The 57,671-nt window shown below is 33.9% G+C and carries 40 protein-coding genes (1 of these 40 running past the window's edge); 18 read left to right on the forward strand and 22 right to left on the reverse strand.

From position 1 onward, the window contains the following. A partial coding sequence (locus GBO31_RS11995) for a TolC family protein (protein WP_219008589.1) occupies positions 1-2,146 on the reverse strand: 2,146 nt, incomplete at its 3' end. Positions 2,147-2,179: 33 nt separating this feature from the next. After that, positions 2,180-2,782 (reverse strand): Crp/Fnr family transcriptional regulator, encoded by a 603-nt coding sequence (locus GBO31_RS12000; RefSeq protein ID WP_219008590.1) that lies wholly within the window; start codon positions 2,780-2,782, stop codon positions 2,180-2,182. 318 nt (positions 2,783-3,100) lie between these two features. On the opposite strand from GBO31_RS12000, the gene GBO31_RS12005 reads away from it, so the two are divergent. The 4 genes from GBO31_RS12005 (at position 3,101) to GBO31_RS12020 (ending at position 5,838) form a co-directional block, all read left to right on the forward strand. Further along, positions 3,101-3,697, forward strand: coding sequence for a TetR/AcrR family transcriptional regulator (locus tag GBO31_RS12005; protein WP_219008591.1), 597 nt, complete (start codon positions 3,101-3,103; stop codon positions 3,695-3,697). Between the two features lie 132 nt (positions 3,698-3,829). Further along, a complete protein-coding gene (locus GBO31_RS12010; protein ID WP_219008592.1) occupies positions 3,830-4,396 on the forward strand; it encodes a carboxymuconolactone decarboxylase family protein in 567 nt (188 codons plus the stop codon). Between the two features lie 80 nt (positions 4,397-4,476). After that, the gene (locus GBO31_RS12015; protein ID WP_219008593.1) at positions 4,477-5,028 is read left to right on the forward strand and encodes a thioredoxin family protein; all 552 of its coding nucleotides are present in this window, start codon (positions 4,477-4,479) and stop codon (positions 5,026-5,028) included. Between the two features lie 36 nt (positions 5,029-5,064). Further along, positions 5,065-5,838, forward strand: coding sequence for a DUF6503 family protein (locus GBO31_RS12020; RefSeq protein WP_219008594.1), 774 nt, complete (start codon positions 5,065-5,067; stop codon positions 5,836-5,838). Positions 5,839-5,909: 71 nt separating this feature from the next. Here GBO31_RS12020 and GBO31_RS12025 read toward each other — a convergent pair whose 3' ends face one another. The 9 genes from GBO31_RS12025 to GBO31_RS12065 are packed head-to-tail and all read right to left on the reverse strand — an operon-like array spanning position 5,910 to position 17,994. Further along, entirely contained in the window at positions 5,910-7,490 is a 1,581-nt protein-coding gene (locus tag GBO31_RS12025) for a solute:sodium symporter family transporter (protein WP_219008595.1), read from the reverse strand. Positions 7,491-7,549: 59 nt separating this feature from the next. Beyond that, positions 7,550-8,569: an L-rhamnose/proton symporter RhaT gene (locus tag GBO31_RS12030; RefSeq protein ID WP_219008596.1), complete on the reverse strand. Its 1,020-nt coding sequence runs from the start codon at positions 8,567-8,569 to the stop codon at positions 7,550-7,552. A gap of 55 nt (positions 8,570-8,624) precedes the next feature. Further along, positions 8,625-9,677 (reverse strand): aldose epimerase family protein, encoded by a 1,053-nt coding sequence (locus GBO31_RS12035; protein ID WP_219008597.1) that lies wholly within the window; start codon positions 9,675-9,677, stop codon positions 8,625-8,627. Positions 9,678-9,723: 46 nt separating this feature from the next. Beyond that, positions 9,724-10,818: a mandelate racemase/muconate lactonizing enzyme family protein gene (locus GBO31_RS12040; protein WP_219008598.1), complete on the reverse strand. Its 1,095-nt coding sequence runs from the start codon at positions 10,816-10,818 to the stop codon at positions 9,724-9,726. A gap of 14 nt (positions 10,819-10,832) precedes the next feature. Then, positions 10,833-12,281, reverse strand: a complete 1,449-nt coding sequence (aldA, locus tag GBO31_RS12045) for an aldehyde dehydrogenase (RefSeq protein WP_219008599.1) — start codon at positions 12,279-12,281, stop codon at positions 10,833-10,835. Positions 12,282-12,312: 31 nt separating this feature from the next. Next, a complete protein-coding gene (locus GBO31_RS12050; protein WP_219008644.1) occupies positions 12,313-13,077 on the reverse strand; it encodes an SDR family oxidoreductase in 765 nt (254 codons plus the stop codon). A 25-nt stretch (positions 13,078-13,102) separates the two neighbouring features. Further along, positions 13,103-14,119, reverse strand: a complete 1,017-nt coding sequence (locus tag GBO31_RS12055) for a zinc-dependent alcohol dehydrogenase (RefSeq protein ID WP_219008600.1) — start codon at positions 14,117-14,119, stop codon at positions 13,103-13,105. A gap of 13 nt (positions 14,120-14,132) precedes the next feature. After that, positions 14,133-15,413, reverse strand: a complete 1,281-nt coding sequence (locus GBO31_RS12060; RefSeq protein WP_246615853.1) for a glycoside hydrolase family 117 protein — start codon at positions 15,411-15,413, stop codon at positions 14,133-14,135. Positions 15,414-15,453: 40 nt separating this feature from the next. Further along, the gene (locus GBO31_RS12065; RefSeq protein ID WP_219008601.1) at positions 15,454-17,994 is read right to left on the reverse strand and encodes a glycoside hydrolase family 2 TIM barrel-domain containing protein; all 2,541 of its coding nucleotides are present in this window, start codon (positions 17,992-17,994) and stop codon (positions 15,454-15,456) included. Positions 17,995-18,288: 294 nt separating this feature from the next. Between GBO31_RS12065 and GBO31_RS12070 the strand changes: the two genes are divergently transcribed. The 6 genes from GBO31_RS12070 (at position 18,289) to GBO31_RS12095 (ending at position 24,860) form a co-directional block, all read left to right on the forward strand. Continuing rightward, positions 18,289-19,899, forward strand: a complete 1,611-nt coding sequence (locus GBO31_RS12070; RefSeq protein ID WP_219008602.1) for a tetratricopeptide repeat protein — start codon at positions 18,289-18,291, stop codon at positions 19,897-19,899. Between the two features lie 92 nt (positions 19,900-19,991). Beyond that, positions 19,992-21,116, forward strand: coding sequence for a Zn-dependent alcohol dehydrogenase (locus tag GBO31_RS12075; protein ID WP_219008603.1), 1,125 nt, complete (start codon positions 19,992-19,994; stop codon positions 21,114-21,116). A 32-nt stretch (positions 21,117-21,148) separates the two neighbouring features. Next, entirely contained in the window at positions 21,149-21,961 is an 813-nt protein-coding gene (locus tag GBO31_RS12080) for an alpha/beta hydrolase (protein ID WP_219008604.1), read from the forward strand. Between the two features lie 91 nt (positions 21,962-22,052). Next, a complete protein-coding gene (locus GBO31_RS12085; RefSeq protein ID WP_219008605.1) occupies positions 22,053-23,210 on the forward strand; it encodes a cytochrome P450 in 1,158 nt (385 codons plus the stop codon). Positions 23,211-23,247: 37 nt separating this feature from the next. Beyond that, entirely contained in the window at positions 23,248-23,556 is a 309-nt protein-coding gene (locus GBO31_RS12090) for a 2Fe-2S iron-sulfur cluster-binding protein (RefSeq protein WP_219008606.1), read from the forward strand. A 44-nt stretch (positions 23,557-23,600) separates the two neighbouring features. Then, entirely contained in the window at positions 23,601-24,860 is a 1,260-nt protein-coding gene (locus GBO31_RS12095; RefSeq protein ID WP_219008607.1) for an NAD(P)/FAD-dependent oxidoreductase, read from the forward strand. A gap of 21 nt (positions 24,861-24,881) precedes the next feature. On the opposite strand, the gene GBO31_RS12100 is transcribed toward GBO31_RS12095, so the two are convergent. Beyond that, a complete protein-coding gene (locus GBO31_RS12100) occupies positions 24,882-25,778 on the reverse strand; it encodes an AraC family transcriptional regulator (RefSeq protein ID WP_343211313.1) in 897 nt (298 codons plus the stop codon). 163 nt (positions 25,779-25,941) lie between these two features. Here GBO31_RS12100 and GBO31_RS12105 point away from each other — a divergent pair, with 163 nt between their 5' ends. After that, complete coding sequence (locus GBO31_RS12105) at positions 25,942-28,239, forward strand: FdhF/YdeP family oxidoreductase (protein WP_219008608.1); 2,298 nt, start codon at positions 25,942-25,944, stop codon at positions 28,237-28,239. 44 nt (positions 28,240-28,283) lie between these two features. Here the strand turns inward: GBO31_RS12105 and GBO31_RS12110 are convergent, their stop codons facing one another. The 4 genes from GBO31_RS12110 to GBO31_RS12125 form a co-directional block, all read right to left on the reverse strand. Next, on the reverse strand, positions 28,284-29,648 hold the full coding sequence (locus GBO31_RS12110; protein WP_219008609.1) for a c-type cytochrome domain-containing protein: 1,365 nt from the start codon (positions 29,646-29,648) through the stop codon (positions 28,284-28,286). Positions 29,649-29,724: 76 nt separating this feature from the next. Further along, positions 29,725-30,843, reverse strand: a complete 1,119-nt coding sequence (locus tag GBO31_RS12115) for a 6-bladed beta-propeller (protein WP_219008610.1) — start codon at positions 30,841-30,843, stop codon at positions 29,725-29,727. 11 nt (positions 30,844-30,854) lie between these two features. Continuing rightward, positions 30,855-32,360, reverse strand: coding sequence for a DUF1501 domain-containing protein (locus GBO31_RS12120; protein WP_219008611.1), 1,506 nt, complete (start codon positions 32,358-32,360; stop codon positions 30,855-30,857). Between the two features lie 7 nt (positions 32,361-32,367). After that, a complete protein-coding gene (locus tag GBO31_RS12125; RefSeq protein ID WP_246615854.1) occupies positions 32,368-35,571 on the reverse strand; it encodes a DUF1553 domain-containing protein in 3,204 nt (1,067 codons plus the stop codon). 442 nt (positions 35,572-36,013) lie between these two features. On the opposite strand from GBO31_RS12125, the gene GBO31_RS12130 reads away from it, so the two are divergent. Next, on the forward strand, positions 36,014-37,639 hold the full coding sequence (locus GBO31_RS12130) for an alkaline phosphatase D family protein (protein WP_219008613.1): 1,626 nt from the start codon (positions 36,014-36,016) through the stop codon (positions 37,637-37,639). A 10-nt stretch (positions 37,640-37,649) separates the two neighbouring features. On the opposite strand, the gene GBO31_RS12135 is transcribed toward GBO31_RS12130, so the two are convergent. Genes GBO31_RS12135 through galK form a run of 3 tightly spaced genes read right to left on the reverse strand, consistent with a single transcriptional unit; the run spans position 37,650 to position 40,914 of the window. Then, positions 37,650-38,678, reverse strand: a complete 1,029-nt coding sequence (locus tag GBO31_RS12135) for a LacI family DNA-binding transcriptional regulator (RefSeq protein WP_246615855.1) — start codon at positions 38,676-38,678, stop codon at positions 37,650-37,652. A gap of 35 nt (positions 38,679-38,713) precedes the next feature. Next, positions 38,714-39,745: a UDP-glucose--hexose-1-phosphate uridylyltransferase gene (locus GBO31_RS12140; RefSeq protein WP_219008614.1), complete on the reverse strand. Its 1,032-nt coding sequence runs from the start codon at positions 39,743-39,745 to the stop codon at positions 38,714-38,716. A gap of 20 nt (positions 39,746-39,765) precedes the next feature. Then, positions 39,766-40,914, reverse strand: a complete 1,149-nt coding sequence (gene galK / locus GBO31_RS12145; RefSeq protein WP_219008615.1) for a galactokinase — start codon at positions 40,912-40,914, stop codon at positions 39,766-39,768. A 70-nt stretch (positions 40,915-40,984) separates the two neighbouring features. Here galK and GBO31_RS12150 point away from each other — a divergent pair, with 70 nt between their 5' ends. After that, a complete protein-coding gene (locus tag GBO31_RS12150; RefSeq protein WP_219008616.1) occupies positions 40,985-41,686 on the forward strand; it encodes an NUDIX hydrolase in 702 nt (233 codons plus the stop codon). A gap of 175 nt (positions 41,687-41,861) precedes the next feature. Here the strand turns inward: GBO31_RS12150 and GBO31_RS12155 are convergent, their stop codons facing one another. From GBO31_RS12155 to GBO31_RS12165, 3 genes are all read right to left on the reverse strand, one after another. Next, on the reverse strand, positions 41,862-43,052 hold the full coding sequence (locus tag GBO31_RS12155) for a family 16 glycosylhydrolase (RefSeq protein ID WP_219008617.1): 1,191 nt from the start codon (positions 43,050-43,052) through the stop codon (positions 41,862-41,864). A 78-nt stretch (positions 43,053-43,130) separates the two neighbouring features. Next, on the reverse strand, positions 43,131-44,384 hold the full coding sequence (locus tag GBO31_RS12160; protein ID WP_219008618.1) for an Ig-like domain-containing protein: 1,254 nt from the start codon (positions 44,382-44,384) through the stop codon (positions 43,131-43,133). A gap of 395 nt (positions 44,385-44,779) precedes the next feature. Next, positions 44,780-45,427, reverse strand: a complete 648-nt coding sequence (locus tag GBO31_RS12165; protein WP_219008619.1) for a T9SS type A sorting domain-containing protein — start codon at positions 45,425-45,427, stop codon at positions 44,780-44,782. Positions 45,428-45,993: 566 nt separating this feature from the next. Between GBO31_RS12165 and GBO31_RS12170 the strand changes: the two genes are divergently transcribed. From GBO31_RS12170 to GBO31_RS12190, 5 genes are all read left to right on the forward strand, one after another. Next, positions 45,994-49,134, forward strand: coding sequence for a SusC/RagA family TonB-linked outer membrane protein (locus GBO31_RS12170; RefSeq protein WP_219008620.1), 3,141 nt, complete (start codon positions 45,994-45,996; stop codon positions 49,132-49,134). A gap of 27 nt (positions 49,135-49,161) precedes the next feature. Next, a complete protein-coding gene (locus GBO31_RS12175; RefSeq protein ID WP_246615856.1) occupies positions 49,162-50,898 on the forward strand; it encodes a RagB/SusD family nutrient uptake outer membrane protein in 1,737 nt (578 codons plus the stop codon). 12 nt (positions 50,899-50,910) lie between these two features. Beyond that, positions 50,911-52,458 carry a PKD domain-containing protein gene (locus GBO31_RS12180; protein WP_219008622.1) on the forward strand — a complete coding sequence of 516 codons (1,548 nt, stop codon included), beginning with the start codon at positions 50,911-50,913 and terminating at the stop codon, positions 52,456-52,458. A gap of 533 nt (positions 52,459-52,991) precedes the next feature. Continuing rightward, positions 52,992-56,867 (forward strand): carbohydrate-binding protein, encoded by a 3,876-nt coding sequence (locus GBO31_RS12185; RefSeq protein ID WP_219008623.1) that lies wholly within the window; start codon positions 52,992-52,994, stop codon positions 56,865-56,867. 469 nt (positions 56,868-57,336) lie between these two features. Beyond that, a protein-coding gene (locus GBO31_RS12190; protein ID WP_219008624.1) for a carbohydrate-binding protein crosses the window boundary here: on the forward strand, positions 57,337-57,671 show its beginning. Its footprint extends 2,224 nt past the window's final position; the window shows 335 of its 2,559 coding nt (coding positions 1-335); the start codon lies at positions 57,337-57,339; its stop codon lies beyond the right edge, outside the window.

Below are 57,671 nucleotides of genomic sequence, written 5' to 3' on the forward strand. Positions count from 1 at the left end.
CGGCACCGCTGGTATAAGATACCTGCGTAAGTTCCAATGATTCTTTTGCAGCTTCTTCAGAAACTTTTGACAATTCAATATTGGATATCTGATTTATCACATTTAACACGCCTGTTCTAATATTACTATCAATAGCTAATTGAGTGTTTTCTTTATTAATATTTAATTGTTCTTTTTGTATGATATTCGTTTGGCGATTGATGTTCGTTTGGTTCTGATTTATAATAGGAATTGATATACTAGCTGCGACATTATAATTATTGTCTAATACAGTAAAGCCATCTGGAGGCGTGCTTCCGGCTCCACTTCTACTAAAAGTACTATTGTATTGTCCTTGAACTGCCAATGTAGGCAGAAACCTTCCTCCAGAATTTAATTTCAAGTTTCGTTCTACAGCATCTAAATTGTATTGTAGTGATTTTAGCTCAGGAGCATTTTTTTTTGCTTCTTCTGTAAGAAAATCAATAAAAGGTTCTCTAGATGTTGGACTATCTAGTAGATTAACGAGTTGATCATAGTTGTATTCTTCAAAAATACCTTTATCCAATACTACATCGTCAATATCTATTTCCATTTCCAATGGGTTATTGAGTAATTGGTTTAAGGAGATAAAACTTTGTTCTAGTTGATTGATTGCTTCTACTACTGCTTGTGTATCCTGCGCTTGTTGACTTTTGAATCGCAATACATCCGATTTGCCAGATTGACCTGCCTCGAAATTCTGTTGTGCAATTTTTAAATTCTGTTTGGTGAGCTCTAGATTTCGCATTTGAATCTGAACATTTGCTTTCAATATCAATATGTTGAAATAAACATTACTACTGTCGAAAATGAGATCTAATTGAGATGAATTATAATTTTCCTGTTCTGCCTTTTGTAAGTTCTTCTGAATAGTAATATTAGCATTAGCAGCTTCAGAAAATAAAGTTTGTTGTAAAGTAACATTACCCGCAGTGGAGAACTCTGGACTTTGTCCTAAACTATTCTCTGCCGAATCTGGGTCTACATAAGTTCCGGTGGCTGATGTTGTAAGGCTTGGCAGATAATTACTTTTAGCAGTTTTTATATCCTGTATACTTAGTTCAATATCTTTTTTTTGAGATTGCAAGGATAAGTTTTGATCAAGTACATCATTAATTACTTCAATAATAGAATACGTCTTCTCGGATAAAACATTTTTTCCATCTCCTATAAAATTCGTATTTCCAATTAAGCTGTATTTAATAGGCACATTTATTTGTTGTGTTGTATTATAATTGATTGTTAAACGAGGACTATATTCTATATATACAGGCATTTCTGATAAGGGAGTACCATTCACATATCCTTCAACCGACAACGCTATACGCCTTAAAAACTGTTCAAAATTTGCATCGGATTGATTTGTAGCCATAATTCCCATTTGTACTTCGTCAATTCCTAAACTCGTAAATGATGGTAATTGTTTTTCAATAAAAACAGTGGCCAATTGTTTTATTTCGTCTTTCGTTAGAAAAAAACCTCCTGCTAAGTATACAGCGTCAATTTCATTAAGATTGGTAGTAATATCGTTTACCGAATCAAACGGTATTAGTTTGTAATCAGCCTCTAATTGTTTGAATAAATTATCAAAAGTCTTGTCCAGTGGTAACAGATCAACCAAAGGCTTTTCGATTACGATCCCCAAAGTTTCAAATCCTGTAAGCTCTTTAAAGATTTTAAAATCATCTAAAAAAGATTCAGATTCTATAAGATATGTGAAATTTTCTATGCCAGAGGTCTTTTTTGTAAGATCAATACCATTAAAATCTTTATTAACAGCACCAAATAATATGGTAGGTTTTGGATAATTTGATCGATTACTTAAAACCTTATTATTCACTACACCAAAAGCCAAAATAATATCGGTCTCATTACCTAATAATGTTTGGTAATTCTGCTCTGCTGTTTGAAGGTTATACTTATTAGTAAGTCTATTTTTTTCTGGAAAATTAATGACGGCATCTTCTCCCACTACAGCTTTAATCTGCTCTTGTAACTGTATAAATAAAGGTTCTAATTTTTCTGTTCGATTATCTAAGAGCACACCAATATTATAGCTCCTTTTTTGAGCAAATAATCCTGTTGTAGCGATAATTATAAAAACTATTGTAACTATTTTTTTCATAATTGACTATTCAAACGTACGTTTTTCAATTGTTTAGTAATTTTCATGAATCGATTCCAGTCTTAGTTTTTTTTGCAGTTTGCTATACCATTCTGGAGTAATCCCCATAAAGTTTGCGATGTTTTTTGCTGGTATTCGCTCCACGAATATTGGGAAATTATCATATAGATACTGAACAAAATCCAATGGTTTGAGGGTAATAATATGATTTCTAATTTCATTCATTAAAATAGAATCTTGTAGAACCCCATCCGCTTTAAACTTATAAAGTTCTGGGAATTTTTCAGCAGTTTTATCCAAAACGTGACAGTCTGATTGCAAAAGAACTGAATCCTCTAAAACGGTAATTTCATACTTTGTGGGTACCCCTAAAAAAGCGCTATCCTGTGTTGTTGCAACATTAAACAGTTCATCTAAATAAAACCAAACTGATTTGGAGGAACCATCATTTAGGATTAAGGAGATCTCTAAACTTCCTGATAAAACAAAAAATACTTTTGTATTTAATTCACCATAACCTACAAGTTTATCTCCCTTTTTAACATGAATTTCTTTCCACTCATTTCTGATTACATTCCAAAGCTCATCACTTACTGTAATCGTAGCTTCTATTTTTTGCTTGAGATTCTCAATCATTCTTTATAGCTAGTTAGGAGATTTCTTTCCGATAACAATGTATAAATTAAAAAACAAGTATGACTTGAATTAATTCAAGTCGAAGATTTGTAGATTAAGAGGGGTTATTAAAGATATGAAAATTAATTATTTACTTAAAAAAATAAGTTTTACATCATTTTAGTGATACACTATTTCATCTACTTTAAGGTTTTATCTACAATAACAGTAACAAAAAAGTTGAAACAGGATCATAAATTCAAATTAACTAAGAATTAACAAATATAATTATGAAACGACCGGTCTATTTTTATATATTTGCATTGTAAACGCTTTATTATGGCAAAACATGATATCAATAACATCTTAGAAAAAGGAATAGAGTTATTCCGTTTAAACGGGTATCACAATACTGGGATAAGAGATATTTTGAAAGCATGTGAAATGCCAAAAGGATCCTTTTACCACTCCTTCGAAAGTAAAGAAGATTTTGTGGTTAAAGCTATCATTTATTTTGAGGAAATGATTGGTAAAGATTTTGAAAAAAATCTTTCTGATGAGTCTTTATCTTATTATGAAAGAATTAAAAATCATTTTGAAATTCATATCAAGTGGTATACTAAGAATAATTTTAAAGTCGGATGTTTACTAGGTAACTTAAGTACTGAAGTTGCAGGAACTATAGATCCAGTATCCAATGCAATATCAGGAGTATATGATAGATGGAGTAAAGGGCTAGCTGCTTTTATAAAAAAAGGGCAAGATGAAGGAGAAATTATTAAAGAGATTGAAGCAATACATATGGCAAATTATCTTTTTGACAGCTTTAATGGTGCATTGGGAAGGATGAAGGTAGAACGAAGTAGAAAACCATTGCAACAGTTTATAGATATTAATTTAGCTTTTATAAAAATGAAAGAAAAAGTAAATAAATAGTTATTTTTTTATTCAAAAAATAAACGACCGGTCTATTTTTTTATAGATATACGTAAACTGACCACTTTACGTATTGGAACAATTAACAAATGAGGTCAAAAACAAAATATTAATCATAAAAATTATACTAAAATGGTATCAATAGAAAGTTTAACATACGAAATTAGAACACCTGAAAATGCTCCTGAAAATTCTAAAGCAGCACTAACTGCAGCAAAAAAAGCTTACGGATTTAATGCAAATCTTTTAGGAACTATGGCTAATCATCCTGCTTTACTAAATAATTATTGGGAAGGAAGTGCCAATCTATCTGCCAACAGTACACTCTCTGGAGTAGAACAACAAGTAGCATTTCTTTCGGCTAGCTACGAAAACAACTGTCATTATTGTATGGCAGCTCATACTTCTATAGGACAAATGCATAAAATTGACCAAAACATTTTGGATGCCTTACGTAATGGAACAACAATTCCTGATGCACGATTAGAAGCTTTAAGTCAATATGTAAAGGCTACAACAGTTAAAAGAGGACGTGTTTCTCAAGAAGATATCAATGCTTTTTTATCAGCAGGATTTACACAAGAAAACGTTTTGGAAGTAATTACTATCGTAAGCTTAAAAGTAATGACAAACTACATTAACTATGTGGCTCAAACACCCGTAGATGCACCTTTCCAGGCTAATATTTGGAAAAAATAAAACTAATTGTCGATAGGAACTTGTTAGTTATTTCAAATAAGACCGACAAGTTCCTATTAACAACCAACAAATAAGAAATTATGTCTCTAGTACAATCAAATATGATGGAATTAGGAACCAAAGCACCATCATTCTCGTTACCTGATACAATCTCAGGAAACGTACTATCACTTTCCGAAGTAAAATCTGATATAGCCACTGTAATCGCTTTTATCTGTAATCATTGTCCATTTGTACATCATATAAACAACAAGTTTGTAGAAATAGCAAATGAGTTTCAAGCAAAGGGAGTTGAATTTATAGCCATAAGTAGTAATGATGTCAATTACTACCCACAAGATGGACCAGAAATGATGAAGAAAGTGGCAAAAAGCACAGGTTACAACTTTCCTTATCTATACGATGAAAATCAAGAAGTAGCAAAAGCATATCAAGCAGAATGTACTCCAGATTTCTTTGTGTTTAATAGAAATCTAACCTTAGCATATCGCGGTCGTTTTGATGAAACAAGACCAGGAATGGGAACTGCTACGGGAAATGATCTATCCGCAGCATTAACTGCACTTGTAAACAACTCTGAAATCACACTGGATCAAAAACCAAGTATAGGCTGCAGTATCAAATGGAAATAAACAAAAAACATATAACAAATTTTTAAAATCAATACAATGAAAAAAGTAGTATTAACACTCGTATTAATCGCTGTTTCTACACTTGGAACAGCACAAGACACAACAGAACTTATATCCGAAGCCATTGAAGCAATTGGGGGAAAAGAGGAATTCTATAATAAAGGAACTGTAAGCTATAACTATGAATATCGAGCTCCAAAAGGAGAAAATGCAATAACACTTGTAGGCAAAGAAACGTATATGTTTGATGGTGAACGCTCTTACGCTACCTATACCACACATTCATTAACCGGAGCAAACGGAAAAGTTGTAGAAGGGTATAATGGCACAGATGCTTGGGTAACTTTTGACGGAAAAGTATCTAACGATGAACAAGCTAATGGCGTAGCTCGTTTTCTTAGAAAAACAAACTATTATTGGTTCGCAATGTTCTACAAATTATTAGACAATGGGGTACATCATGAATTATTAGCAGATCAAAAAGTAAATGGAAAAGAGTATAACCGTATCAAAATAACTTTTGGTGAAAAAGTAGGTGATGCTCAAGACACTTATATCATCTATATTAACAAAAAAACAAAGTTAATCGAACAGTTTTTGTTTACTGTAGTTGGCTTTGGCATTACAGAACCATACCTCATGACCTTTGATTATGAAACCATAGATGGAATAAAAATACCTTCTAAACGAAAATACATTGAAGCAGACTGGGAAGGAAACGTAAAAGGTAAAGCATATTATATTACTAATTGGACGAATATAAAATTTGGTCTGGATCTGGATAAAACCATGTTTGAAAAGCCTTTATAAGCAAAAATCATATAACTTTTTGATGCCTTTGACATGTTTTATAGCATTGCAAAGGCATTTTCTTTTGATACTTATCTAAAAATTAAGTAGATCGTAATTACAATTACACAAATAGCTACTCCTACAGGAATGGTATATTTCCATGGTGTGATATTGACTTCGTTGGTGTATTCAATTTTAAAAGCTTCTTTACGTGGATATATTTTACCAATTATCATCATTATAATAATATTAATAGCAAATAAAACTCCTTGCACATGTAAAAAATGAGGAAATGCACCTTTCATTACCGTATTATCTAAAATAACATAGATTAGATATACAACAGCTCCTAAAATGATCCCTACTTTTGCAGCTATTGCAGGAATACGTTTCGTTAAATATCCCATAATAATGATTGTCAAAATAGGGATTGTATAACATCCATTAACCTGCTGCAAGTATCCATACAAACCAGCAGGTGCATTTGCAATCAATGGTGCAATAAACATAGATAATACTGCGAGAATGATTCCGAACAACTTTCCGGTTTTCACAATTTGTTTTTCAGAAGCATTTTTATTGATATACCCCTTATATATATCCACACCAAAAAGGGTAACTGAACTATTCAAAGCACTATTGAATGAACTTAATATAGCTCCAAAAAGTACAGCAGCGAAAAAGCCAATCAATGAAGTTGGTAAAACTTTGCGCACTAAGGTAGGATAGGCTTCATCTGGATTGGTAATACTATCACCATACAAATGAAACGCAATAATTCCTGGTAACACTACTAATACTGGACCTAATATTTTAATAAAAGAAGCTAAAAGGATTCCTTTTTGTCCTTCTTTAAGGTTTTTCGCTCCCAATGCTCGTTGAATAATGGCTTGATTTGTTCCCCAGTAAAATAATTGAACCAACATCATTCCTGTAAAAATTGTGCTGATTGGTACAGAAGAGTCTTCTCCACCCATTGACCTAAATTTATCGGGATTCGACGCCCATAACTCTGTAAACCCTTCTACCATATTACCATTACCCACTAACATCAAACCTAAAACAGGAATGATAGAACCACCTATTAGTAATCCAACTGCATTGATTGTATCTGAAACCGCTACCGCTTTAAGTCCTCCAAAAATTGCATAGATAGAACCAATAATTCCTATCGAAAAAACTGTAATCCATAAAGCGGCGTTTTTATCTACATTGAGTAGTGTAGGGATATCAAAAATAGTACTAATGGCCAAAGCTCCAGAATACAAAACAATAGGTAAAAGCACTACCACATACCCTGTAAGAAACAATCCGGAAGTAATTGTTTTAGTTCCAACATCGTATCTTTTTTCCAAAAACTGAGGTACTGTTGTTAATCCTTCTTTAAGATATCGTGGTAATAGATATAAGGCAGTTACTACCATCGCGATTGCCGCTAGTGTTTCCCACGCCATAACCAAAATTCCTTCTGAAAAAGCCTGTCCATTAAGTCCAACAATTTGTTCTGTAGACAGGTTCGTAAGTAATAATGAACCTGCAATCACTGGAGCTGTTAGGCTTCTACCAGCCAAAAAATAACCTGTATATGACTTCTCATCAGTTTTTTTTGTTGCTATATATGAAATCAAAGCTACCAGCAAAGTAAAGCCAAGAAAAGTGATAATACCCATAAGATTTTGATAGAATTATTTAAAATTAAGAACAGCAGTATTCTTGTTTTTACTGCATTTTAACCCATTGCATTTCCTGAAGCAATCACAATCACTCCCAATATCATTGCAGTTAATCCCAGATAAAGAATTTTTCTCGGTTTAGAACTCGTACTACTCCACTCACCAGTAAGTATGCCGGTTATTATTGCTACGGCAACACAAACAGTATTAAAAATTGCGTATCCAACCGTATTTCCTGAAGATCCTAATTTATAGGCTGCAAATGCAAAAGTGCCTGAAGCAGCAAAGTTTAAAAGCGCCATGATAAATGTATAAAACAAGTTTTTAGGAGTATGTGGAGAACTGAATTTACTCCACAAATTTTTAGCACTTAATTGGTATATGAAATAAGGAATCACAAAAATAGCTCCAGATACATAGATGATTACCATTACCATAACTGCTGTAATCCACTCAGGATTTCCAGCTTCTTGACAAGCTTGATGCAAATATGGTCTTCCATATGCATTCGCATAACTAAACCCAGTAGCTAATAAACCTCCGATAACAGCGATAATAATTCCAATAGTCATCGAAGATGCTTTGCCATCTAATTTTTCTCTACTGTTTTTTTGGTCTTCTGCTTGTCTAAGCATTCCTGCTTTTCCATTAAAAGACACTCCAAATAACACTATCAAAATTCCTAAAAGTATCACCATAAATACATTATTGGAAGGTAATCCATCTACCAAGAATGGCAATAAAGATCCCACAAGAATAACGGTACCAATAAAAATTGAAAAACCGAGGGACAGACCAATATAATTAATTGCTTTTCCCCACATCATTACTCCAATACCCCAAAGAATACTAGCCAATCCCATTTTCCAAAGGATATCTGTTGGTATATTTGAAATGATAACATCGAAGTCTTTTACCAGTAAAAAGCCAGCAGCTATTGGAATAATCAGCATATTGACAAAAAACATCATACCCCAAGTATTCTCGAACTCGTATCCTTTGGTATATTTTTCTGGCAACGCATATAGTCCAAGCATCAATCCCGCAAGGACCGCAAATAATATTCCTAATGTCATAATTATTAATTTTAAAAGTTGAGTGTTGTGCTATTAGTAGTGTATACCTTTTTTCCTACTCGATTGTGGAAAATTTGAATATCGTAGTACTGGTAAATGGTTCTTCGGGATATGTAATCGTTTTAGGAGCATCTTCTAAATTTACTCCATTCGGATATCGATGTGTCTCACAACAAAATGCCTTATATCTTCCATATTGATCTCCTGTTTCTCTTTTTAATGCATCAGAAGTGAAATACCCTGAATAGAATAGCATTCCTGGTTCTGTAGTTGAAACTTCCATGATTCTACCAGTTTTCGCATGCTCAAAAGAAGCTACTTTTCTTAATTCAAAATCTTTTGAGAACAAAAAATAATGATCAAAGCCTGTTTCCATATGATCTAAAGCTTCTTTAAAAAACTTTCCATTCCTGAAATCTTCTGGTCGCCCACTTACCTCAATTACTCCTCCTTGGGCTACTCCTTTGTAATCACCTTCTAAAAAGGCATCTGAATGAATGGTTACTTTATGATTGTGAACAGTTTCTTCAAAACCAGATAAATTAAAATAAGAATGATTAGTTAATGAAATTGGAGTCGCTTTATCCGTATTCGCCTTATAAGATATGATTAATTCGTTTTCATTGGTAAGGGTAAAACGAACGTTAACATTTACATTTCCCGGATATCCCTCTTCCATATCTCGACTTTGTAAACTCATAATGACAGAAACTTCATCTTTCAGATTATCATAACCTTCTACTGTCCATATTTTTCTGTCAAATCCTTGAGTTCCTCCATGCAAATGGTTTCCTCTATCATTACCAACCAAGGAATATTCTTTACCTTCTAAAGTAAATTTACCTTCATGAATACGAGAAGCACATCTGCCTACTGTTCCACCGAAATACGGAGCGTTATTCTTATACTCTTCTGAAAAATAACCATCAATATTCTCAAAACCACAGGTAATCTCTCTAGAATTACCCTGATTATCTGGTGTAAGAATAGCCGTAATTATTGCTCCGTAATTCGATATCTTTACTACCACACCATTATCATTAGACAATTCGTACAAGAAAACCTGATCGCTTCCTATATTACCAAAATTTGTTTTTTCTACTTTCATCGACTATTAAAATGTGCGGATTATTAAATAATTTATGTGAATCGTACTAGTGCTGTTCAAAAGGTTCTAATTTTCCCCAATTGAAAACGACACCAGTTCCAGCAATATCAGGAGCTACTGCTCTGTAGTTTTCTACAATTAAAGGTCTGATTGTATATTCATCAATAGGAAAACTATGCACTTCTAACCATCCTGCATTTTCTTGTGACGATACCAAACTTACATGTAATTCTTGCATGCCGTGAGAACATACTGGAATACTATGCTGTTTTGCCAGTTTGGCAACACGCAACCATCCAGTAATACCTCCGCAGTTAGAAGCATCAGGCTGTACAAAGGATAATTTAGATTGCTCAAATGCATATTCAAACTCGTGAATTGTATGCAGGTTTTCTCCCATCGCAAGAGGAAAACCTGTCTTTTCCACTATATCGCCGTAACCTTTATAATGATCTGGAATAATAGGTTCTTCGAACCAGGTAATATCGAATTCTTTGAATCTATTAATAGCTTCAATAGCTTTATCAATACTCATAGAGTAATTGGCATCTACCATAAAAGTAATATCGGGACCAATATGCTCTCTTACTGCTTTTATGCGCTCAATATCTTCATCTAAATTTTCCCTTCCGATTTTAATTTTGACCGCATTAAAACCATTAGATAAATAGGTATCCATGTTCTGCAACAGCTTTGGAATCGGAAATTGTAAATCGATTCCTCCACAATATGCTTTACAAGTATTATCTACTCCTCCAGCAACCTTCCAAAGTGGTTGTCCTAGGCTTTTACAGTGGATATCCCATAAAGCAATATCTATGGTAGAAATAGCGAAAGAAGCAATTCCTCCTCTTCCTACATAGTGTATATACCATTCTAAAAAATCATAGATTCCTTCAATATCAGAACCGTCTTTTCCGATTAGAGCTTCTTTAAAATCATATTCTATCATTGCTTTTATAGCTCTACCACCTTTACCACCAGTATAGGTATATCCTGTACCTTGACTTCCATCATTTAAGGTAATGGTGGTAGTAACTAACTCAAAATGATAATGATCTCCGTGTTTGGCATCAGAAAGTACTTCTGGCAATGGAACTTCGAAGAGTCTAACTTTTATATCTTTAATCTGGTGATCCATTAATTGTAACCTTACTATTTATAATTCATATAAAAGGTTTTCTTTTCCAAATACTGTTCGAATCCGTACTTTCCGTCTTCTCCTCCGCTTCCTGAAAGTTTATATCCGTTATGGAATCCTTGATGTTGCTCTCCATGACCTCTATTTACGTAGATCTCACCAAACTCTAATTCATCATTGCATCGTAATATGGTTGCCATATCTTTGGTAAAAATCATGGCTGCCAGTCCATATTCACAATCATTAGCATATCCGATTACTTGATCAAAATCTGAAAATTTAATTACTGGTAATATAGGACCGAATGATTCTTCGTGTACAATAGTCATGTCTTGAGTTACACCTGTAAGTACCGTAGGCTCGAACCAATGTCCTTTTTCAAATTCAGCTCCTTCTGGTCTTTTTCCACCAGTTGCAACGGTAGCTCCTTCTTTTACACTTACTTCTACTAAATGCTGCATGTTTTTCAATTCTGAAGCATTTACTTTAGGTCCCATCGATACACTTCTGTCTAAAGGATTTCCAACCTTGTACGTCTTCAAGTGTTCCATAAATTTCTCCATAAAAGCATCATATACATCTTCGTGTACATACATACGTTCATTACAGGTACATACCTGTCCACAATTATCAAATCTGGAATGGAACGCAGCTTCTGCTGCCTGATCTAAGTCTGCGTCTGCAAATACTATTGCTGGAGCTTTACCACCAAGTTCCAATTGCACATGTGTAAGATTTTGTGCAGCAGCTTTGAAAATTTGTTGACCTGCAGGTGTACTACCAGTCATGGTAACCATTTTGGTAATTGGATTTTCCACTAATGCATTACCAAGTACTCTTCCTGAACCAGTAACAACATTCAATAACCCCTTAGGCAGGCCAACTTTTTCCGCAATGAAACCTAATTCTAATGTTGCTAAAGGTGTTTCTTGTGTTGGTTTTACTACGATTGCATTTCCTGCCACTAATGCTGGACCTATTTTTCTACCTGCTAATGCTAAAGGAAAGTTCCAGGCAGTAATTGCTACAACGACTCCTCTTGGAATTTTATGTATATAAATATGTTCATTTTCATTATCAGAAGGCATGATATCACCTTCTATATGTCGAGCCCAATCACAAGCATATTCTATAAAAGTTGCGGTAACTTCTACTTCGATTTCTGCTAAGGAAATAATTTTACCTTGTTCTCTAGTTAATAATTCTGCTAGATATGGTTTATTTGCTCTTATTTCGGCTGCAAACTTTCGCATGAGTTCTGCACGTTTTCTAGGAGGAACTTTTCTCCATTCTTTTTGTGCTTTTTCAGCTGCTTCCAGCGCAATTTTTGCATCTTCTTCTACACCCATTTGTACAGTTCCGACAACACTTTCATCTATTGGGCTGGTAATATCCGCAGTATTCCCAGATGTGGCGTTAATCCATTCTCCATTGATAAAAAGTTGATATTCTTTTGCTTTCATCTATTCTTTTTTTGAGGTGTTTTTAATTTAATTATCGACCCATCCATCCGCCATCAACAACCATGATGGATCCGTTCATATAATTGGCAGCTTCGGAAGAAAGGAATACTACAGGACCTGCAAAATCTTCAGGATCTCCCCATCTATTAGCAGGAATTCTAGCTAAGATTGAGTTAGCTCGATTAGGGTCATTTCTAAGCGCTTCTGTATTATCGGTTGCTATATACCCAGGAGCAATAGCGTTCACATTCACTCCTTTTGAAGCCCACTCATTTGCAAATGCCATAGTCATCTGTCCTATTGCACCTTTACTCGCAGCATATCCTGGCACTGTAATTCCTCCTTGAAAAGTTAATAAAGAAGCAGTAAATACAATCTTTCCATTCCCTCTTTCTACCATTTCTTTCCCTATTTCTCTGGTAAGGATGAATTGAGCATTCTGATTTACTTCGATCACTTTATCCCAATATTCATCTGAATGTTCTGCTGCAGGTGCTCGCAGAATTGTTCCTGCATTATTAACAAGTATATCTATTGTCGAAAAATCTGATTTTACTTCTTTTATAAATTCATACAGTGCTTTTCTATCCGAAAAATCGCATTGATATGCTTTAAATTCTTTTCCTAGTTTTTTGACAGTATTTTCTACATCACTCCCTTCTTTTTCAAGACTTGCAGAAACACCAATAATATTAGCTCCCGCTTCGGCCAAACCAATGGCCATAGCTTTTCCAATACCTCTTTTACAGCCTGTTACCAAAGCTGTTTTACCTTCTAAACTGAATTTATTCAAAATACTCATTAATTGTACGTAGTTAGTTTTATTGTTGGCAATCCATTAATACTTTTAAGCCGTCTGGATTATTATCTATATTTTCAAAAACTTCTTGGATTTTAGTTAAAGGTTGAACATCCGTAATTAGCTCTTCAAAAGGAAGTTCATTAGTGGTTATCAATTGTATTGCTTTTTCGTAATCTTCCTTTTCATAAACTCTTGCTCCTATGAGCTTTAGTTCTTTCCAAAAAAACTTAAATAAATTCACCGGTTTTGGTTCTCCATGAATAGCCACCATAACAATTCTTCCTCTAATACCAGCTACTTCTGTCATTACATCTAAAGCCGGTTGAACACCTGCTACTTCAAATACCACATCTGCTAATCGCCCTTCTGTATTTTTTCTTACATAGTCTATTAAGTCTACTTCTAGTGGATTAACTGTATCAAAACCTAATTCTTTTGCTTTCGCTATCCGAACTGGATTAACTTCTGAAATAATAACATTAGCACCTGTATCTTTGGCTACCATTGCTACTAACAATCCAATAGGTCCTCCTCCTAAAACAACAGCGGTTTCTCCTTCTTGTAACTCACTTAAACGAACATCATGTACAGCTACGGATAATGGTTCTATCAATGCCGCTAATTTTAGATCCGTTTCTTCTTTTAATTTATGTAATGTAAAAGCAGGTACGTTCCAGAACTGTTGCATAGAACCAGGACTGTCAATACCAATAAACTTTAGCTCTTCACAGATATGATTAAAGCCTTTATCTGAAGGTTTAACTGCCCGATCATCCAATGGTCTTACTACAATCTTATCACCTAATTCGTATCCTGTTACTCCTTCGCCGATAGCATCAATAGTACCGGACATTTCATGACCTATGGTTTCTGGAATACTTACCCTTTTATCCATCATACCATGATAGATATGCACATCGGTTCCACATACTCCAGAATATGCTACTTTGATACGAACTTCTCCTTCTTTAGGTGCTACTATCTCCTTATCAATTACGCTAAAAGTTTTATCACCTTTATATATTGTTGCTTTCAATTTTGTCTACTTATTAATTATCTTTTTGCTTGTCTTTTTTCTTTTTGCCATCTGGTGCTTTGGCTCCTTGAGCTACATGAGATGTTTTTCGATAAGAATCAAAACGCATAATACTCTGGTAGTTCCAACTATTATATATGTGTGATAATCCCCAATCAAAAATTGCAGTCGGATTGTCTGTTGTAGCTTCAATAGTTCTATTTAGACCAATAGCATGAGGCATATTAGCTCCTTTTACCGCACCACGAATCTCAAAATTGATCCCATCTGGTGACCATTGGAAAGTGTTTCGTTCAGGTCCATCAGTAGTAATCAAAGAAGCAATTCCTCCATCTACTGGCCATACACAGATTTCATGTCCTGAATTGGAAATAGGATTATACTTGGATTTTATGTAAGGCCCTTTCGGGTTATCAGCTACCGCAACACCATGTCGAATCTGGCGCCCTCCATATAATATTTCTTCTCCCATTTGCTCTCCTTTGTAATACAAATAGAACTTTCCTTTATAAGGAAGAATACAAGGATCATGTACTTTATGAGAATCAAAATCTCCTTTCTTTTCAACCATAAAACGATTTTGTTCTTCACCTTTCCAAATACCATTATCAGCTGGTTTTAGAATAGGTTCTTTACTTTTTTCCCAAGGACCAAAAGGAGATGCAGACCATGCTAAACCGACTTCATTTTTGGTACGAACATCATATGGTGACATGATGGTTTGATAGCATAGATAGTACATACCATCCCATTCCATAATTTCTACAGTAAATATGGATCTATCGTCATAAGATCCTTTCTCTCCTAAAGGAACTGCTGCTTCTTTATCTTCTTTCCATGTCCATCCATCTTCAGAGGTTGCATGCCATACAGTGCAACGATCCCAAGGAAAAACTTTATCATTTTCGATATCGCCACCAAATCCATCTGTTGGACCTACACTTTTTGAATACCAAACATGATACAATCCATCTACTTTAATGACAGCCGAAGGGTCTCTACGAACAACACCTTCTTCATAAGCCAAATCTCCTTTCAACGGTTTCATTGGATTGAAAACTCTATACCAATCATTCTCAAAATACTTCCACTGAAGTGCTCTTTTTGAAGCCGCACTTAAGAAATCCTTATTTGTTATTCCAAAACGATCTAATTTCTCTGGAGACACATCAAGTACAGTTTCACAGGGCTTATTTTTTTCCTCTTCCACAATTTCTTGTTTGTCAGGTTGATTGCAACCGATAACAAGAACAGTTGCTAATAAATGAAATACGATTTTATGATTTAGCTTCATATGATATATGCTATGGTTAGATACTATAAAGTACAAGAATCTACTTAATCTTTATTGTTAACCGATTACTGGTTAGTTTTTCTGATGTAGCGGATACTGTGACCTCTCCTTTATCTTTTTGAGACTGAATAAGAAGTAAACATTTTCCGTTATTGGTTTGAACAGAATTCGATTTATAATCTTGAACACTAAAAGCAGATCCGTTATCCACACCTAAAATAGTAACATCTCCATCCACAGAAAATGTTATCTTTTCTTCTACATTTTTAATAGGATTCCCATCAACGTCTTCCAATTGTGCAATGACATGAGCTACGCTGTATCCATCTGCTTGCATTACTGTTTTATCAGTTATTAATTTAATACTTCTAGGCTCTCCAGTAGTTTTTAATGTCTTGATTTCTTCAATCTCACCATCTTTTTTTCCAATAATTTTTAGTTCTCCTTCCTGAAAAGGGATAATCCATTTATAGATTCGATCTTCAAAATCTTCCAATCTTTTCGTCTTATAACTTTTTTCATTCACGCATAACTCTACCTCATCATAATTAGAATACACTTCTATGACTACTTTTTCCTGATCCTTATAATTCCAATGTTCATTCACATCATGCCATACCCATAAGGCTTTTTTCCAAGCGTCTTTTTTTCTCTCTACTGGTTCTCCAGTATTTTCATCTTCTTTAAAAATTGATTTTTCCAGTTTTTGTGTTGCTACATAGATATGAGGATCATCATTCCAAAGAGTTTTCATCATATGGTAGGATGGCTTTTCGAATCCAGCAACATCCAGCATTCCACTTGGTGTTGCTTTTCTTGGCCATTGTTTATGAGATTCTCCCATATAATCAATTCCTGTCCACAAAAATGTTCCAGAAATAAATGGACGTTCTTTAACAGCTTTCCATTCATGCCACTGTACTAAGTTTTCGGTTCCCATGATTGGTTTATCAGGGTAGTTTTCATGTCCATAGTCATACAAAACTCTGCGATAGCTATAGCCTATTACATCGAGCGCATCGGTGTATCCAGAAAGATGACTTGCAGAAGGCAAAATACAATTAGCGGTAATATATCTTGTAGTGTCTAATTCACGAGTCCACTTTGCCAGTTTTTGTGCTGTTTCTCCGATATCATATTTACCTTTCGGTAAAGTTTCCAGCATTTTCTTGATCTCTTCGGTAGAATACGGAGGTTTTTCCCAAAAATAATTCCCTGTCCAGCTCATGTTATTAAAGAAACCTGTTGCATTTTGATTTCTTGGATAGGTCCATTCAATTTCATTACCAATACTCCATTGTATTATAGAAGGATGATTTCGATGCGCAAGCACTGTGTTCTTCAGGTCCTTTTCTGCCCATTCCTGAAAGTATTCTGCATATCCTCTAGATATTTCGTCTTTGATTTGTTCATTCTGATTTAATCGTTTATCCTTTGGATTGTCCCATTCATCAAAAAATTCATCTTGCACCAAAAAACCCATCTCATCACATAAATCTAAAAACTCATCAGAACCTGGATTGTGTGAAATTCTTATGGCATTGCAACCAGCATCTTTTAGTTTCTGTAATCTTCTTCTCCAAACATCTTTTGGAACAGCTGCTCCAACAATACCACCATCATGATGTAAACAAACTCCTTTTATATCTGTATGCTTTCCATTTAGGAAAAAACCTTTATCTGTATCAAATTTAATTTCGCGCACACCGAATGGAACATCATTCTCGTCAATTATCTTATCGTTTTGAACTATGCAAACTGTAGCTTTATACATTCTTGGTGTATCTAACTTCCATAGGTATGGATTGGATATTTCAATAGTACTCTCTATATCCAAAGTATGATTAGCAACAATGTTTTTAGATTGTTTAGTTTGGGAAACAATTTCCCCCTTATCATCGTAGATTTTAATCTGAATCTCAAAATTTTGATCTTCAGTAAATTTATTTTTTATTGAAGAAGCTATTTTCACCACTGCTTTGTCATCTGTAATCTTTGGAGTAGTTATAAATATTCCCCAAACTGGAATATGCAAATTGTTCTTTCGAATTAGTTTTACATTTCTATAGATACCTGAACCGGTATACCATCTACTGTCTACATATTTTTCTCGATTTATATCAACTTTAAGTTGGTTTTTTCCAGTAGTGGTGTTTAAATCATCTGTGATGTCATAATAAAAGGGGGAATATCCATAGGGATGAAAACCCAATAATTTATCATTAAGATAAAACTTACTATTGTTATAAACTCCATCGAATACTAAATACGTAGTGGTAGAATTTTTATTCTTTATGGTAAATTCTTTTCTATACAAACCTATTCCTCCTGGTAAATACCCAGTAGCCCCTTCTCCTTTATCCGCATCGAAAGAAAAATCTACACTCCAATCATGTGGAATGCTAATTTTTGTCCAATTGTTATATTGTTCAGTATCATATACTCCCGTATTTTTCAGTAATTTAAATTCCCAATTATCATTAAAATCATGATTACCGATTTTTGAATAATTTTGAGCATTTACTGAGAAAAAACCAAGAATAACGCTAATTTTAAGAATAGATCTTAAAGCCTTCTTCATAATTGTAAAAATTAAGATTCGACAAAGATCACATATACATAAGAATCTTAATTCAAATTACACTAGACATAAACTGAACAAGTGGTATTTTGGGTTGAAAAGTACTAGACAAAAACACTATTTTTGCCTAGACCTCTTAAAACACAACTTCAATGCTTCTATATTTTTGTTACTTTATGTGAATTATGTAAAGTATTCAGGCTTTAATAAAGAATATATCAGCAAATAAAGAAGAAATAAAATAATATTTCAATTTAAACCAAAAACGCCTCAGGCTTACTTGAAGAAAAAGTTATGTTTAAAAGAACCCCAATTTCAATAGTTTTTATAGCGTTTTGCATTAGCATCTCATGGTCGCAACAACTGTATAAGAAAAATCAATATCTCGAAAAAGCTAGAGAAAATAAGTTTGTAAACTTTGAAAAAGCTGTACATAACTATGAAAAAAGTATTGAGTTTTTTACTTTCAAAAAGGACACATTCAATTTGATCAATAGTATCAACGAGCTTTCTGAGTTGTATGGACATAATCTTAATTATGGAAAAGCATATGATGGTTATTGGAAAGCCTTATTTCTAGCGGAAAAAAGTAATGATTCATTTTCTAAATCGAGGGTGTATCAATCTCTTGGGTGGTTGTACAGTTTTTATAATAGAAACACAAAGGCATTAGAAAATTTTGGTAATGCTCTTACTATTAGCAAAGCGCTTTCTTCTCAAAATAGTTTTAGTATCGATTACACCATTAGTGACTATTTTTCTATTGCGAATTTTTATAGATATAATAAGGACTATGAGACTGCGAGAACTTACCTAGATAGTTGCTATCTCTATTTTAGGTCTAAAAATGAAGGAATTCGAAACTACTTTTTAGAATCTGAAAGAGGTTTTCTTTTAGCAAATGAAGGAAATTTTGAAAAGGCTGAAGAAATACTTTTAAAATCACACGAATATTTTAAAGAAAATAATGAGTCCTATTTAGTCATCATACATTACTTTCTAGCTAAATTATATCAACTAAAAAAAGACTTCGAACAAAGTAAATTTCATTACAACAAATCCTTAGAATTATCATATGCTCACAATAGCCATATGAACTATCAAATCATTAATCACAAAGAAGTATCTCAATTATATTATAATTCTAAAGATTACCAAAGAGCATTCTCTCATATCAAGGAAGCTATTGATCTAGAAAACAAAATATTTGGCATTAATAGTAAAAACAATGAGTACCTATTTGAAATTAAGGATCAATATCGATTACAAAAGGAAAAGCAAGAAAAACTACTAAAGGAGCAACGATTATCTGAGCTAGAGAGCAAGCAAAAAATATCTCTTCTTAGTGCTTCACTACTATTTGTTACCCTCTTTTTCCTGATTATCGTGGGTGTAATGACATTTAAAAATTTAAAAAGAAAACACAAGAGAGAACAACGCTTATTAAAACAAAAACAGAGATTAAAGTTAAACGAAAGTAAGAAAGCAATAGAGCTAAAAAATAAAGAATTGGCAAAGTCCGCTCTTCAACTTATCGAAAAAGATGAATTCATTGTTGGTTTAAAAAATTCATTAGCCGAGAATAGAGATAATTTGAATTTAAACTCCGTAAACAAAGTCATTAAATCCATTCAATCTGGAATGGGAAGTAACTGGAAAGAGTTTGAAGCAAGATTTATCAATATAAATCAAGGTTTTTATAAAAATTTAAAATCTAGTTTTCCCACATTAACTCAAACAGACCTAAAAATATGCGCTCTCATCAAATTAAATTTCTCTAGCAAAGATATGGCATCATTACTTGGTATATCGGTAGAAAGTGTGCATACTTCTAGATATAGGCTACGAAAAAAATTAAAACTAGAAAGAAATGACAACCTAGTTGAATTCATAGCCAATTACTAGTTGAGAATATATAATACAATCAATTGTTAAAACAGTTCAATAATTAGCATTGGCTAAATAGTAATTTGCAGCTAACAATTATATTTTTAGGGATGTTAGCAAAAGCAGCAATTACCAATGGAAATGGTGATTTTTCTATCGAAGATATTACGATACTTAAACCTGAAGGTGATGAAGTTGTCGTAAAAATAATGGCAGCAGGTTTATGTCATACTGATTATGATTCTCTGCATTGGGGCAGACCTGTTATATTAGGACATGAGGGCGCTGGAATTGTAACAGATATTGGACCTGATGTAACCTCTGTTTCTCCTGGAGATCATGTAATACTTAACTGGGCAATTCCTTGTGGAACTTGTTTTCAATGTCAGGAGCAAAATCAGCATATTTGCGAGAATAATTCTCCAGTAGTTGCAGGAGATGCTTTACCCGACGGAGAAGTTTCAGCAGGACATGCACGATTAGAGAGTACCACTTTTAAGGATAAAGGTATTGAACGTTCCTTTAATATCGGTACCTTATCCACACATACTGTTGTGAGAGAACAGGCTGTTGTTAAGTATCAAACTGCAATTCCTTTCAGTTCTGCATCCATTGTAAGTTGTGGAGTAATGACTGGATACGGCTCTGCTGTAAATACAGCAAAAGTAACTCCAGGATCTACTGTAGCTGTCATTGGAACTGGTGGTGTAGGTCTTAATGTAATTCAGGGAGCTAAAATATCAGGTGCGGCCAAAATTGTAGCCATAGACATTAATGAAGCAAGATTAGAAATGGCAAAGCAATTTGGCGCTACTCATTTTGTACTAGCGCAAAAATCTGATAAAGGCTTAAAAGAAGCTACGATAAAAGTTAAAGAGATTGTTGGCAAAAGAGGCGCCGATTTTGCATTTGAATGTACTGCCATACCAGAATTAGGTGCTGCACCTTTGGGAATGATTCGTAACGCGGGTACAGCAGTTCAGGTAAGTGGAATTGAACAAGAAGTGACAATTGATATGCAATTATTCGAATGGGATAAAATTTATATCAATCCTTTATACGGTAAATGCAGGCCTCATATCGACTTTCCTAAAATTTTGGAACTCTATGACAAAGGTGATTTATTATTAGATGAAATGGTAACCTCAACCTATAAATTCGAAGAATTACAACAAGCATTTGATGATATGTTGGCTGGAAAAAATGCGAAAGGAGTTATTGTTTTTGAGTCTTAATAAAGTATTAAAAAATCAAAAAGACATTCGCTATGCCATCAAAATTCAGAACAACAGAAATATCAGATCCTCGTTTTGAAGCCGATCAATTACGGCACATTACAGTAAAAAGTACCCATCTCAAACAAAGAGGTGATATTACGGTTTATGTGCCTTCTGGGCAAAATCTGAAAGATTTACCAATAACTATTCTGCTTCATGGAGTTTATGGTAGTCATTGGATTTGGTCTCAGAAAACGGGTATTCATCTAAAAATGGAATCTTGGATTCAAAATAGTGAAATTGAACCTATGATTATCGCTATGCCATCCGACGGATTATGGGGAGACGGAAGTGGTTATCTTACACATACACATGCTGATTATGAGAAATGGATTACCGAAGATGTTATAAATGCTGTTATCGAATTGATCCCACAAGCTAGTACCAATTCCAAAGTATGTATTGCCGGATTATCCATGGGAGGATTTGGTGCGTTAAGATTAGGAATTAAAAACCATCAAAAGTTTGAGGCGATATCTGGATTATCCTCTATAACGATACTTGAAGAAATGAAACTTTTTGTTGAAGAGCCTTTGAATGCTTATTTTCAGGAAGAGAAAGAAAATGAATCCATCTATCAAACCGTCTTAACCTATAAAGAACATCTTCCTAAGCTACAATTTGATTGTGGTGTAGATGACATTCTAATTGAAGGTAATCGAAAATTACATTATCAATTAAAAGAACTAAACATAGCACATACATATCAAGAACATCCAGGAAAACATGAATGGAGCTATTGGGAAACTCATATAAAAGACACCATACTTTTTTTCAACAATGTCCTTCAAACCTCTGAATAGAATAAGTTAAAATAGTTTAATAATTTATCAAAATAAGTTAATTACTATTAAGCACATCTCGCTTACTTTGTTACACTAAATAATTCAGTTTATGAAGAATAGTAAGTTTTCTGATCCTTTTGACAAAGCTCGACAAGAAAAAGGATATGGTGAAATGAATGATCAGGATGATCCTGTTACTATGGTGTTACGCCTTAAAGATGTTCGAAAATGCGCTCATAATTGGAAAACATATCAATCTGGAGCTGTTCCAGGACGAATTGTAATTCCATCAGAAGTTCATATACGAGATACGCGTCAAATCCCATTTGAAGTAGACCCTCCGATGCACAAAACCTACAGAGATCTCATTGAAGAGTGGTTTAAAAGGCCATTACTTCCAGAATATCAAGCTGAATTGGTTAGCATCATTGAAGATATAGTTGATAAAGCTCTTACAAAAAATGGTCCAGTAGAAGTTGTAGAAGAATTTGCTTTACGCATACAATCAAGAGCCCTAACCTTATTACTAAATATTCCGTATAAAGAATCTGAAACTTGGATCTCTTGGGGAACTCATGTATTTAGAAGTGAAGACAGTGCATTAGATGGTAGCAAGGCAAACATCCTATATGATTATATAGATGCGCAAATTGAAAACGCGGTAAAAAACCCTGGTAAAGACTTATACTCCATTTTATTAAACACAAACATTGAAGATAGAAAACTCACAAGAGAAGAAGTAAAGGGAATTATGATTCTAACCTTTGCTGGAGGAAGAGATACAGTAATTAATTCTATAACAAATACAGTTGCCTATTTTGCTGAACATAAAGAGTCTTTACAATTACTGAAAGATGAACCTGAGATCATTGGCAAAGCTGTAGAAGAGCTGATACGATATTTTGCACCATTAACACAAATGGGAAGAGTAGCTACTCAAGATACAGTGGTTTGCGAGCATGCCGTAAAAAAAGATACTCGTATTTCTCTATGTTGGGCATCTGCTAATAGAGATGAAACGGTATTTGAAAATCCAAATGAAGTAGTATTAGACAGAAAAATCAATCCTCATGTAAGCTTTGGTTTTAGTCATCACAAATGCTTAGGAGCTACGCATGCTCGTCAAATAATGAAGATACTCTTACAAACATTAACTAAAAAAGTGACCTCTATAGAAATTGTCGATGCTCAGGAAAAGATTGAAGAGCTTGGAGAATTTAAAAGAAAGGTAGGTTTTAATAGCCTGACCATAAAGTTTAATAAATAACACTCCTTTCAAAAAAATAATTTAAAAAAATATAAGTATGCCTAAAATAACTTTTATCACTAGTGAAGACGAAACCATTTCAGTAGAAGGAACTTCAGGATCTGTAATGCAGCTAGCCGTAGATAATGATATCAAAGGAATTGAAGGAGATTGTGGTGGTGTTTGTTCTTGCGCTACCTGTCATGTATTTATTCATCCAGATCATTTCGCAAAAACAGGTGCTCCTGGAGAAATAGAAAAAGATATGTTAGAACTAGATGATAATGTAACTGAATACAGCAGATTGTGTTGTCAATTAGAAATTAACGACAATTTGGATGGGTTGATAGTCACAGTAGCCCAATAAACTTATAACAACCAGTCCTACCTTTAATTACCTCAATCATTACTATGCCTAACGAAAACACAAAAGCTCCAATATGTTTGGTTATTGGAGCAAGTCATGCGGGAATTAATTTTGCATTTTCTCTTAGAAAAGAAGGATGGACTGGTTCTATAATTGTATTCGACAAGGATCCAGAAACTCCTTATCATCGACCTCCATTATCGAAATCCTATTTAACCTCAACAGAAGAGACAAATAATAACTTACTGAAGTCATTAGAAAGTTATGAAAAAGAAAATATTAAGTTATATCTTGGTGTTTCTATAAAGAAAATTGACCGTATTCATAAAACTGTCATTACAGAAGATGGTTCTAGACAACAATACGATAAACTTGTAATTGCTACTGGTGCAAGACCTCTAATTCCACCTATTAAAGGTTTAGATAAAGTAACTGAAGTATATACGCTTAGAACAGCACATGATGCTACTACAATTCGCCAGAAAGTTAAAGAGAACATCAGCAAAAGAGTGCTCATTATTGGTGGACGATATACAGGATTAGAGATTGCCGCCTCCTTAAGAAAACTCGGAACTTCTGTTACTCTTTTGGAACGCGAATCCAAAATACTAGCGAGAGTGACATCTCCTGAGATGAGTCAATTTTTTTATGATGTACATATCTTAAATGGAGTTCAAATTCATACCAACAAAAATGTTTCTTCAGTCACATCTATAAACCATACAAATACTATCACTTGTGATGATGAAACCTCGTATGAAGCTGAAATAATTATATTAGGTACTGGGGTTATAGTAAATACTGAATTAGCAAAAGATGCAGGGATTCAAACCGAGAATGGTATAAAAGTGAATCAAGCATGCCAAACAAACGACAAAGATATTTATGCCATTGGCGATTGTACATTTCATCATAACCCTCATTATAATCGTTTTGTACGCCTTGAGTCTGTACAAAATGCCGTAGATCAAGCAAAGATTGCAGCCGCTTCGATCTGCGGAAAAGAAGTTATTTATGATACGATCCCATGGTTTTGGTCGGATCAATATGAAATTAAACTACAAATGGTAGGCTTACCTTTTGATTACAATGAAGCAATTATCAGAAATGAAGAGGAAACTACTTATAAGTTTTCCATTTGGTATTTTGATAATGATGAATTATTGGCGGTAGATGCTATCAATAATGCGAAAGCATATGTGTTAGGTACTAAATCCATTAAAGAACACTTAAAAATCAATAAATCTAATCTTCGGGATTCTTCTTTAAAGCTAAACCTTGCAAATCTAATCTTAAAAGAGTAAAAAAACACTTTAAAGGAGCCATTATCCATCCTTAGCAGATTTTCGCAGGGTATAAGGTGAAATCTTTTCTATTTTTTTAAACTGCCTATTAAAATAAGGAACAGAGTTATATCCACATTCAAAAGCAATTTCTTTGATTGGCATGTCTGTATTAATCAATAATTTTTTAGCAAAATCTATTCGTATTTTATTTAAGTAATTGGTGAAGGTAAAGCTAGTTTCACTTTTAAAATATCTACAAAAAGCGGATACCGTCATATTTACCATTTCGGCACACTTTTCTAGAGAGACATCTTGTTTATAATGCTCCATTATAAATTCGTGAACCTTCAAAATCCTATTTGATTTAAAATAGAAACTATTTTTTAAATAATTTTCTGATGCTAACACTTGATATCCTGAAAGATTAATAAGATCCAGTATCTTAATTAGTTTTAGCAATTGATCCAAAGGAGAAAGCCTAGGGATTTCCTGCAGTAATTCAGCGATCTCAGTTCGATGTTTACCTATAATTTTTATACCTCTTTCGGACGCCTGAAGTACTTTACGAACTCCTTTGAGTTCAGGTACATCCACAAAATGAGATCCAAAAATATCTTTTCTAAATTGTACATAAATAGACTCACAGTACTCTTCAGAACTCTCCTCAAGAAATCGCGCATCTGGAATCCAAGCATGAGGTAAATATCCGCCAAGCAAAACCAAATCTCCTATTTCAAAATCTTCACCATGATCCGCTACTAATCTTTTGCCTTGCCCGTTAACAATCAATAATAATTCAAATTCGGGATGATAATGCCAGTTGCTACTAAAATAGGGTTGTTTGTACACTCCTGTATGAAAAGAAGCGTGTTGCGAAGTTTCTATTTTTTCTAGTGAAACTTCTATTTTAGGATGTTCTGAAACCGGTTTCAACACAACAATAAAAATTAACTTATTGCAAAAATAGTATAATTATTACTCTAAGCAACCTCTTATCTTCGTGAAATAGATATACTGGAACTATTTATTTTTATAAATAGATTATTTATTATACCGATAATTGTATCTTCCATTTCATTAATTTCTTCATTTCACAAAAATGGCTAATTCCAAAAGAAATATTTCTATCACTGGATCTACTGAGTTTTCTGATTTAATAGTAAAAGAACCTTCCACTTATGCTGCTGGAACTAAAGCTGTAAAAGTAGCCTTACAACATGCTTTTAAAGAAATGGGGGTTGTAAAATCGTTAAAGGGACTTGCTCAAATGAATCAAAAAGAAGGTTTTGATTGTCCTGGTTGTGCATGGCCTGATCCTGATAAACCTTCAAAAGTTGCAGAATATTGTGAAAACGGAGCTAAAGCATTGGCGGAAGAAGCCACTAACAAAAAAGTAGATGCTGCTTTTTTTAAAAAATACTCGGTAGAAGAAATTTCACAATGGACAGATTATCAAATAGGAAAAAGTGGACGGATTACAGAACCCATGGTCTTATATCCAGATAGCATACATTATGAACCGATTAGTTGGAAGAAGGCTTACACACTTGTTGCCGAACACTTACATCAACTTAAAGATCCTGATGAAGCTATCTTTTATACCTCTGGAAGATCCAGTAATGAAGCTGCTTTTTTATATGGACTTTTTATACGAGCTTTTGGTACTAACAATATGCCAGATTGCTCCAACATGTGTCATGAATCTAGTGGTGTAGCACTTAGTGAAACCTTAGGTATTGGCAAAGGTTCCGTTACACTAGATGATTTTGAAAAAGCTGAAGTTGTGTTAGTTATAGGACAAAATCCTGGAACTAATCATCCTCGTATGTTATCAGCATTACAAAAATGCAAAGAACAAGGTGGAAAAGTAATCAGTATCAATCCCCTTGAAGAAGCAGGGCTTATCAGATTTAAAAATCCTCAGGAAGTAAAAGGTCTTATTGCTGGAGGAGAAACGCTTACTGATATTCATTTGCAAGTTAAGATCAATCAGGATGTAGCTTTATTAAAAGCAATTCTTATCAGACTTGCTGCATTAGACAAACAAACAAAAAAGGTGTTTGATCATGAGTTTATCCACAATTATACGCAAGGGTATGAATCACTTTTGGAACATCTGGAAAGTTTTGATGTTCAAGAATTGATCAAACAATCAGGGGTATCACCTTCCTTAATCGACCAAGTTGTGGAACTACTAGCTCATAGAAATAAGATTATTATTTGTTGGGCTATGGGACTTACACAGCATAAAAATGGTGTCGAAAACATTAAAGAATGTGTAAATCTATTATTGCTAAAAGGAAGTCTAGGCAAACCTGGTGCAGGAACTTGTCCTGTAAGAGGACACAGTAATGTGCAAGGAGATCGATCTGTTGGGATCGTTCATCATGCATCTCCAGTATTTAATAGTGCTGTAGAAAGTGTCTTTGGTTTTACGCCTCCTACTAAAGCAGGTCTTGATACTGTACATTCTATAAAAGCAATGCATGAAGGAAAGGCGAAAGTATTTTTTGCATTGGGTGGGAATTTTGTGTCTGCTGTTTCAGATACACAGTATGCTGCTGATGCTTTACAAAATTGTGAGTTAACCGTACAAGTAAGCACCAAACTAAACCGAACGCATACTACTGTAGGGAAAACAGCATTAATACTACCCACATTAGGAAGATCTGAATTTGACCTAAAAGATGGGAAACCACGATTTTTTACCGTGGAAAATAGTATGGGAAAGGTACACAGATCAAAAGGAATGCTATCTCCTGCTTCAGATAATCTTAAAAGCGAACCCGAAATCATCGGTGGCATTGCAGATGCTTTTTTTAAAGGAAATCATCCTGTAGATTGGTTACCATTAAGCGAAGATTATACAGCTATAAGAGCAAAACTACAAGAGGTGATTGCAGGTTTTACAGGAATAGAAAAAAAATCCAAAGGATCTGGTTTTTATCTACCCAATAATGTTCGTGAATTAGATTTCAGCAAATTACCAAATGGGAAAGCACAATTTAGTAATTGTTCTGTACCAGATCATCAGTTACAAGAAGATGAATTCTTGATGATGACTATTCGCTCTCATGACCAATTTAATACCACCATCTATGGTATGAATGATCGTTATCGAGGCATTTTTAATGAAAGAAGAGTCGTTTTAATGAATCCTAAAGACATTGAGAAGTTTGATCTAGCTGCTTTAGAAATTGTTGATCTTACTAGCAATTATGACAATGTCATAAGGAAAGCAGAAAATTTTAAGATAATTTCCTATAATATCCCTCAAGGAAATATTGCTACGTATTTTCCAGAGACTAATATCCTAGTTCCCTATAACCATTACGCAGATAAAAGTAATACGCCCATTAGTAAGTCTGTAGTGGTTAAAATATTGAAGAAAGAATAATCGAGATATGATCTAATTTGTACAGATTAAGTAATACTTCGTTTCTATAAAATTACTTTCTTGTTTATACTATCTTCTTTTTTAATAGAAGTGTTCCACATGTATATTTTTTCTAGTTTTTTAAATTTAGAAAGTTGTTGAATACTTTTATTCGTTATTAAAGAGTTACTATGTAGGTTTAAGCTTTCTAATTGCTCTAAACTAGTTAAATGTTGAATACCTGCATCAGAGATATTATTTTTCTGCAAAGCCAACTTTTGTAACCCTTTAAAACTACCTATTATTTCTAGATGGGTATCTGTAATTCCTTGGGATGGCAATGACAACCAAACAATATTATTCTTAATTTTTGAGAGTTCTTCCAGAATTTCTTTTACAATTTTCACATCAAATTCTTTGCTATTTTTAGGTAACATAGAAACATCATATCGGTTTGTTTCTGATACAATTTCTCTCATATTTACTCCCAGTTGTATCAAGCTTGCCATAACTTCTTCTGACACCGGTGAAGCTACACTCATCGTTGACCCAGCAGAATGATCATCGCCTAATTGAAGTTGTTCTGCCAATAATTTTTTAATTTCTTCTGGTGTATCTACCGTTCCTACTGTTGCTGTAAAATCCGCCTGACCATGATCTATCCAATACTCAATTATTTTTATTTCCTCTTCTGTTAAAGGCGTCTTTCCTTCTGGCGGCATAAACTCTTTGTCATCTGGATCTAGATGAACTCTTTTAATCAACTCTGACTGCTCACTATTACCAGCAATGAAAGCAACACCACTTTTTCCTCCTTTTAGAATTGACACCTCATCTACTAACGAAAGTCCTCCTTTTTTCTTAGAATTATTATGACAACTCAAACACTTATTATCCAAAATAGGATGAACGACATGAGCAAATAGTTGTGCCTCTTCAATAGAATTTATTTTAGGCACTTCTTTTTTTTCTTTCGTAGTAAAAGGTAAATAGGCTGTTAAATAATCTGATCCATGAGTTAGATTACCTCCGTAGTGTCCTGTAATACTTAATAACAAAACAATAAAAGTAAGTGTAGCAATATTCAATCTTACAGATTCTTTAATAATGTATTTAATTCGTTTCGTTTTTAACATCCAAGCGAGAATCGCTATCATCGTAGTTGCTATACCAAACCAAAAATGTTTATCCAAAGCTTCACCTTCATAATCGCCGCTTAATGACAACATATATCCCAATATACAAGCAATAATAGCACTCATTGCTCCTAGAAATAAGGCTAATGGTATTGCTTCTTTCAATAGCTCTTTTTTCTTGTATTTTGCTACTATTTCTAGTATAAATGCAAAAAATAGAAACCCAATTGGTAAGTGTACTACTAGTGGATGAAATCTTCCAAAAAACAAAACAAGATCAGATGCTTCATTCATGAATATTCTTATATATTTTTATTACAATAGCTCTCAAACTCCAACTTCATAGTTTGAGAATGTTATTTTACTTTTCTTATATTCTTTCTAATTTTAATGGAGGCGTTCCATTTGCATTCCATTGACAGATATATAGATTCTTATCCTCATCAATACACACATCATGACCATGCAAAATTGGCTTATGCTCAAGTTGATATGATTTTTGTAATTCTCCATTCACATATGAAGGTTTTGTTCCTCCAGGATTAGATACAACTTTATCGTCTTCTAAAATCGTTACAAAACCTGTATGATCTTGCCAGGTAGTCCGTCCGACTTCAGGTTGAGACCAACAAACACCTGCATATAAATTTTGATCATCGAAAACAGGTCTACAGACTTGCATATTTGGTAAATGCAATGTTTTTACATATTTCCCTTCTAACGTGAACCATTTAAAACATTCTTCATTTCTAGATGTACATACTACTAATGGGTTTGATTTATCACGATAATCGATAGCCACTCCATGGGCATTATCTAATCTATAATTGGGATCCTCATTTTGTTTGCCGCCCCAATGTCTTATATACTTCCCAGTAGCATCGTATTGAATGATATAATCCATTCCGTATCCATCTGCTACATAAATATCTCCGTTAGGTGCTACGGCAGTTTCTGTAGGACAGAAATGGTCTCCAGCTTTGTAAATTCCAATCGTTTGAGGATGCCCAATATCAAAAATTACTTTCCCATCGGTGGTAGTTTTTGTAACTCTCCCGTTATGATGTATCCATTTCCCATTTTTATCCAAAAACCATCCAGAATCTGTGAGAAACAACACATCTTCTCCTCCTTCATCAAACAACGTAAGACCGTGTCCTCCAGGATATGCAGTACCCCAATAATCCAAAAGTTTCCCCGATTTATCAAAGATCAAAATATTATTATCCGTATGATCTCCCATCATTATTAATCTGCCTTTGCTATCCATTTGCATTTCATGACAGTTAAGAATAGGATTTCTAACAGTACTGATATCTACCCAATCTCTTATAATTTTGTATTGATAATCTCCGTGACCTATAATCTCGTTCATTTTTGAAGTATTTTTTTTTATAATATGAAATCCAAAAGTGGGAGCAGTTATTGCACCAGCACTTAATAAGGCTGTGCCTTTAATAAATTTTCGTCTTGAATTTTCTTTATTCATAGGAAGAAAAATTAGCTTAGTATATCTTTTACAATATGTCCATGTACATCTGTTAATCTGAATCTTCTTCCTTGATGTTTATAGGTTAATCGTTCATGATCAATCCCAAAAAGATGAAGTAATGTAGCCTGAAAATCGTGTGTATGTACTGGATCTTTAATTACATTATAACTAAAATCATCAGTCTCTCCATAGGTAATTCCAGGTTTTACACCTGCTCCTGCCATAAACATCGTGAATGCTTTAGGATGATGATCACGCCCATAATCTGTAGCCGTTAATTTTCCTTGTGAGTATACCGTTCGTCCAAATTCTCCTCCCCAAATCAACAAAGTATCTTCAAACATACCTCGTTGTTTTAAATCCTTAATCAAAGCAGCATTTGCTTGATCTGTTTTTCGGGCATTTCCTAACACTCCTTTTGGGCATCCGATATGCTGATCCCAACCTTGATGATATAACTGCACAAATTTGACTCCTTTTTCCAGCAATTTTCTTCCTAAAAGGCAATTTGCAGCATACGTACCTGGATCTCGACTATCTTTTCCATACATATCGAAAATATACTCGGGTTCATCACTCATATCAGTTACTTCAGGTATCGATGTTTGCATACGAAAAGCCATCTCGTATTGGGACATTCGGGCATTAATTTCGGGATCTCCATAAAAACTGTTTTGTACATCATTCAATTTCCCTAGATAATCTAACATATTTCTTCTATTATGCCCATCATAGTTTTCAGGATCTGTGAGATATAATACAGGATCTTTTCCGCTTCTAAATTGTACTCCTTGATGTTCCGTAGGCAAGAAACCATTTCCCCAAAGTCGAGCATATAAAGGTTGTCCTCCTCCATTTTTAGAGATTAACGTAATAAATGTGGGTAAGTTTTCATTATCAGAACCTAAACCATAACTAATCCACGAACCTATAGAAGGTCTTCCTGGCTGCTGACTACCAGTTTGAAAAAAGGTAATTGCTGGATCATGATTAATAGCATCAGTTTGCATCGATTTTATAAAACAGATATCATCTACTACTTCCGACAAATAAGGCATAGCACTACTCACCCAAGCTCTAGATTCTCCGTATTGTTTAAAATCGATAATGGATGGAGCAATAGGTAAAGAGGTTTGATCAGCACTCATACCTGTAAGACGTTGTCCTTTTCTTACGGAATCTGGTAATTCCTGACCGAATAGATCCTTTAGCTTCGGTTTATAATCAAAAAGTTCAATTTGTGAAGGCCCGCCACTCTGAAACAAATAGATAGCTCTTTTTGCTTTAGGAACATGATGTGGTAATCCTAGATCATTTCTACTAAACATTCCTAAATCAGGCTGAACGTTATTTTTAACAGCACTCCAGGCTTTATCTGTATTTAGTAGAGAACCCAAGGCCAAAGCTCCAAAACCTAATGATGTTTTGGTTAGAAAAGCTCTTCTGTCCATCATTTTTTCTACCTGCTGTAGATCCTTGTTATTTGATCGTAATGTATCGTGGTGATTGCACATAATCGTATTATCTTTTGGTTATAGTGGCATCAGAATTCATAATGGTACTGGCAACTATTGCATTTGCTGCTATCATCGATAAGTTATCATCTGGATTAAAAGCAAAATCTCCTGATGCCAACCAGCCTTTCGCTTTTGAAATATCACCATTGAACCTATTATATTCTTCCTGTTGAAGAGTAACTAATAACTGTAACTCTTTTTGAGATATTTGTCTTCCTGTTAATCGGATATAGATATCTTTAATACCTTCTTCTATAGAGGTAAAAGCTGTCATATTTTTACCCATTACTTTAGAAGCTTCAATGTATGTAGGATCATTTAGTAACACTAAAGCTTGCAAAGGAGTATTTGTTTCTTGTCTTCGAGTCATACATATTTCTCTGGTCGAAGCATCAAACGTTGCAATCGTTGGATTTGGGGCTGTCCTTTTCCAAATAGTGTATAAACTTCTTCTGTATAACTTATCTCCAGTATCTCTTTTGTAGGGTAAGTGTGTCATCTTCCAAAGTCCTTTTGGTTGATACGGTTTTACACTTTCGCCTCCTATTTTAGCATTTAACAATCCACTTGCTACTAATGCATTGTCACGAAGCATTTCACCTGATAACCGTTTAGAGGGTCCTCTGGCCAATAATGAATTATCAGGATCCATATCTCTTAATTCGTCAGAAACATTCGAGTCTTGTTGATACGTCTGAGACATCACAATCTGTTTATTTAATGCTTTTAGATCCCATCCAGACTCCATAAAATTAGTAGCTAACCAATCTAATAATTCAGGATGCGTTGGTAAGCTCCCTTGATTACCAAAATCTTCAGAGGTTTCTACAATTCCTTTTCCAAAGAAATTCTGCCAATATCTATTTACCACAACTCTTGCTGTTAATGGATGCTTGGAGTCTGTTAGCCACTTAGCTAATCCTAATCTATTTTTTGGTAAATCTTCTGACATTGCGGGCAAACTGCTTGGTGTATTTGAGAAAACTTCTTCTCCATGGACATCATATTGCCCTCTTTCTAATAAATATGTTTTCCTGAGTCCTGGAGAATCTTTCATTACCATTATCTCTTTAATATTATCTGCACTATCTGCTTGTATGGTTCGAATCTCTTGAAGAGACGAAATTGCTTCTCTAGCAGGAATTGATTTTACGGACAAATAATAGTCGGTAAGCAGTTTTTTATCAGTATCTGAGAGTTCCTTGGATGTTTTTGAAATTAGAGGTTTTAAAAGCTTAGTATCAGAAAGTTTTAAAACTTCCAAAGGAGTTAGCTCTTTGGTAAATACTTTTAAGTCATCTACGATTGCTCCTGCAATTCCTTTACCACGCCATCTAGCTCCAATTTGTAAACCAGGTTCTATGGGTTCTGGATAGATATAATCTTTTAAATCATGGAATATAATATCTTTATATAAGTTGTCGATTTCTATATTAGTTTGCATATGCTCTCCGTTCATATACAACTTTAATCCGCTAGCTTTGCTAGATCCATCATAGGTCATTGTTAGTTGAATCCACTGATCTCTTGGCACTTCTTTAATCGTTCTCTCAACGATAGCGTTATCTGGCCAAACGTGTGCTAATAACAACTCAAAAGTGTTATCTTTTGTAATCGACAGATGATATCCACGATAACTATGCAATCTTGTCCCTTGTGCTTTATGAAAAATAACTCCTTCTTTTAGATCCTTTGGAATAAAAACACGTATCCCAATACTAAAGTTCTCACTTCTCTGAAACACTCCTACTTTATCTAAATCTAACCATGCATCACCATCAAACTGAAGTCCCTTCCCTTTGTATCCTTCTTTTAGAACAATTTTTTGATTTCCAGCAAACTGGGTTTTCATTTCTCCTTTATCTCGATAATTTAAATTGTTTCGTAAAGAAGAGTTCTCAAAGTCATAATATGCTACCAGATGTTTAGAATCTGTAAATGAATCTTTTTGATACTTTTCATTAGCAATCCACTGATCTGCTTCTTCCTTTTCACTATATACAACTTCTTTTATTTTATTTTGAGAGTTTTTTACAAGATCATCGATGTACGCCATCATTTGCTCTTCTTCTTTAGTAGGAAGTAACATCGTAGGAACAGGCATTGACCAATCCCATGGAATTTGACCAGATTCATTTACCTGATTAAAAAAACTGAATAATTCAAAGTAGTTTTTTTGAGAAATCGGATCGTATTTATGATCATGACATTTAGCGCAGGCTACGGTTAATCCCATGATGCCTTGTCCTACCACATTGGTTCTATCCGAGACATACTCTACTCTAAATTCTTCATCTATAATACCACCTTCCAAATTCTGGGGATGCAACCTGTTAAAACCAGTAGCCAAGATTTGGTCTTTTGTTGGGTTTTCTAATAAATCACCTGCTAACTGCCAAGTAATGAATTGATCATAAGGCATATTTTCATTAAAAGAGTTAATTACCCAATCTCTCCAAGGACTCATATCTCTATAGCGATCTACAAAATATCCGTGTGTATCTGCATATCTTGCCAAATCTAACCAATCGATTGCCATCTTTTCTCCATAATGTTCTGAAGCCAGAAGCCTATCAACTTGTTTTTCATATGCATCGGGACTTTTATCATTCAAAAAATCAAACAATTCTTCTTTGGTTGGTGGTAGACCAGTAAGGTCTAAGGAGACTCTTCTTAACAATAATTCCTTATTAGCTCTTTTTGCCAAATTCAAATTGTTTTCTGATAGTTTTTTGATTACAAAATTGTCAATCGGATTTTTCTCTGAGGAGTTTGTTTCTATCTCAGGTATCTTTGGTTTACTTGGAGAAATAAAAGCCCAATGATCTTTATATTCTGCACCTTCTTCTATCCATCTAATCAAAATTGCTTTTTCTTCAGGAGAGAGTTTCAAATAAGATTCTGGAGTGGGCATAACCAGTTTAGGATCTTCGGACAAAATTCTATGAAAAACTTCTGATTTTTTCAAATTCCCAGGATCTATAGCGAACTTTCCTGGTGATTCTGGCAATTCCAAAAAAGCAGTCTCTTCTGAATGCAATTGTAAGCCAGCAGAGATTTTTGCTTTATCAGGACCATGACAAGCAAAACATTTATCTGAAAGAATTGGTTTTACATGTGTATTGTAATCTATAGTTTTAGGAAGTTTCTCATATGCGTCAGCTACTTTCTCTGGCAATGAGGGCTTACAACCTTTACAGATATTCAAAAGAACCAATATTATTAAAAAAGAACCTTTTTTCATTTTTTATTAATTATTCAATAATATTATCGAATCAAAACTACTATATCATCAATTCCAACTTTACAATATCAACTGAACGAAAACTATACAATCACTGTTTTAAAACTAAACCGCTATGTATAAATCAGTGAAAATCTCATCAATTTGTAAGAAAAATCGAATGAGACAAGATTTTTATAGAATCTAGTTTTTGATCAGTGATTTTTACCCAGAAGTATTGAAAAACAAAACAAAAGGCCTTTATTACCAAGAAGAAAATGTGAAGAATTATTTATTGACAATCCTACACATTTTCTTCTTGTTTAGTTTTTGTCCAGTCTATTTTTTTAAACAAACTAGAGAACTTTGTACTTTTCAATTTCTAACAAATAACACAACCACAACTGTTATATTCATATTTCCGTACATGAAAAAAGCCTGCTACTTCCTTATTTTATCTATTTTGCTTCTAGGATGTTTAAATAAAAAATCACAAAAAGAAAAAGTATCCGACCCTACATATATAGAATCACCATTTACAGGTATCGATACCATCGCAACAAATGATTGGTGGAACAGAAAAGCAAATACCATTATTGACGTAAAAGTTCCGCGAAAAGAAGTTATTGCATTTGGAATTTATACCGTTAGTAATGAAACTCTTAAATTAACAGCACAGTTATTTCCATTGTATCCGGATGAAACTAGAGAAGTTCGTTTAGAAATCAAGAAAAATGAAGAATGGATGGAAATCCAGAAACAAACAGTAAACGAACTTGGATGGTCAGCTACTTTTAGAATCAACAATTGGAACTATAAAGAGAATATATCTTATCGGATTTTACATAGTACTGAAGCAACGTATGAAGGTATCATTAGAAAAAATCCTACTGACAAAGATGAGATCACATTAGCTGCTCTTTCTTGTAATAGTAACAAAGATAGAGGTGATAGAGATCATTATATCCGAAACATAAATTTTCAGGATCCTGATTTAGTCTTTTTTGCTGGGGATCAATCGTATGATCATCAGGAGCATACTGCTGCTTGGTTGAAATTTGGATTACAGTTTAGAGAGGTTTTTAGAACCAGACCTTGTATTACCATACCTGATGATCATGATATAGGACAAGGGAATTTATGGGGTGAATACGGTAAAAAAGCTTCTACTATGGCCGGAGATGATGGTGGTTATTTTTACCATCCTGAATATGTAAAAATGGTAGAAAGATGTCAAACCTCACATCTTCCAGATCCTTATGATCCAACTCCAATACAACAAAATATAGGTGTCTATTACACCAATTTGATTTGGGGAGGTGTTGACTTTGCTATTATTGAGGATAGAAAATTCAAATCAGGTCCTAAAGGAAAAATTCCACAAATTGGACCAAGACCTGATCATATCAGAGATCCTAATTACAATCCTGATACAGTTGATCTAGATGGATTAGAGCTATTAGGCGACCGACAACTTAAATTCTTAGAATCCTGGGGAAGCGATCAAAAGACAACTACTTTTAAAGTAGTCTTATCGCAAACCGGATTTTGTGGAGGAGCACATTTACATGGTTCTATGGATAATAGATTACATGCTGATATGGATTCTAACGGATGGCCTCGGAAAGGCAGGAATAGAGCTTTACAGGCTATAAAAAACGCAAATGCAATTCATATTGCTGGAGATCAACACTTAGCAACCGTAATAAAACATGGAATTGAATCATATGACGATGGTCCTTGGGCCTTTGTGGTTCCTGCCATTGTAAATAATTTTTATAGCAGATGGTGGTGGCCAGAAGATGCAGAACCAGCAACCTCTTCAGATCAGCTTCCTTGGATAGGTGAATATCAAGATGGTTTTCATAATAAAATCACCATGCATGCATATGCCAATCCCGATAGCCCATCTAATGGAGCAGGTTATGGTATGATACGATTTCAAAAAAATCAAAAAACAGTAACTTTTGAGTGCTGGCCTAGACATGAAGATGTAAGTAAAAAAGAGGCAAAACAATTTATAGGCTGGCCAATAACTATCGAAATAAATTAATATTTATTTTCTATTTAAAATCTGTTGACCCTCTTTCAATGAGATATGTTTCCAGTACCGTTGTTTCGTATTGGATAGTTTCCTTTTGGTTATCCTCTAATCTATTAATGATATTACACGCAGCTATTTTACCTAACTCTAAGGCTCTTTGATCTATAGTGGTTAAAGGTGGATTACTATTTCCTGCTAGAATTCCATCGGTAAAACCAATAACAGAGATATCTTCGGGAACTTTCAAACCAGCTCCAATTACTAAATTCATCGTGTAAATTCCCGAAAGTTCATCGGCAGCGACAATTCCATCTACTTTATTTTCTTTTAAAAACTTAGTGAAGTTATGAGTGAATTCTTGATAATCATCTATAATTAAAACCTTGGATTCTTCTTTCTTTTTTAATCCATTTTCCAATGCTTTTTCATACCCTCTAACTCTATCCGAGCCAACACTCGTATCATGAATAGGAGTTACAAAAACAATATTTTCACAACCACATTTAATTAATTTCTCTGTTGCTAAATACGAAGATTCAAAATCATTAATGACAACTTTATCACAATAAACTTTCTCTGTTACTCTATCAAACATAGAAATTGGGAGTCCTTTATCTATTGCTTTTTGAAAATGTTTAAAATTCTCTTTCAAGAAGGTCTCTTTAGATATAGATATGATAAATCCATCCACACTTCCATTTGCTAACATTTCAACGCTTTTTACCTCTTTTTCAAAGGATTCATCAGAGATACAGGTGATGATATTATATCCTTTTTCGGTTGCTTCTTTTTCAATCCCAGATAAAACTTTAGCAAAGAAATGTGCCAAAATATTAGGTATGATCACACCAATAGTTCTAGTCTTTCTTTCTTTTAAGTTTTTAGCAGTTATATTAGGTTTATAGTTATAAAAATCCGCAAGCTTTTTAATTTTGTTCTTGGTCTTAGTACTAATTTCAGGATTATCAGCCAACGCTTTTGACACAGTAGAAACCGAAAAATTAGATAATTCGGCTAGTTTTTTTAATGTCATCATTTGATTGCTCATATTCTACTATTTATTGACCATTAAACAAAAGATAATCATTGAACAGCATAATGTACTGTAGATAATGATTTTAAAGTTTCTGCTGCTTGTTCTGCAGTGATATCGCGTTGTGGATCAGCAAACATTTCATAACCCACCATAAATTTCTTTACAGTTGCTGATCTTAATAAAGGAGGATAAAAAGACATATGAAAATGCCATTCTTCGTGAAGATTTCCATCTGTTGGAGCTTGATGAATTCCAGCTGAATATGGAAAACTACAATTGAACAGATTATCATATCGAATCGTCAAGTCCCGTAGTATTTGTGCAAAAGAAGCTATCTCTTCCTCATTTAACTCTTTAAGGCTTCGCTTATGTTGCTTTGGTAATATCATAGCCTCATAAGGCCAAATTGCCCAATACGGAACTAGAGAAACAAAATGATCATTTTCCAAAATTATTCTCTCATCAGCTTCTAATTCTTGTTTTAAGTAGGCTTCTAACAAACTTTGATTTGTGTCTAGCCAGTACTTTTTCATTTGACTTGTTTTCTTAGAAACTTCTAGAGGAATAGATTCTTGAGCCCATATTTGTCCATGAGGATGCGGATTACTACATCCCATGATGTCTCCTTTATTTTCAAATATCTGAACATGATTAATGTATGATATTCTACTTAATTCCTCATATTCTCTTTTCCATAACTTAATTACATTCTGAATTTCTTCTTCTTTCATTATAGGTAAAGTCAAGGAATGATCAGGAGAAAAGCAAACCACTTTACATATACCTCGCTCGGACTGCGCTTTTAGAAGTCCATCAGAAAAAATCTCTTTTGGCGTTTCCGATAATAAAGCAGAAAAATCATTCACAAAACTATAAGGACCCTCATATTGGGGATTTATAGCTCCACTTGCTCTAGTATTTCCAGGGCATAAATAACAATTAGGATCATATGAAGGCCTCTGATCAATGGATTGCTTTTCTTCTTTTCCTTGCCATGGTCTTTTGGTACGATGTGGAGATACTAAAACCCATTCTCCTGTTAATATATTATATCTTCTATGAGGATTTTCATTAATCATTTGATATCTTTTTTAACTTACTATAATACTTTAGACTCGGTAAATTCAATACTTGTTCCCTTGCTAGGCATTACTTGAAAAGCATCTAAACTGATATTAAACTGTTCTTTATATGCTTTGCTCACTTCATCTGTATAATTATCTATGTAATCTTTATGAACTATATTTACTGTACATCCTCCAAAACCACCACCCATCATTCTGGATCCAATCACATATTCCTTTTCTTTGGAGAAATCCACTAAAAAATCTAATTCACTACAACTAACTTCATACTTACGTCGAATTCCATCATGACATTGATATAAAAGATCTCCAAACTCATTTAGTTTGTTATTTTTAAGAAACTTAGCAGCTTCTAAAACTCTTTTATTTTCTTCGATAATGTATTGACATCTTTTGAAAACTGTGGGACTTACTTCTTCTTTAATTTCATTCAACATATTCAAATTAACATCTCTAAGAGACAAAACATTTGAATGTCTTTTCTTAATAGCGGCAACACCCTCTTCACATTGTTGTCGTCTCACGTTATACTCACTCGTGGAAAGATTATGCTCTACATTGGTATTGAGAATTAATATCTTATAATTCACAAGATCAATTGGAATTAGGCTATGTTCCAAAGACTGACAATCAAGAAATAAAATCATATTTGTTTCACTAAAAACAGAGGCATACTGATCCATGATTCCGCATTTAGTACCCACATATTCATGTTCAGCATCTCGACTTAAAACAGTGATATCTTTCTTAGAAAGTCCTAATTCAAATAATGAATTCACTCCATAGGCGAGGCCACATTCTAAAGCAGCAGATGAACTTAATCCAGAACCTATGGCTAATTCACTAGAAAAAAAACAGTCAAAACCTTTGATTTTATCCGATCTTTTTAGAAGTTGATGTAATACTCCTAAAATATAATTTTCCCAATTCTCTTTACTAGGTGAAATATTATTTAGGTCCACTAATAATGATTTATCATAGTTTCTACTATAGAAATTACATTTATCTGCTGTTCCATTTTTTTTAAACTCAAAACGTATCTTTTTATCAATAGCAGTGGGAAGGACAAAACCGTTATTGTAGTCCGTATGACCACCCATAAAATTTATTCTGCCTGGAGAAGATACTATGAGCTCTGGAATAAAAGTATTTTCTTTGTTCATTATTAATCTTTGTTTATCACAAAAATAATAAATGTAATTATTACATTTATTATTTTTTAAAGAATATTTTATGGAGTTTGCCAAAAATCAGCAAAATAGTTGGTATGAAAATAAGGAGCAGCTATTGGTTGCTGTAGACTGTATCATCTTTGGATTTGACAAGGAAATTTTAAAGCTACTTGTTTTTAAGCGCGAAATACAACCTTTAAAAGGTTCATGGTCTTTGATTGGAAGTTTTGTTAGAAGAAATGAAAACTCCAATCAGGCTGGCATGAGAATCCTAAAAGACATTACGGGTTTAGAAAACATTTTTATGGACGAGCTAAAAACCTACTCAGAAGTAGATAGAGATCCAGGAGCGCGCTGTATTTCCATCGCCCAATACGCACTCATCCGAATTGATGACAATAATAAAGAACTAGTAAATAAACATGGGGCATTTTGGTATTCTCTAGATGAATTACCAGAGCTCGTATTAGATCACAATCAAATGGTAAAAGATGCTTTGGAAAAATTAAGGGAAAAAGCACGATTTTCTCCAATTGGTTTTGAGTTACTCCCCAAGTACTTTACTTTACCACAAATTCAAACACTATATGAACAGATTTTCCAGAAAAAACTTGATTCTCGAAACTTTAGAAAAAAGTTATTGTCGTTAAATTTTTTGAAGAAAACCGAGATTAAAGATAAATCTAGTTCCAAAAAAGGAGCCTATTTATATGAGTTTGATTATGAAAAGGAGACGGATCAAAATTTTATATTCAAAGGATAAAATAGTAGAAAAAAAGTTTTAAAATAGAATTTTCAGGATTCCTTTTTTAATAAAGCACTTCCCTTGATTACTGTTAGTAAGCTCGAAAAGTGAAGCTTAGTTAATACATAAAAGTATTGAGCCACACTAAGCTTTCATCTTTTCTCACTTACTTAAAACAAAAATCTAATCTAAATCAATTAACTTCTTTAGGCTCATATATGCGAATCCAATCTACTTTAAAGGTATGGTTATCCTCATTTTGGATCTCTGAATTAGAAGGAGTACGTCCATTACAAGCATTCCAATTTTGATCCTCGACATTAATGATAATATCCATTTCTTTATCCAAATTCATCCCATTATTTAGGTAATTAAGAGGGTCTATAACACTAGTAGAAGAATTGTTTTGTGCCTGTTCCAAGCTACTCGCTTGATTAACCGCTTGAAATCCATTTGCTGCAGTTGGTAATGCTCCATTGTTTACTGGTTGTGGATATGTATATAACCAATTACCATTAACATCTCTACTTGCAAATGCATTATCAGAAAGCACTCTCACTTTTTCTCCATCAATATAATATTCTAGATGTTTTGGGTCTCTCCAATATACTCCAATACGCACCCATTGACCACCCCATTGATTGACTCCATTCTTTCTCCACCAACTTCCCGCATCTCTTGGTTGGTAATCCTGAAAAGGGTTTCTAATAAAAGTATGATGACTAAGGTGTATTCGTTCTGCTAACCATAAATTCCTATCATCTTCTCCAGTTCCGCCATAAGCCTCGATAATATCGATTTCCTGTGTATCATCGGGACTTAACAACCATACATCAGAAGCTGTAACTGCATCAGCAACTCTTACTCTAGCTTCTACAAAAACTGGGTATTTTACTCTTGTTGTAGAGGTTATACAACCTGCTCGTGTTGTAGGTAAAGTCCAAGTTTCGGCTACACCATCGATATCACAATCTACTTCAAAAGATTTCGTTTCTCCATTTAACCTAGTTGCCTTAATTTGTAGATCACCATCTGCAACAGAGACATTTTCTCTCACCCATTTTGTTGGTCCAGGACCTTCCCAATCATTGTGATAAAAATTAGTCCATTTTCCTCCAAAAGTTGCTGCACTTGGAGTAGCAGCAAAATTGTAATTAAAATCATCGGATGCTTCCTGATTTAATTTCCAAAAATTACCTTCTCCTGCTTGTACTGGTACATCAATCCCATCCCAATCAAATCCTTGATCATCTGGATCGGTTATTACAATATCAGGGTCTGGATCTGTAATAGTTATTGGAGTTCCCGTATCATCACTACTGGAGCATGATTTTAGAGAGATAAAGGCTCCACAAAGTAACAAGGTTAATATTTTCATTTTCATAACGTTAAGCTTTTAGTTCTATAAATTCTGTAGGGTTTTAAAAGCAATTTTTTAATATTTTAAACAGTATTAAATAGTTTATTTATCTTCTAATTTCCATGTTCTTACCCAGTCAATTCTCATCGTATTTATAGCATCATTCCCTAAATCTGATTTTGGAGGAAGTCCTCCCAACCAATTAGCTTCATTAGTCCACAAATCGAAAATAATCTCCAAATCTCTAGTAAAAACTCTATTGGGAAAATTTTCTCCCGTCTCGTGATTTCCAACTACTACACTTCCTGCAGGCTCGCCATCCAGATAAAACTGAATATTTTTATTATCCTTCCACCAAACTCCAACTACATGATATTCTTCATTCCATTGTATACCTTTTAGTGGATTTTTATCAGATAAATTATTGTTACTATAATTACCTTTATTCCTAATTGTAACAGGGTTTAAATTCGAATCGGCATGAAAATACTGAGAGTTCATTGTTGTTGGGAAGTCTGGCTGACAATTACAAGAAGGTTTAGAATTGTTTTCAATGATATCTATTTCATCTCTATTGGAAATATCACCATTATTTAACCAATAGGTATTGTAAGCAGAAATATGTGCTGTTTTAATTCTAGCCTCTGTATACATTGGATAGCTTGCTCTTTCTCTAGAATGGATTCTAGCTGTTTGAAACCATCTTTGTTCTGGGTTGGATTCATTTAGAGTTGCTTTTATCCATAAATTACCATTCGCAACACCAGAGTTTTCATTAGAATTGGACATAAAAACTGGAACGCCATAATTCCAAGTAGACTTGAACCATTTATTAGCATCCCAAACATCAAATTCATCAGACATTGCTTCCATTTTCACCCACTTTTTATCAAGAGGTGTAGTATCGTCAATAGATACAAAAGATGGTAAATCAGGATCTATATTATTAAAATCATCTGCTGTTGGCACAAAGGGATTTACAGTTATGTTTACATTAGCTGTCGCCTCATCTCCATCTGCATCTGTAACGATATATGTAAATCGATCGGTTCCATCATAATTATAATTAGGGATATATTCGAATACACCATCACTTATCTCGCTAAGAGTACCATTCAATGGTTCTGTGGATACAATATAATCATCTCCATCTCCACCATTCTCTCCAATAATATCATTTGAAGCGACATTGATTCTATTTGCTTCTCCCGATCCACTATCCTCTTCAACTGTAAGGACGTCATTCACTGCAACAGGCTCACTATCTACAGAATCAATATCTGGTTTCGAATCTTCATCTGAACAATCAGACAACACCAAGGCTAAAGCAACTATTGGTACAATTCGTAGGTTCATATTCAAATACAATTTTTTAAACATTTTCTTTTTCTTTTTTATTAATTCAACTTTTTAATCTGACTCAATTCAATTTATTTGTTTATACATTCAATAAATAATCGAGCTGTAATTTCATAGCTATTTCTTATTCTGAAATCATTATTACAGGACTTAGATATTATCCAATAAATTTATTTCCAATTAATAGATATAACCGCATATATTTCATTGCCACATTTACCGAAGCATTCATTTTATTTATGACTAAGGCTATGTTTTAATAAATTGTCAATCGAGATATGACCTATATTAGTTTGTCTTAGTCTCTACAAAAGAATGTTATTTAAAAGAAGTATGATTAGGTATTAAAAAACGCCTAATCATACTAAACAATAAAAACTAATAACTCTAAATTAGATTTTTACAAATTTCCCAACGCCTTTTTCAGTCTCTATAAAGTAAGTTCCCGCTGTTAACTCCTGGACATTTAAAGAAGCCGTATTTTTTGCTGTTTTCACAACTCGTCCTGTGAAATCTAGTATTCTATATTGATCAGAAACTACATCATTATTAAAATATAAAACATCATTCACAGGATTTGGATAAAAACCTGTGAACCTTTCCTGACTGTCAAATGAACTAACTGATAATGTAGAATCTAATGTGATCGAAGTATTATCATTAACAAAACCCCCATCATTATTATAGGACATGAATATTATTAATAGGTATTGATTTCCTGATGGCAAGCTAGTTGAATTTGGAGCATTAGCATCAATAGTATAATCAAAAGTTACATTATTTTGAGCGTTTGGTTGCTGACCAGAATTTTCATCAATAGGAAATATCTGATTGTAATCGTTAACAATATTAAAGGAAGCATCTACTTCTCTTAATATAATACTAACATAGAAAAAGTCTTCTGAGCCTGCATCATAGGAAACATCCATATTGATAGTTTGGCCTGGAGCTACTGAATTAACCGGATTGTTCCATGTAATGCTTTGTGAAAAACCTAAAGAAATAACAAATAAAAAATAAATTAACGTAACTTTTTTCATGATCTTAATTTTTAAAGATCTAAAATTAATATTTAATAAAATGATAAGATAAATCTGTGACTAGACTAAAACTGAACTAAACAATAATATTGAGAAAATTAAATGCAAATTGATCAGTTTTCAACTCTACCAATGAAAATATTACCGCTTTTCTTTACTACTTTTAAGGAAAGTACTTTTCTCTTAAGAAAACGTTTCAAAAAGCAAGACTTTTTATAAACTATTTGTTATATAATTGTTGCTAAAACTTTAAGAGTTAAAAAACTTTGAAAATCAGGAATAATCTAAGTTCTGAATTGATTTTGTTTACTAAAAACAGGAATTAATAATAGCGAATATACATCTTTATCAAAATGAAAATAATAACTACTATTTTTATTTCAACTAAGTAAATATTTAACATTTTCTTTTATAAAAACTCATTCGTCTATTTTTTGTCTAGTTCCTTTTTTTTTAATAAAACCTTAAGATTAATATGTTTGTTTTGATCATTTCAATGAATTGAGTTCAAAAAAATGAGAAATCATTAATGAGTATTAAATTTTACTAAGTTTCTTTTATTATTTATGAAAAACAACAAAACAAGTATGACCAAAAAATATCATTGGTTACTGATCTGTATTTTGATGCTAAGTTTCGTCAGTACAAAAGCACAAGATAGAATGGATATCACTGGACAAATTACGGATGACACTGGTTTACCTCTTTTAGGTGTAAATGTTATTGTAGAAGGAACCAATAGAGGTGCCGTTTCAGATTTTGATGGAAATTATGTCGTTAAAGCTTCTAAAGGAGAAGTATTATTATTTTCCTCACTTGGTTTTACTAACCAATCTGTAACTATAGGTGATAATACAACAATTAATATTGTTTTAGCACAAGACAGTCAAGAACTAGAACAAGTGGTTGTGATTGGTTATGGAACGCAAAGAAAAATTGAAGTTACTGGAGCCGTAAATAACGTAAGCGCAGAAATTATTTCTAAAGCTCCTGTTTCTGATGTCGCAGAATCGTTACAAGGACAAATTGCCGGTGTTAATATTCAGGCTAGTAATGGTAGACCTGGAGAAGAAGCTAATATACAAATTAGAGGTGTTGGTTCTTTAAGTCCTGGTTCATTAGATCCACTCTTTGTAGTAGATGGAATACCATTTCAAGGGAATCCAAATATAGCTCCAGAACAGATAGAATCTATTGATATTCTAAAAGATGGTGCTTCTGCCGCAGTCTATGGGGTGAGAGCCGCTAATGGAGTTATTCTTATCACTACCAAAAAAGGTAAACAAGGACAATTAAAAGTTGATTATTCAACATACTTAGCTGTTCAGAATATTACCTCTGGTGTACCTTTAATGAATACGAATCAACAACTTTTTTCTGATCAGGCAGTAAATGATGCTGATGGAACCGTTAACAATACATTCTTTTTAAATCCAAATGCACTTGATTTTGATAGTGATTTTGTGGGAGATGTTCAAAATGATAACGCATTGATACAAAATCATAATCTAAATATATCAGGAGGTGTGGGAGATTTATCTTTAAACATTAATGGTTCCTATTTTGACCAAGAAGGTGTCCTAATTAATTCTGGTTTTAACAGATTAACTACAAGAATTACTGGACAGTATACTAAGGAGAGGTTAAAGATCTTTACCAGTATTGGTATCACAGATGAGCTTAGAGAGCAAGAACCTTTTGCTTTATTGGAATTAGCAGTTGCTCAAAAGCCTTTTCAACCTCCAATTGCAGATGTGCAACCTGTTAACGGAGTAGTTCAATTAGGAGTTGGAACTGGACAACCAGAATTATTAAGTTTTTTAACAAGACTTATCAATAATGAAGATGAAAGACGTATCAGAAGTTCCAACGTTGCTTTTAGTTTGGACTATGAAATTCTCCAAGGATTAACTTATAAAGTTAATTTAGGTAGAAATACATGGAATTTTAGAAGGAAATTTTTACAACCTCAGTATCTTCTTTTCAATAATCAAGGAAATTTTGTACCAGGTGCATCCCGTGAAGATGCTATTCTACAAGAGAGTTTTATTTTTAACCAAAGAAATACTATAGAGAACTCTCTTAACTACAATGTGGATTTTGGTAATCATAATTTGAAATTATTAGCATTAGCTTCTTATGAACAATTTGATTCTAAAACAGTAAACACAGGAGTAATTGGTTTAGCTAGTAACGATACTGATGTATTTGATCAGGGACAAGAACCTATTAACCCTAATGGATTCGATACCACCAATAAATTAAGTGGGTTATTAGGTAGAGTTCAATATAATTTTGATGACAGATACCTCCTATCTGCAAGCGTTAGAAGAGATGGATCTTCAAATTTTGCTGAAGACAACAGGTTCAAAACATTCTACGGTGTATCGGCTGGTTGGAACATTAGTGAAGAACCTTTCTTTAAAAATGCAAATCTTGATTTCATAAATAATTTTAAGTTAAGAGGAAGTATTGCTGAAGTAGGAAATCAAACAGTCGCTGGTAATAATCCAACACCATTTATACCTACTATAGAATCAGGAGTAAATTTTATTTTCGGAGAAGCAGAAAACTTAGCCTTTGGGCAGATAGGAAGACGTTTTGTCGATCCAGATATACAATGGGAAACCAAAATATCCAGAAATATTGGTTTAGATATATCAATGTTTAGCAATAAACTGAGCTTTACAGCAGATTACTATTTTAATGATCGTAAAGATCTTCTTTTAGAACAAATATTACCTCCTTCTTCAGGAACCAATGTCCCTAGAGACAATACGTTTAGAAGTATTGTTATTAATGCAGGTAACCTTACAAATCAAGGTCTTGAACTTTCTTTATCTTATAAAGATCAAACGGCTTATGGATTAAAATGGAATGTTGGTGCTACTTTCACTAGAAATGTCAACGAAATTACTGATCTTAATGGAAATGGAAGAGGTAGTTTCACAGGAGGAGTTCCACTTGCAACTATAGCAAATGCGGATAACACTACATTTTTGGTTGAAGGATTCGAAGCTGGTGCATTTTTCTTACTTCAAAATGAAGGTGTAATTCAAACTCCAGAAGAATTACAGGCCTATCAGCAAATAGTTCCAGATGCAAGACTTGGTGATATTGCTTATATAGACCAACCTACTGTAGATACTAATGGTGATGGAATTCCTGACACAGGAGATGGAACAATTAATGATGATGATAGAGTGTATTCAGGTTCTGGACAAGCCGAATTTGAAGCAGGTTTAAACTTAAATCTTGAGTATAAAGGTTTTGATTTTTTCCTTCAGAATTACTTTTCTTATGGTGCAGAAGTATATAACGGAGCACGTTTGGCCGCTTATGTTTATGGCAGACATGAAGAACAATTTAATCAATGGACCCCACAAAATCCAACTTCAAATATTCCAGCAAGAAGAGCAGGTTTAATAACAGATAGTACCCGACCTAGATCAGATTTTTTCCTTGAAGACGGATCATATTGGAGAATACGAAATATAACCATAGGATACACTATCCCTAATGAGGCATTACCAAATTTCTTTTCGAAATTCAGAATATATGGAACGGCACAAAATCCATTCACATTTACTGAATACACTGGTTTTGATCCTGAGATTGGTGGAGACGGAATCTTTACAAGAGGAGTAGATCAATTAACCTACCCAGTTTCCAGAAGAATTTTGTTTGGTGTTCAACTTGGTTTTTAAAAAATACTTATACAATTTATTATGAAAATGAAACATAAATTAAATACCTACATCACACTAATCTTTAGTATCCTTATGCTATCGGGTTGTGACTTGGATGTAGAAAATTCAAATGCTGTAACCGAAGAGACCTTTTGGAGAACCTCCAGCGATTTTAACGCTGCATTAAATACAGTATATGGCGCTCTTCAGTTTCAAGGTGTAAGTGGATCCGGTCTCGCATTTGAAATGCTTTTAGGAGATGAAGCTGGTACCGAAGACTTTTATAGACAAATAGAATTTGCCACATTAAGTTTTGGTGATGCAAGTGAGCAAGTTGTTGATAAATGGAACCAACTTTATATTGGAATCTTTAGAGCTAATCAGGTATTAGAGCAGCTCCCAATTAACATGGATGTTTTTGACGATCCTGAAGAAGCGGTAGCTATTGAAGCACAGGCTAGATTTCTTAGAGCATTTTACCATTTCCAAGTGGCACATACCTATGGTGGTGCTGTTATTAGAACCATTGTCCCTGTAGGAGATGAAATCAATGCTCCATTAAGTTCAATTGAAGAAGTAACCAATCAGGTAATTATTCCAGATCTTATTTTTGCCAAAGAAAACCTTCCTGAAACATGGCCGTCTGCAGAACTAGGAAGAATCACATGGGGTGCAGCTACTGCACTATTAGGAAAAACGTATTTATACTCAGAACAGTGGGAACAAGCAGCTAATGAGTTCAGAGAAGTAATAGATTCCAATCTTTACAGCTTAGCTCCTAATAACTTAGATAATTTTTCGCACTTAACGGAGTTCAATACGGAATCTATTCTAGAAACTCCATACTCTACTGAATTCAATCCTGGCGCTAATGGTAATATTGTAGATAATAATACTTTCGAAACAGGAGCAGAAGCAAGTGGAATTGCTAGATCTATGGGACAACTTCAATTTGGTGCCTTCAACGTTGTATTACCTACCTACTATCTTCATGAGCTTTTTGTAAGAGATGAAATTGATCCTAATAATCCCATTAATGATGGAAATACACAATCTAAAAGAATGGGCGCTAGTATCGTTCCGGTTAATGGGGATGGTTTGTATTACGGATTACCTATAAACGATAGGCCTGGTTGGGTATTTGGGCAAAGTTCATACACTAAAAAGTATTCTAATTGGTATCATTTGGAAAACGAGGATGGAAATGATAGATCAGAAATTAATTTCAGACATATTCGTTTAGCCGATGTGTATTTGATGTATGCAGAAGCTGTCCTAGAAGCAAGTAATGATTTCGACATGGCTATAGAATTTATAGATAGAGTAAGAAGAAGAGCTGGAGTGATTACATTAAGTCAGTATATAACTGATAACGGAGGATTTCCACAGTTTCATATTAGTGAAGAGGTTAATGGAGCTCAACCTTTTGTAGCACCTTCTGCTGAAACTGTAATGACACACTTAAGACGTGTAGAAAGACCATTAGAGTTATGCTTCGAAGGACACCGATGGAAAGATTTAGTAAGGTGGGGTATTGCAGGAGATGTGTTAAATGAACTACTACAAGATGAAACTTGGAGAATTCAAAATCAGACTGGAATTCTCGATGTTATTGTTGACCCTAATGTGCCTGGTAGTGGGGCTGGAGTTGCTCCTTTATTCATAAGAGAAAAAGTTAGACCCGATTTTGGTCAAGCAAGTCAAAACTACAACTCCGCAATACATGATTACTTTCCAATTCCAGCATTGGAATTACAAACAAATGATCAAATTGGTAATTAAAATTTTGCAAATATGAAGAAGTTATTAAAATTTATGACAATGTTAATAATGGGAGTTATCACCATTATTAGCTGTCAAAATGACGATGTTGATACGGATGTACCTAGTCAGAGAGTAATTTTCACCTCAGAACAAAGTCAAGGTAATCAAATTAGACTAAATACGGACCTTACATTTGGCGACGTCTCTACTGGAGTTGTTTCAAGAACATGGACATTTCCAGAAGGTGTTACAAATATTACAGAATCAAATAGCGATGTTGTAAAAGCAACTTTTACTCAAGTTGGTGAGCACAATGTAACTTTAAATCAAGTTTTTGAAGAAGAAGCTTTCGTTAACGGTGTGCTTAGAGGACGAGAATTAGACACTACTATTGTGGTAAGAGTAATTGAACCAATTGTAGTAAATCTAAGAGCAAATTATATTAATCCTGATGGTACATTAGGAGGCGCTTTAACAATGAGTGATGATGCTGAAAACGAAGTAATCGCAAGTAGAGCTGTTCGCTATACTTTTGATCTTGAAGGAGAACCTCAAAATATAGATTGGACATTAGATGGAGGAGATCCTGAAACAGCTACGGGAATCAATCAAGTAGATGTTACCTACAAACGCTTAGGAACTTATGGTATTAATGTAGAAGCAAATACGAACAGACCTTTTGGAGAGGCAATTGCTTCTTTTTCAAACTTAGTAACAGTAGTTCCATCAACAGACCCAGTAACATTAGACAGAGTTCAAGGGAAAAGAGACGGGACTCTGGCATTGGAATTTAGCCGAGAAATGGAGGAATCTACTATTGTAAGCGATCAATTCTCGTTAACTATAGATAACGACGGAACTTCTATTCCAGCTACCATACAAAGTATTAGACTTGACCCTTCCGAAAGGAATGTTCTATTAATTTCATTGAGCGGAGACCAAATCTATATTGATGATACAGTAACCGTTTCATACACTGCTGGATCTTTATTTACTACAGATGGTGTTCAGTCTGATAGTTTTATGGATATTCCTATGGATTCCTTTGAACAAGGAGAAAATATTTTAGAATCTACAACTGTAGATTTCAGTTTTGAAAATTCTACAAATGATGATAATTGGCCTTATCAATTCTGGGGTGGAATTTGGGAATTGTATGACTTCTCAATTGATTTTTCTAGAGCAAGAACAGGAACCAGAAGTGGCGTAGTGGATATGCAAGCAAATGGAGGAATGATTATTGGTCATACTTCTGGAACATTCCCACTGGAAGCTGGACAAGGATATGAAATTGGAATTTGGTCTTATGTAGAAAATGTTGGAAATACTCCTGCGGGATCTAACAACCCTGATCTTAGAATCTATTGGACTCCTGCAACTAATTTTGCTTTAGGACCAAATCCTGAAATAAGTGCTGATTTCCCTACAAATCAATGGGTCTATAGTTCAGTTTTAGTAACTGCAACCGAAACAGAGGATAAACAATTTCTGATCAGAGGATTTAATGAATTTAATAATATGCCGATCAGAATTTATATCGATGATTTATTTGTTAGCAAGGTTGACTTAAGACCATAATTATATTAGCCAATTTTAAACTGTTTGAAAATGGGGTTGTTTTTATTACTACTCTACTAAGCAACCTCTTTTTCAAACATTTATTACAACACATTTTAGAACCAACTAACTAAAATCTATCTTAGATTTTATGTAATTATTAACCAAACACGAACTCAACTCTTAAACTTAAAGACCAACACCTTACTTCATTATAAAAAATACTTTTACGAGCCTACTACTTTCCAGACCACCCAGTAGTATTACTTTTTTAATTGCCCAAAAAGCAATTTCTACAAGACAATTCTAATTTTTCTTTTTACATCGAAAACAGCTCACAGGTTAGCTCTTTCGATGCACTATTGACTGATTAAAAAATTTAACAAATAGAATACAATACCGTATTTCAATAGGTTAGTTCTTGATTCAATTTATCTCATTTTTTTAAAAGTATATACACTTTTATTAAGGGTACTATTGTCAAAATTCAAATCAAACTAAGATAAAACACCTTCGAACCACACATACATTTTATAAACTTAATCTTATTAATCATGAAAAAAATCAATTTCATTATTGTAATGGGGCTTTTTATGCTATTTCCCATAGCAAATAGGGCTCAAAACGTCGAGGTAGACGTAAATCTAAACATTAAACATTCAGTCGGAGGTATCTCCGATTTTGGTAGGGAAAGGCATATAACCAACCATGCCAGCATTTTTGAAGCCGACTATGAAGGCGAAATAAACAGAGTAGATGAACTATTAAATGAATTAGATGTTACTTTAGGACGAGATAATGGAACGTCCTCTTTTCTTTTTCAATTTACTCCTGTAGATGAAGAAAGACCAAACAAACATGATCGTGATAGTTTAAGTGTATTATTAGATTTCTGGCAAGAAGAATACCAAAGAAGATTGGAAGACCGTGGACTTACATCCTTCAAAGGAAACACCACATCTATCATGGGAACAAATCCTCATCCTACCTATCCAACACTATCTTATTTTGACAATGGAATATGTGGTTCTAATTGGGGTAGAGAGAATGGCCAAACATGGATCCCCCAAGACATTGAGACTTCTGCAGAATGGATGGTTCAGTTTATGGACGAATTTTTTGTAGATAATATCAGTCAAGATGGTATTGTAATGCCTGAATATTGGGAGGTTATTAATGAACCAGATTTTCCTCTAAATACAGGACAATTTATGATGTCTAGTTGGGAAGACATCTTTGAGTATCATAACCTAGTTGCTGTAGGTGTAAAAGAGAAATTAGGTAGTAGAGCACCTAAAATTGGCGGAATGACTTGGGGATTACATGATCTATTTAATGGCGATGGATTTTCTCGTTTTCAAAGTGTAGATTATGTAAATGGCTTTTATGGTAATACTCCAGCAGATGAACTTGCAAAGGCCTACGCAAGAAGTCAGGTAGATAAGCCTTCTTTTTTTATAGATAGAAATCAACCTTGGTTCCAATGGGATGTAATGTGGAAAGGATTTATCGATATTGCTGGTGCAAATATGGATTTTTATTCTGTTCACTTTTATGACTGGCCGACTTATGATGCTACTGGAGGTACTACTAGAAGTGGAGGTCATGTTGAGGCAACATTAGAAATGTTAGAATCTTATGATATCAATAAGTTTGGAACACGTAAACCTGTAATTATTTCAGAGTATGGGGCTGTACAAAATGCATGGGATGATAGACCTCATGATAGAAGATATGATTGGGAAAACCTAAAACCATTTTCTAACATGCTAATGCAGTTTTTAGAAAGACCTGATTATATAGAACTTTCTATGCCTTTTACATTAACTAAAGCTACTTTTAGAGATGTAGATAACAATGGAGATGGTATTCCCGAAATTGTATATCATTATAAAATGCTTAGAGACGATGATGGTGATGGTAACTGGGAATGGAGCGATATGATCAAATGGTATCGACTATGGGATGATGTTGATGGAACTAGGGTTGATACTATGTCTTCTGACCCTGATATACAGGTTGATTGTTATATCGATGGGAAAGATGTGTTTCTTATTCTGAACAACCTTGAAGATGAGGATACCAATATTAACCTTAACTTCTTTGAAGATTTTAATAATCAAGCAGAAAGTGTTCGTATAAAACAGTTATTCTTACAAGGAGTTAGAGATGTTACTTTATCAGACGATACAACTACAGATATTCCTTCAACAGTTACTCTTAGAGCAGACGCAACAATGGTCTTAAAATATACATTTGCAAATGAAGTGAATATTAATGAGTCCTCTACTGAAAAAAAATTCTATGGAGCTTCAGTTAGTAATGATCAAAGAGTAGAGATCCAAAGTGGAGATAATACATTTTTTGTAAATGGGGTTGAAGTACCTCAAAATCCTGACAATACAGAAGCAATGTTAAAGATTACAGCAAATCTTTTTGATGCAGCTGATGATGTTGAGAATGGATTTTTATCTATAAAGAAACTGGTTTTTAATGGAGTGGAAGTAGAAACCCCTATTGACTGGAGAGGTGGAAGACAAAATAGAAGTAGATGGTTTGGAGCTTTAGAAATTCCTGTTCCAGCTAACTTAGTCAGGCAAAATAATACTATTGTTATAGATTTCCAACATGTAGGAGAAGTCTGCGTTGTAAACTTACTTACATGGGAATTTACCAAAAAACCAGGAAGATCTGATGAAGGTCCCGGTAGTCCCGATCCAATTTCAGTAACTGGTGTCGCTGTTTCACCGGCTACTATATCCTTAGATCCAGGAGATACCACAACACTTACAGCAACTGTTGCTCCATCCAATGCTACCGATAAAACAGTAACTTGGTCTTCTAGCAATACTTCTGTTGCTTCTGTTTCCACTAGTGGTGTTGTCACAGCACTGACAATGGGATCGGCAATTATAACAGCTACCACCGTAGATGGTAATTTTACAGCTACTAGTACTATCACTGTTAATGATACTTCTATACCGCCTTCTGGAGATCAAATCATTATTGAAGCCGAAGACTTTATCGCAACTGGTGGTACCTTTAATGATGCATCCGCTGGTGGCCCTGGTCTTGGTGTTAATGCTACAGCTACTAATATCAATTATGTGAATAGTGGAGATTATGCAGAATACACCATTAACGTCGGAAATCCTGGTGCTTACAGAATCGCTTACGAAATCTCTACACCTTCTGATAATGCGCAAATCCAATTGCTTATTGATGGAACTGTAGTAGCTACAGATAATGTACCTAATAATGGACAATGGGATGATTACAACGCATTAGTATCATCCAGCACGATCTCTAATCTAACTGCTGGTGTACATACAGTACGTGTAGTAGCTTCCGGATCCAATCCTTGGCAATGGAACTTAGATAAAATTATACTGACTAGAATAACAGGAAATACACAAGTAGATGGAGGAACCATAACCGGTGGTCCTTTTGTATTTACAGTGGGTGACGGAATTGCAGATAATGTATCAGGAATTACTCTTTCAGGAAATTCAGGAACTAATTCGCAATGGGTGGTAACCGACGACCAAGAAAATATTTTAGGACTACCTCCAACTCCTGAAGCTGTAAACTTTGATGAAGCTGGAGATGGATCTTGTTTCATCTATCACTTAAGTTATGAAAACGGAATTACCGGATTAAACAGTGGAGCTAACCTATCTGGGCTTTCTGGAAACTTTGACCTTTCTAACAGCATAGAAGTTATCAGAAATTCAGCAACGCCTCCTGATGCTTCACTAATCATAGAAGCTGAAGATTTTATAACAACTGGTGGTACTTTTGATGATGCTTTTGCCGGAGGACCTGGTTTAGGAGTCAATAGAACACCTACCAATATCAACTACGTCAATAATGGTGACTGGGCTGAATATACTATTAATGTTACTACTGCTGCTACTTATAATATCGAATACTTGATCTCTACGCCTTCCAGTGGAGCACAAATTCAACTGTTAGTAGATGGAACTCTTGCAGCTACTTCTAATGTACCTTCTAATGGAGCTTGGGATAACTTTACATCCCTCGTAGATGGAACTGTAACTTTATCCTCAGGAACTCATACTATCAGAATACAAGCTTCAAGCAATACAACATGGCAATGGAATCTGGATAAAATTGTATTATCCACAGGAGCTGTTAATCGTATTAATCCTGATACTACAACCAAACCTATAGAACCAGAGGTATACCTTTTCCCTAACCCAACTACAGGTAAAGTATTCATCCAAGGATTATCTCAAGAAAAACAACATAACATCAGAATTTATGATATCAAAGGAGCTACTTATGTAAATCAAAAATTAAACGAAAATCATATCATAGATATACAAAGTTTACCACAAGGAATTTATTTCCTAACAATAGTAAATCCTAAAGATGGGAATAGAACTCTAAAACTTATCAAAAAGTAAAATGTAGACTATCGGTTAAAGTTTAGATACCTTAACCGATAGTTTTTACTAACTCTTTTGTAATCATAAATTAGCTATATAACCATGATGAATTTATATCTAGTTTATTTGACCTTTAACAGCACCTTGTTCAGTTTTTGTCTATCTCTTTTATTGGTGATTTATAAGGTTTTCCTTTAAAATTGTAAAAGTATTTTATAGATATAGTGCTATCCGTAAACAGCATATTATAGCCTTAAACAACCATAAAATATTTTTTGCAAGTCAGTGATTTTTTTACTTATAGTTTCCCACCCACTTTTAGGTATACAAAAAATCTTAAAATACGGATGTAGAATTGAAATTTGGATGAATTTCGAGTAGGTTGTCTTACCAAACAACTAAATATTCTGGAATTTTTTCCGAAAAACTTCTACAAACCTAAATATCATCTTAAAACCCAATTAACTAAAAGTAAATTTTCTTAATCATGAATTTTCTAACACACATTACAAATACCTCATTTGTAAAAAATCAAACTCAACTATTATTTTTTTTCTTTTTATGTGCTATTTCATCAATGGCACAAGATTGGAATGGAATTCCAGTTCCTGCTAATGCCGGACAAGGAAATGTATGGGAGCTACAACAAGCTCCATCTGATGATTTTAATTACACATTTAATGAAACGAATCAATTTTCAAACTTTGGAAACAATAAATGGTATAATTTTTACCATAACGCCTGGGATGGTCCAGGTACCACATATTGGCAATATAACCACGTTTCGGTAGACGGAAGTGATTTAGTTCTTAGAGCTTCCAG

Source organism: Aquimarina litoralis (assembly GCF_019295435.1).
Taxonomy (GTDB): Bacteria; Bacteroidota; Bacteroidia; order Flavobacteriales; family Flavobacteriaceae; genus Aquimarina; species Aquimarina litoralis_A.

Coding starts and splice junctions, on each gene's coding strand:
- GBO31_RS12000 (WP_219008590.1), bottom strand. CDS start 2,782: ATGATTGAGAATCTCAAGCAAAAAATAGAAGCTACGATTACAGTAAGT.
- GBO31_RS12005 (WP_219008591.1), top strand. CDS start 3,101: ATGGCAAAACATGATATCAATAACATCTTAGAAAAAGGAATAGAGTTA.
- GBO31_RS12010 (WP_219008592.1), top strand. CDS start 3,830: ATGGTATCAATAGAAAGTTTAACATACGAAATTAGAACACCTGAAAAT.
- GBO31_RS12015 (WP_219008593.1), top strand. CDS start 4,477: ATGTCTCTAGTACAATCAAATATGATGGAATTAGGAACCAAAGCACCA.
- GBO31_RS12020 (WP_219008594.1), top strand. CDS start 5,065: ATGAAAAAAGTAGTATTAACACTCGTATTAATCGCTGTTTCTACACTT.
- GBO31_RS12025 (WP_219008595.1), bottom strand. CDS start 7,490: ATGGGTATTATCACTTTTCTTGGCTTTACTTTGCTGGTAGCTTTGATT.
- GBO31_RS12030 (WP_219008596.1), bottom strand. CDS start 8,569: ATGACATTAGGAATATTATTTGCGGTCCTTGCGGGATTGATGCTTGGA.
- GBO31_RS12035 (WP_219008597.1), bottom strand. CDS start 9,677: ATGAAAGTAGAAAAAACAAATTTTGGTAATATAGGAAGCGATCAGGTT.
- GBO31_RS12040 (WP_219008598.1), bottom strand. CDS start 10,818: ATGGATCACCAGATTAAAGATATAAAAGTTAGACTCTTCGAAGTTCCA.
- aldA (WP_219008599.1), bottom strand. CDS start 12,281: ATGAAAGCAAAAGAATATCAACTTTTTATCAATGGAGAATGGATTAAC.
- GBO31_RS12060 (WP_246615853.1), bottom strand. CDS start 15,413: ATGAAGCTAAATCATAAAATCGTATTTCATTTATTAGCAACTGTTCTT.
- GBO31_RS12065 (WP_219008601.1), bottom strand. CDS start 17,994: ATGAAGAAGGCTTTAAGATCTATTCTTAAAATTAGCGTTATTCTTGGT.
- GBO31_RS12070 (WP_219008602.1), top strand. CDS start 18,289: ATGTTTAAAAGAACCCCAATTTCAATAGTTTTTATAGCGTTTTGCATT.
- GBO31_RS12075 (WP_219008603.1), top strand. CDS start 19,992: ATGTTAGCAAAAGCAGCAATTACCAATGGAAATGGTGATTTTTCTATC.
- GBO31_RS12080 (WP_219008604.1), top strand. CDS start 21,149: ATGCCATCAAAATTCAGAACAACAGAAATATCAGATCCTCGTTTTGAA.
- GBO31_RS12085 (WP_219008605.1), top strand. CDS start 22,053: ATGAAGAATAGTAAGTTTTCTGATCCTTTTGACAAAGCTCGACAAGAA.
- GBO31_RS12090 (WP_219008606.1), top strand. CDS start 23,248: ATGCCTAAAATAACTTTTATCACTAGTGAAGACGAAACCATTTCAGTA.
- GBO31_RS12095 (WP_219008607.1), top strand. CDS start 23,601: ATGCCTAACGAAAACACAAAAGCTCCAATATGTTTGGTTATTGGAGCA.
- GBO31_RS12105 (WP_219008608.1), top strand. CDS start 25,942: ATGGCTAATTCCAAAAGAAATATTTCTATCACTGGATCTACTGAGTTT.
- GBO31_RS12110 (WP_219008609.1), bottom strand. CDS start 29,648: ATGAATGAAGCATCTGATCTTGTTTTGTTTTTTGGAAGATTTCATCCA.
- GBO31_RS12115 (WP_219008610.1), bottom strand. CDS start 30,843: ATGAATAAAGAAAATTCAAGACGAAAATTTATTAAAGGCACAGCCTTA.
- GBO31_RS12120 (WP_219008611.1), bottom strand. CDS start 32,360: ATGTGCAATCACCACGATACATTACGATCAAATAACAAGGATCTACAG.
- GBO31_RS12130 (WP_219008613.1), top strand. CDS start 36,014: ATGAAAAAAGCCTGCTACTTCCTTATTTTATCTATTTTGCTTCTAGGA.
- GBO31_RS12135 (WP_246615855.1), bottom strand. CDS start 38,678: ATGAGCAATCAAATGATGACATTAAAAAAACTAGCCGAATTATCTAAT.
- GBO31_RS12140 (WP_219008614.1), bottom strand. CDS start 39,745: ATGATTAATGAAAATCCTCATAGAAGATATAATATATTAACAGGAGAA.
- galK (WP_219008615.1), bottom strand. CDS start 40,914: ATGAACAAAGAAAATACTTTTATTCCAGAGCTCATAGTATCTTCTCCA.
- GBO31_RS12150 (WP_219008616.1), top strand. CDS start 40,985: ATGGAGTTTGCCAAAAATCAGCAAAATAGTTGGTATGAAAATAAGGAG.
- GBO31_RS12155 (WP_219008617.1), bottom strand. CDS start 43,052: ATGAAAATGAAAATATTAACCTTGTTACTTTGTGGAGCCTTTATCTCT.
- GBO31_RS12160 (WP_219008618.1), bottom strand. CDS start 44,384: ATGAACCTACGAATTGTACCAATAGTTGCTTTAGCCTTGGTGTTGTCT.
- GBO31_RS12165 (WP_219008619.1), bottom strand. CDS start 45,427: ATGAAAAAAGTTACGTTAATTTATTTTTTATTTGTTATTTCTTTAGGT.
- GBO31_RS12170 (WP_219008620.1), top strand. CDS start 45,994: ATGAAAAACAACAAAACAAGTATGACCAAAAAATATCATTGGTTACTG.
- GBO31_RS12175 (WP_246615856.1), top strand. CDS start 49,162: ATGAAACATAAATTAAATACCTACATCACACTAATCTTTAGTATCCTT.
- GBO31_RS12180 (WP_219008622.1), top strand. CDS start 50,911: ATGAAGAAGTTATTAAAATTTATGACAATGTTAATAATGGGAGTTATC.
- GBO31_RS12185 (WP_219008623.1), top strand. CDS start 52,992: ATGAAAAAAATCAATTTCATTATTGTAATGGGGCTTTTTATGCTATTT.